This window comes from Methyloversatilis sp. XJ19-13 (assembly GCF_024580155.1).
GTDB lineage: Bacteria > Pseudomonadota > Gammaproteobacteria > Burkholderiales > Rhodocyclaceae > Methyloversatilis.
This window is the reverse complement of record NZ_JANINH010000002.1, coordinates 1-57,671: the sequence shown is the minus strand read 5'-3', so window position 1 is coordinate 57,671 and position 57,671 is coordinate 1. Positions and strand designations below refer to the sequence as shown.

The 57,671-nt window shown below is 63.7% G+C and carries 42 protein-coding genes (1 of these 42 running past the window's edge); 25 read left to right on the top strand and 17 right to left on the bottom strand.

Annotation, left to right across the window (positions count from 1 at the left end; all coding sequences use genetic code 11):
• From NMQ14_RS02815 to NMQ14_RS02785, 7 genes are all read left to right on the top strand, one after another.
• Nucleotides 1–2,185, top strand: partial view of a type I secretion system permease/ATPase gene (locus NMQ14_RS02815; protein WP_257093323.1) — the 3' portion only. It extends 5 nt beyond the left edge of the window; only the last 2,185 of its 2,190 coding nucleotides appear in the window; its start codon lies off the left edge, out of view; it ends in the stop codon at nt 2,183–2,185.
• A 90-nt stretch (nt 2,186–2,275) separates the two neighbouring features.
• Nucleotides 2,276–3,709 (top strand): HlyD family type I secretion periplasmic adaptor subunit, encoded by a 1,434-nt coding sequence (locus NMQ14_RS02810; RefSeq protein ID WP_257093321.1) that lies wholly within the window; start codon nt 2,276–2,278, stop codon nt 3,707–3,709.
• Nucleotides 3,710–3,711: 2 nt separating this feature from the next.
• On the top strand, nt 3,712–4,998 hold the full coding sequence (locus NMQ14_RS02805) for a glycosyltransferase family 4 protein (protein WP_257093319.1): 1,287 nt from the start codon (nt 3,712–3,714) through the stop codon (nt 4,996–4,998).
• 108 nt (nt 4,999–5,106) lie between these two features.
• Nucleotides 5,107–5,778 (top strand): hypothetical protein, encoded by a 672-nt coding sequence (locus tag NMQ14_RS02800; protein ID WP_257093316.1) that lies wholly within the window; start codon nt 5,107–5,109, stop codon nt 5,776–5,778.
• Complete coding sequence (locus NMQ14_RS02795; RefSeq protein WP_306441052.1) at nt 5,747–16,087, top strand: carbohydrate-binding domain-containing protein; 10,341 nt, start codon at nt 5,747–5,749, stop codon at nt 16,085–16,087. Before NMQ14_RS02800 ends, NMQ14_RS02795 begins: the two co-directional genes overlap by 32 nt.
• Before the next feature lie 234 nt (nt 16,088–16,321).
• Nucleotides 16,322–16,594, top strand: a complete 273-nt coding sequence (locus NMQ14_RS02790) for an AbrB/MazE/SpoVT family DNA-binding domain-containing protein (RefSeq protein WP_257093314.1) — start codon at nt 16,322–16,324, stop codon at nt 16,592–16,594.
• A complete protein-coding gene (locus tag NMQ14_RS02785) occupies nt 16,594–17,031 on the top strand; it encodes a type II toxin-antitoxin system VapC family toxin (protein WP_257093312.1) in 438 nt (145 codons plus the stop codon). Before NMQ14_RS02790 ends, NMQ14_RS02785 begins: the two co-directional genes overlap by 1 nt.
• Nucleotides 17,032–17,078: 47 nt before the next feature.
• On the opposite strand, the gene NMQ14_RS02780 is transcribed toward NMQ14_RS02785, so the two are convergent.
• On the bottom strand, nt 17,079–18,008 hold the full coding sequence (locus NMQ14_RS02780) for a DMT family transporter (RefSeq protein WP_257093310.1): 930 nt from the start codon (nt 18,006–18,008) through the stop codon (nt 17,079–17,081).
• A 128-nt stretch (nt 18,009–18,136) separates the two neighbouring features.
• Here NMQ14_RS02780 and dapC point away from each other — a divergent pair, with 128 nt between their 5' ends.
• The 7 genes from dapC to NMQ14_RS02745 all read left to right on the top strand — a co-directional run bounded on the left by dapC (nt 18,137) and on the right by NMQ14_RS02745 (nt 27,320).
• Nucleotides 18,137–19,357: a succinyldiaminopimelate transaminase gene (gene dapC, locus NMQ14_RS02775; protein ID WP_257093307.1), complete on the top strand. Its 1,221-nt coding sequence runs from the start codon at nt 18,137–18,139 to the stop codon at nt 19,355–19,357.
• A 91-nt stretch (nt 19,358–19,448) separates the two neighbouring features.
• Nucleotides 19,449–20,267 carry a 2,3,4,5-tetrahydropyridine-2,6-dicarboxylate N-succinyltransferase gene (gene dapD, locus NMQ14_RS02770; protein ID WP_257093305.1) on the top strand — a complete coding sequence of 273 codons (819 nt, stop codon included), beginning with the start codon at nt 19,449–19,451 and terminating at the stop codon, nt 20,265–20,267.
• A gap of 395 nt (nt 20,268–20,662) precedes the next feature.
• Nucleotides 20,663–21,844, top strand: a complete 1,182-nt coding sequence (locus NMQ14_RS02765) for a PilT/PilU family type 4a pilus ATPase (protein ID WP_257093303.1) — start codon at nt 20,663–20,665, stop codon at nt 21,842–21,844.
• 35 nt (nt 21,845–21,879) lie between these two features.
• Complete coding sequence (dapE, locus tag NMQ14_RS02760; protein ID WP_257093301.1) at nt 21,880–23,031, top strand: succinyl-diaminopimelate desuccinylase; 1,152 nt, start codon at nt 21,880–21,882, stop codon at nt 23,029–23,031.
• Between the two features lie 8 nt (nt 23,032–23,039).
• Nucleotides 23,040–23,936: a 50S ribosomal protein L3 N(5)-glutamine methyltransferase gene (gene prmB / locus NMQ14_RS02755; RefSeq protein ID WP_257093299.1), complete on the top strand. Its 897-nt coding sequence runs from the start codon at nt 23,040–23,042 to the stop codon at nt 23,934–23,936.
• A complete protein-coding gene (locus NMQ14_RS02750) occupies nt 23,936–26,854 on the top strand; it encodes a PAS domain-containing protein (protein ID WP_257093297.1) in 2,919 nt (972 codons plus the stop codon). Before prmB ends, NMQ14_RS02750 begins: the two co-directional genes overlap by 1 nt.
• Nucleotides 26,855–26,870: 16 nt before the next feature.
• On the top strand, nt 26,871–27,320 hold the full coding sequence (locus tag NMQ14_RS02745) for a response regulator (RefSeq protein ID WP_257081791.1): 450 nt from the start codon (nt 26,871–26,873) through the stop codon (nt 27,318–27,320).
• A gap of 272 nt (nt 27,321–27,592) precedes the next feature.
• Here the strand turns inward: NMQ14_RS02745 and NMQ14_RS02740 are convergent, their stop codons facing one another.
• Nucleotides 27,593–29,230, bottom strand: coding sequence for an iron ABC transporter permease (locus NMQ14_RS02740; RefSeq protein ID WP_257093295.1), 1,638 nt, complete (start codon nt 29,228–29,230; stop codon nt 27,593–27,595).
• A gap of 142 nt (nt 29,231–29,372) precedes the next feature.
• On the opposite strand from NMQ14_RS02740, the gene NMQ14_RS19815 reads away from it, so the two are divergent.
• From NMQ14_RS19815 to NMQ14_RS02710, 5 genes are all read left to right on the top strand, one after another.
• Nucleotides 29,373–30,458 (top strand): ABC transporter ATP-binding protein, encoded by a 1,086-nt coding sequence (locus NMQ14_RS19815; protein ID WP_373457172.1) that lies wholly within the window; start codon nt 29,373–29,375, stop codon nt 30,456–30,458.
• Nucleotides 30,455–31,162: a leucyl/phenylalanyl-tRNA--protein transferase gene (aat, locus tag NMQ14_RS02725; RefSeq protein WP_257093293.1), complete on the top strand. Its 708-nt coding sequence runs from the start codon at nt 30,455–30,457 to the stop codon at nt 31,160–31,162. The genes NMQ14_RS19815 and aat overlap by 4 nt, the downstream gene beginning before the upstream one ends.
• A gap of 14 nt (nt 31,163–31,176) precedes the next feature.
• Complete coding sequence (locus NMQ14_RS02720; RefSeq protein ID WP_257093291.1) at nt 31,177–31,926, top strand: arginyltransferase; 750 nt, start codon at nt 31,177–31,179, stop codon at nt 31,924–31,926.
• Nucleotides 31,927–31,986: 60 nt separating this feature from the next.
• Nucleotides 31,987–32,997 carry a quinone-dependent dihydroorotate dehydrogenase gene (locus NMQ14_RS02715; RefSeq protein WP_257093289.1) on the top strand — a complete coding sequence of 337 codons (1,011 nt, stop codon included), beginning with the start codon at nt 31,987–31,989 and terminating at the stop codon, nt 32,995–32,997.
• Between the two features lie 214 nt (nt 32,998–33,211).
• Nucleotides 33,212–33,985 (top strand): energy transducer TonB, encoded by a 774-nt coding sequence (locus NMQ14_RS02710; RefSeq protein ID WP_257093287.1) that lies wholly within the window; start codon nt 33,212–33,214, stop codon nt 33,983–33,985.
• A gap of 10 nt (nt 33,986–33,995) precedes the next feature.
• Here NMQ14_RS02710 and NMQ14_RS02705 read toward each other — a convergent pair whose 3' ends face one another.
• From NMQ14_RS02705 to NMQ14_RS02695, 3 genes are read right to left on the bottom strand one after another with little or no spacing between them, the layout of a single operon-like run.
• On the bottom strand, nt 33,996–35,003 hold the full coding sequence (locus tag NMQ14_RS02705) for an NAD-dependent epimerase (RefSeq protein WP_257093283.1): 1,008 nt from the start codon (nt 35,001–35,003) through the stop codon (nt 33,996–33,998).
• Nucleotides 35,004–35,013: 10 nt separating this feature from the next.
• On the bottom strand, nt 35,014–36,336 hold the full coding sequence (locus NMQ14_RS02700; RefSeq protein ID WP_257093281.1) for a UDP-glucose/GDP-mannose dehydrogenase family protein: 1,323 nt from the start codon (nt 36,334–36,336) through the stop codon (nt 35,014–35,016).
• A 48-nt stretch (nt 36,337–36,384) separates the two neighbouring features.
• A complete protein-coding gene (locus NMQ14_RS02695) occupies nt 36,385–37,515 on the bottom strand; it encodes a M14-type cytosolic carboxypeptidase (protein ID WP_257093279.1) in 1,131 nt (376 codons plus the stop codon).
• A gap of 91 nt (nt 37,516–37,606) precedes the next feature.
• On the opposite strand from NMQ14_RS02695, the gene NMQ14_RS02690 reads away from it, so the two are divergent.
• Nucleotides 37,607–38,779, top strand: a complete 1,173-nt coding sequence (locus NMQ14_RS02690) for a DUF2863 family protein (RefSeq protein ID WP_257093277.1) — start codon at nt 37,607–37,609, stop codon at nt 38,777–38,779.
• An 84-nt stretch (nt 38,780–38,863) separates the two neighbouring features.
• Nucleotides 38,864–40,465 carry a peptide chain release factor 3 gene (locus tag NMQ14_RS02685; protein WP_257093275.1) on the top strand — a complete coding sequence of 534 codons (1,602 nt, stop codon included), beginning with the start codon at nt 38,864–38,866 and terminating at the stop codon, nt 40,463–40,465.
• A 15-nt stretch (nt 40,466–40,480) separates the two neighbouring features.
• Here the strand turns inward: NMQ14_RS02685 and NMQ14_RS02680 are convergent, their stop codons facing one another.
• From NMQ14_RS02680 to NMQ14_RS02625, 12 genes are all read right to left on the bottom strand, one after another.
• Nucleotides 40,481–40,828: a hypothetical protein gene (locus NMQ14_RS02680; RefSeq protein WP_257093273.1), complete on the bottom strand. Its 348-nt coding sequence runs from the start codon at nt 40,826–40,828 to the stop codon at nt 40,481–40,483.
• A gap of 2 nt (nt 40,829–40,830) precedes the next feature.
• Nucleotides 40,831–44,211, bottom strand: coding sequence for a pilus assembly protein (locus NMQ14_RS02675; protein ID WP_257093270.1), 3,381 nt, complete (start codon nt 44,209–44,211; stop codon nt 40,831–40,833).
• 5 nt (nt 44,212–44,216) lie between these two features.
• Nucleotides 44,217–44,756, bottom strand: a complete 540-nt coding sequence (locus tag NMQ14_RS02670) for a PilX N-terminal domain-containing pilus assembly protein (protein WP_257093268.1) — start codon at nt 44,754–44,756, stop codon at nt 44,217–44,219.
• Nucleotides 44,753–45,745: a PilW family protein gene (locus NMQ14_RS02665; protein ID WP_257093266.1), complete on the bottom strand. Its 993-nt coding sequence runs from the start codon at nt 45,743–45,745 to the stop codon at nt 44,753–44,755. The genes NMQ14_RS02670 and NMQ14_RS02665 overlap by 4 nt, the downstream gene beginning before the upstream one ends.
• Nucleotides 45,745–46,185, bottom strand: a complete 441-nt coding sequence (gene pilV / locus NMQ14_RS02660; RefSeq protein ID WP_257093264.1) for a type IV pilus modification protein PilV — start codon at nt 46,183–46,185, stop codon at nt 45,745–45,747. Before pilV (NMQ14_RS02660) ends, NMQ14_RS02665 begins: the two co-directional genes overlap by 1 nt.
• Nucleotides 46,185–46,808: a GspH/FimT family pseudopilin gene (locus NMQ14_RS02655; RefSeq protein WP_257093262.1), complete on the bottom strand. Its 624-nt coding sequence runs from the start codon at nt 46,806–46,808 to the stop codon at nt 46,185–46,187. Before NMQ14_RS02655 ends, pilV (NMQ14_RS02660) begins: the two co-directional genes overlap by 1 nt.
• Before the next feature lie 94 nt (nt 46,809–46,902).
• Nucleotides 46,903–47,370, bottom strand: coding sequence for a type IV pilin protein (locus tag NMQ14_RS02650; RefSeq protein ID WP_306441051.1), 468 nt, complete (start codon nt 47,368–47,370; stop codon nt 46,903–46,905).
• The gene (locus NMQ14_RS02645) at nt 47,363–51,016 is read right to left on the bottom strand and encodes a pilus assembly protein (RefSeq protein WP_257093260.1); all 3,654 of its coding nucleotides are present in this window, start codon (nt 51,014–51,016) and stop codon (nt 47,363–47,365) included. Before NMQ14_RS02645 ends, NMQ14_RS02650 begins: the two co-directional genes overlap by 8 nt.
• 21 nt (nt 51,017–51,037) lie before the next feature.
• Nucleotides 51,038–51,661: a PilX N-terminal domain-containing pilus assembly protein gene (locus NMQ14_RS02640; RefSeq protein WP_257093258.1), complete on the bottom strand. Its 624-nt coding sequence runs from the start codon at nt 51,659–51,661 to the stop codon at nt 51,038–51,040.
• On the bottom strand, nt 51,658–52,701 hold the full coding sequence (locus NMQ14_RS02635; protein ID WP_257093256.1) for a PilW family protein: 1,044 nt from the start codon (nt 52,699–52,701) through the stop codon (nt 51,658–51,660). Before NMQ14_RS02635 ends, NMQ14_RS02640 begins: the two co-directional genes overlap by 4 nt.
• Entirely contained in the window at nt 52,698–53,150 is a 453-nt protein-coding gene (pilV, locus tag NMQ14_RS02630; RefSeq protein WP_257093253.1) for a type IV pilus modification protein PilV, read from the bottom strand. Before pilV (NMQ14_RS02630) ends, NMQ14_RS02635 begins: the two co-directional genes overlap by 4 nt.
• Nucleotides 53,150–53,812 carry a GspH/FimT family pseudopilin gene (locus NMQ14_RS02625; protein ID WP_257093251.1) on the bottom strand — a complete coding sequence of 221 codons (663 nt, stop codon included), beginning with the start codon at nt 53,810–53,812 and terminating at the stop codon, nt 53,150–53,152. The genes pilV (NMQ14_RS02630) and NMQ14_RS02625 overlap by 1 nt, the downstream gene beginning before the upstream one ends.
• Before the next feature lie 297 nt (nt 53,813–54,109).
• Between NMQ14_RS02625 and NMQ14_RS02620 the strand changes: the two genes are divergently transcribed.
• The 4 genes from NMQ14_RS02620 to NMQ14_RS02605 all read left to right on the top strand — a co-directional run bounded on the left by NMQ14_RS02620 (nt 54,110) and on the right by NMQ14_RS02605 (nt 57,485).
• Nucleotides 54,110–55,429, top strand: coding sequence for a DUF3422 family protein (locus tag NMQ14_RS02620; RefSeq protein WP_257093249.1), 1,320 nt, complete (start codon nt 54,110–54,112; stop codon nt 55,427–55,429).
• A 2-nt stretch (nt 55,430–55,431) separates the two neighbouring features.
• The gene (locus NMQ14_RS02615) at nt 55,432–55,881 is read left to right on the top strand and encodes a GNAT family N-acetyltransferase (protein ID WP_257093247.1); all 450 of its coding nucleotides are present in this window, start codon (nt 55,432–55,434) and stop codon (nt 55,879–55,881) included.
• Between the two features lie 147 nt (nt 55,882–56,028).
• Nucleotides 56,029–56,649: a sigma-70 family RNA polymerase sigma factor gene (locus NMQ14_RS02610; RefSeq protein ID WP_257093245.1), complete on the top strand. Its 621-nt coding sequence runs from the start codon at nt 56,029–56,031 to the stop codon at nt 56,647–56,649.
• Complete coding sequence (locus tag NMQ14_RS02605) at nt 56,646–57,485, top strand: cupin domain-containing protein (RefSeq protein WP_257093243.1); 840 nt, start codon at nt 56,646–56,648, stop codon at nt 57,483–57,485. Before NMQ14_RS02610 ends, NMQ14_RS02605 begins: the two co-directional genes overlap by 4 nt.
• Nucleotides 57,486–57,671: the final 186 nt, after the last annotated feature.

Below are 57,671 nucleotides of genomic sequence, written 5' to 3'. Positions count from 1 at the left end.
TCAACCACACGCTGCGAGTCATCCGGCCTCACCCACCACCAGCTCGCAACCAGGCTTCAGTGGCCTGAAATGCCTTGCATTGGTCGCCCGATTTCTCGGATGCGCTGCCGATGCAGAGCAGATCCATCATCAGCGCGGCCTCAGCGGCACACCGGTCACGGCCGATGATCTGGTCCGTGCAGCACGCGGTCTGGCCTTGAAGTCGAAAACGGCCCGCCTCGAAACAACGCCCGAGGGGATCAGGCTCCTTGGCAAAGGCTCTCTTCCCTGCATCCTCGAAACGCACCACGACGACGGCGCTGCCGCCGAGTTTCTGGTACTGGCGCGGGTCGAGGGTGACAAGGCGCTGATTCACGACCCGCAGGAGGAACGGCCGGTACTGCTCTCGCTGGATGAACTGGCGGCCCGTCTTTCCGGCCGCGCCGTCCTGATCACCTCCCGCGCCCAACTGGCTGGCGCCCTCGCCCGCTTCGATTTCACCTGGTTCATCCCCGCCGTCGTGAAATACCGGCGCCTGCTGGCGGAGGCGCTCGTCGCGTCGTTCGCATTGCAGATCTTCGCGCTGGTCACCCCGTTGTTCTTCCAGGTGGTCATGGACAAGGTGCTGGTGCATCAAGGCCTGGCCACGCTGCAGGTGATCGGTGTCGGCCTGCTGGCAACGGTGCTGTTCGAATCTGTACTGTCTGCGCTGCGCACCTATGTGTTTGCGCACACCACGAGCCGCATCGACGTTGAACTGGGCGCCCGGCTGTTTCGCCATCTTCTCGGCCTGCCGCTGGCCTATTTCGAGGCGCGCCGTATCGGCGATTCGGTCGCGCGGGTGCGCGAACTGGAGAACATCCGCAATTTCCTGACCGGTCCGGCCCTGACCTCGGTGATGGATCTGCTGTTCACCTTCGTCTTTCTCGCCGTCATGCTCTGGTACAGCGTGCCGCTGACAGTGCTGGTAGTGGCTTCGCTGCCGCTGTACGCGCTGCTGATGGGTTCGACGATGCCCGCGTTCCGCCGCCGGCTCGATGAAAAATTCGCCCGCGGCGCCGAGAACCAGGCCTTTCTGGTCGAGGCCGTTTCCGGCATCCAGACCCTGAAAGCTGGCGCGACCGAACCGCAGGCAATACGTCGCTGGGACGAACAGCTCGCCGCCTACGTCGCCTCCAGCTTCCGCGTCACGAAGCTGGCAGCCTTCGCCGGTGAAGGCATACAGCTCATCCAGAAGCTGGTCACCGTCGGCATTCTGTGGCTGGGTGCCTACCAGGTCATGGACGGCGCAATGACGGTCGGTAGCCTCATCGCCTTCAACATGCTGGCGGGTCGCGTCGCCCAACCCGTACTGCGTCTCGCCCAGTTGTGGCAGGAACTTCAGCAGGCAGGCATCGCGGTTGCGCGGCTGGGCGACATCCTGAACACGCCGACCGAAACGCGCGCCGCGAGTCGCACCCAGTTGCCGGCGCTGCGCGGCGACATCGAATTCGATCAGGTGCGTTTCCGCTACCGGCCCGACGGCTCGGAAGTGTTGCGTGGCATCAGCTTTCATCTGCGCGCGGGTGAGGTGCTCGGCATCGTCGGCCGCAGCGGCTCCGGCAAGAGCACCGTGGCCAAGCTGGTGCAGCGCCTGTATGTGCCCGAGCGCGGGCGGGTGAAGGTCGATGGCGTCGATCTGGCTCTGGCCGACCCCGCCTGGCTGCGCCGGCAGATCGGCGTCGTGCTGCAGGAAAACCGCCTGTTCGCCCGCAGCGTGCGCGACAACATCGCGCTGGCCGACCCCGGCGCATCGATGGACGCCGTCGTGCAGGCCGCCAAGCTGGCCGGTGCGCACGAGTTCATCCTCGAACTGCCGGAAGGTTACGACACCCTGGTCGGCGAACAGGGCTCGACGCTGTCGGGCGGGCAGCGTCAGCGCATCGCCATCGCGCGCGCCCTGATGACCAACCCACGCGTGCTCATCTTCGACGAAGCGACCTCGGCGCTCGACTACGAATCCGAACGCATCGTGCACGACAACATGCGCTTCATCTGCAAGGGGCGCACCGTCATCATCATCGCGCACCGGCTGTCGGCGGTACGCGATGCCCACCGCATCATGGTGATGGAAGTCGGCGAAATCGTCGAACAAGGCAGCCACGCCGAACTGCTCGCCGCACCGGGCGGGCGCTATGCGCATCTGCATGCGCTGCAGGCGGGGTGATGAGACCCCCACGCTCACTTCGTTCGCTGCCCCCCGAGGGGGCTGCGCTTGCCCTTGGGGCGGCCCGGCGGGCAGCGCGGAACCTCTGACATGTCGACAATACTGATTCGCCACCTTCCCGCACTGTTCGCCCGTTACTGGCAGGTCTTCCGTGCCGCCTGGACACAACGCAAGGATCTGCAGTCGCCCGCGCGCGGCACGCTGGAACGCCAGTTCCTGCCCGCCGCGCTCGAACTGATCGAAACCCCCGCACCGGCGGCCCCCCGCGCCATCATGTGGGCGCTCGTGGCCGCGCTGGTGGTCGGCTTGCTGTGGTCCTGGCTGGGGCGGGTGGACATGGTGGCCGTGGCCTCCGGCAAGGTCATATCCGCCGACAAGACCAAGCTGGTGCAGCCGGCCGAAACCGCCGTGGTCCGTCGCATTCACGTCAGCGATGGCCAACATGTCGAAGCAGGACAATTGCTGGTCGAACTCGAAGCGGCCGCCACGGCCCCCGAAGCCGAAACAGAGCGTGCGCAGCAGGCCCTCAACGCCGCCCGGCTTGAGGCCGCCCGCTACGCGGCACTGACCAGTGCCGGCCAGGCCAGACAAGCCGAGGTCAGACTGCCCGCCCTGACCGGCATCCACCCCGACGACCTGCGCGCCGAACAACGCGCGGCACAAAGCCAGTACCTGGAACATCGGGCTCGCCTCACCAGTTTCGACGCCGAAATCAGCCGCCGCAGCGCCGAGCTGGCCGCCTCGCGCGAACTGGTGCAGAAGCTCACGGAAACGCTGCCCATCGCACGATCCCGCGCCGAAGACTACAAAAGCCTCGTCGAGCGCAACTTCGTGTCGCGCCACGGCTATCTGGAGCGCGAACAAGTGCGTATCGAACAAGAGCGCGACCTGGGCTACCAGGAAGCGCACGCCCTTGAACTGATGGCAGGCATCGAAGAAGCCCGCAGCCGGCGCGCCGCACTCATCGCCGAATTCGAACGCAATGCCATCGCCGCACAACTCGAAGCACAGAAGCGCGCCAACCAGCTCGAACAGGAACTGATCAAGGCCCGCACGCGCGAAGTGCAGCAGAAGCTCATCGCCCCTGTCGCCGGCACCGTGCAGCAACTCGCCATCCACACCGAAGGCGGCGTTGTAACCGAAGCGCAGCCGCTTATGGCCATCGTGCCGGACGAACAGCAGGCCGAGGTCGAAGCCGTGCTCGAAAACCGCGACGTCGGTTTCGTACAGCCCGGCCAGCGCGCAGTGATCAAGGTCGAAACCTTCCCCTTCACCCGCTACGGAACGATAGAAGGCGAAGTCGCCTTCGTTTCGCAGGACGCCGTGGCGGATGAGAAGAAGGGGCTGGTATTCCAGGCTCGCGTCAGGCTCAAGCGCGCCGAACTGAAAGTGGATGAACGCATCGTGCCGCTGTCGCCGGGCATGGCGGTGACCGCCGAAATCCATACCGGCAACCGCAGGGTGATCGAGTACTTCCTGGATCCGATCCGGAAAACGGTCCACGAAAGCCTGGCGGAGCGCTGAACATGAGATTGCTCGTCATCCACCAGAACTTTCCCGGCCAGTTTCGACATCTATTGCCGCACTGGGCCAAAGAACCAGGCTGGCAGGTAACGGGCATCGGCCGAGACACTGCACCCGGCTCGCCCGCCGTGCCCTGGCGGCGCTATCGCCTGCACCGCGCGCCGCATGCCCACCAGCACCCCTACCTGCGCAACATGGAATCGGCGGTGCTGCACGGTCAGGCCGTCGCCCGCGTGCTGCTCGACCTCAAGCGCAAAGGCTACGCACCCGACGTCGTCCTCGCCCACCCCGGCTGGGGCGAAACGCTGTACGTGAAGGATGTCTTTCCCGACACCCGGCTCATCCACTACTGCGAGTGGTACTACGGCACACCGGGCAGCGACGCCGGCTTCGACCCGGAATTCCCGGCGAGCTTTGACGACCAAACCCGTATGCGCACCTGGAATGCGCTGCACACGCTCAACCTCACCCACTGCGACATCGGCATCAGCCCGACGCACTGGCAGAAGAGCCGTCACCCGGAAATCTTCCAGCCGAAGATCGAAGTGATCCACGAAGGCATCAATACCGAAGGGCTGCACCCCGACCCGCACGCCGCCGTCACCACGCCGGGCGGCCTGACCTTGCGCGCCGGCGACCCGGTCATCACCTACGTCGCCCGCAACCTGGAGCCCTACCGCGGCTTTCACATCTTCATGCGAGCGCTCGAACGCATCCAGAAGCAGCACAAGACCTGCCACGCCCTCATCGTCGGCGGTGACGACGTGAGCTACGGCCGCCGCCCGGGCGACGCGCCGAACTGGCGCGAAAAGATGCTGCGCGAGGTGAGCCTCGACCCGTTGCGCACTCACTTCGTCGGCAAGCTGCCCTACGACCAGTACGTCAAGGTGCTGCAGGTCTCCGCCGCGCACGTCTATCTGACCTATCCCTTCGTGCTGTCGTGGTCGCTGCTCGAAGCGATCACGACAGGGTGCGCGGTGGTGGCATCGAATACCGCGCCGGTCAAAGAGTTTCTTTCGGAAGGGCCGCGCAGCAGGCTAGTGGATTTCTTTGATGTCGAAAAATTGAAGATGGCGGCCGTCGAGATGCTTTGGGAAAGCAGGGAAAAGGAGGGCGTGCGGCCTATGTTGCGTCTAGAAGAGAACTCAATTGACAGTGTGCAAGGCGGGCTGCACCGGTATAAAAAAATCTTGATGCCCGAGAATATATATAAGAATAAGCCGACAGTTGAGAGAGCGGTAAGCCACCGAGTAGTAAAGGATCTTTCCGCAGCAAATATCAAACAATAAAACACAACCGACGGGCATTAACGGCGCGCCACCTGAGCGAAAAGAATTCCACCAAATAATTCAAATCATATTTACTCAGAAGTATCAGAAAACTCAGGAGAAATGAACATGGCTTTTGTGAATGAGTACGCACCTGAGGCGGATGTCGATAAATACGGTTTGAAGAAGATTGATACGAACGCGCCATCGATAACCATCAAGCGGCGCGATTGGACCAGTGATCGCGATCGGGGAATTTATCTTCGGCAGACCTCCAAAGGGCGCGCCGAGCAACGACAACTGGAAGCTCGTCGCGTGAAATGTCTCATCACCGTCTGCGCGCTGCTAACGACGGTCGCCGGTTGCACCACGCCTTCGCAGATGGCGGTCGATGCCGAAGTGAAACGGCTGTGCGCCATCGACGGTGGTGTCAAGGTCTATGAGGCTGTAAAGCTGCCAGCCACTGAGTTCGATCAATGGGGCATGCCAAAGACGTATCAGCAGCGTATCGAGAACACGGCGGCGTACCAGCATGACGGCACGCGGACGGTGATGGAGTTCTTTCTCGGATCGGAATATGCGTTGAAGCGAGAGACACGGTACTACCGCCAAGGCGATCCCGATATGTTCCGCTTGCATACCCGAGTCTTTCGCCGCTTAGACGGAAAGCTGCTTGGGGAATCCGTGTTTTACAAACGTGGAGGTGGTGATCCGCCGGGCCCATGGCACGGGTCGACCTTCATGTGCCCCGAGCCGACTGCCGCCAACGATGTTCTTCGTCGAGTTTTCGAAAAGGAGTAATGCCATGAGCCAAACCACCAGCTACTACACGCACGCTGAATTGTCCCTTGCGGCATATGCAGATTTGGCTCCTGGGGTCGATCCAGTACCAGCGTTGACTGACAGCGCCGTCGGCATGTCCCTTACCCAAGCCGACCAATTTTCTCGGCAATGGACTGTCATTGCGCAATGCACCGACCCCGCCTCCGGCCTGTCGGTGACAGTCTTCGCCCCGACCAGCGATCCGAACGCCCGCTACCTCGCCATTCGCGGCACAGAACCTGCCGCGACCGACCTCACCACCGATGGCCTGCTGGCCCTGGGCCTGCCGGCTGTGTTGAACCCGCAGTACGTCGCGCTCAAGGCCAAAATCGACCAATGGCGTGCCGATCCCGCGATTCTCAAGGACAAAACCTTCAGCGTTTCCGGCCACAGCCTGGGCGGCTATCTCGCCGCCGCCGTCAAGCAGCAGTATGGCAGCGCCGTAACCGACGCCTACCTCTACAACGCCCCCGGCGTGCTCGGGCCGATCGGCAACATCCTTAGTCTGTTCGGTCTGACCGACGTGCCCACCGCCAACATCTGGAACCTGCGCGGCAGCGAGGGCCTCTCCGTCATCGCCGGCCTGGGCAGTGCGATCGGCACGCCGCTGGACGTCCTCACCGAACCCTCGTTGAACAGCCACAGCATCCGGCTGCTGACTGACGCCTTGGCGGTCAATTCGCTCTATGCTGAACTCGCGCCGGGACTGACGCAGATGCAGTTCAACAGCCTGCTCGATGCCTCGGGCGTCACCGCCGCACGCTCGCTCGAAGATGCCCTCGACGAACTGCGCACTCTCCTGCTCGGTCCTGTCAGCGACAGAACCGCAGTCGATGATCGTCAGGCTCTCTACACCAACCTGAAGCTCCTGCAAGAAGAAGCGGCCTACATCGCTCTGAAAGGGAATGCACAGATCACCGTGCTGGCCGATGCCTCGGCGTCCACCCTTTCTGACATGGCCTCACGCAATGACGCCCTGGGACTTGCCACCCGCTACGCCCTGGCCGCACTCAACCCCTTCGCCGTCGTCGGCGCGAACTACGCCGCGCACAACGCTCAAGGCGAACTCGATCTTTACGATCCTTCGACCGGAGCGGGAGCATTTAGCGCTCGATACCTTCGTGACAGATCTGAATTTCTGGTCCGAAAGATATGGTTCAGCACCAACGAGATCTCTGCGTTTGACCCCCAATACAACCCGAATCAGGAAAATCCTTATGATCTGAACCACAATCACGTTTACCGAAAGGACGATTCCTATTTCTTGGATGTCGATAGCGGATACACAATTCAACAAGGAGGTTTGTTCCCGAATACGCACCATTATTATTTCGGGGGACAGACTGCCGACGCCCACATTGGGGCGGGGCTTGAAGATCATCTCTACGGTGCGGAGGGAAACGACACACTGGATGGCGGCGCCGGCAACGACTACCTCGAAGGCGGCAGTGACAGCGACATCCTGATCGGTGGCAGCGGCAACGACCAGATCCACGGCGGCCACGGCCTCGACACCTACCAATTCATCGGCAGCTTCGGCAAAGACACCCTCGTCGACACCGACGGTCTCGGGCGCATCCAGATCGACGGTGTCAACGTCGGCACCGCCACCGCTACCGGACGCGCCAATCAATGGTCTTTCGATCTGGGCGGTGGCGTGTATGCCGGTCTTGCCGTGTATGACGACGCACGCAGCAGCACCGGCAAACGTCTGGTCATCACCCGGGGCACCGATACCGCGAACACCATTACTGTTGACAACTTCGACCTCACCAGAGGCTTGGGCGTAGACGGCTACCTCGGCATCAAGCTGGATCCGACCCCCCGGCTGGCCCTAAAGGAAAGCGGCGGCACCAACGTCTGGAACGATCCGGCTTTCACGCTCGCCAGCCTGGAGGGCCAAGTCTCCAGTCTGGCCGAAGGCACCGGCAAGACCTTCACCCTCTACCTGAACCAGGCCGCACGCGCCGGTGAAACCATCACCCTCGCCCTGTCCGATCTGGCAGACAAGTTCAACGCCATCCTTGGCGACACCACCGTCGCCGCCAATGGTGCTGTCCTTACGCTCGTGGAGGGGCAAACTCAGGTCGCCTTCGCTCTGGTGCAGACAGGAGATGTCAGCGCCAGTGCGAATATTCAAATCAGTGCGACTTATACGGGCGAAAACCGAAGCGCCGTCAGCAACGGCTGGAGCATCAATCTGCAAGATTCCGGCACCGTTACCTACAAATTTAATGGCGATCAGCGCGCAAAACTAGACGGTATTGAAATTGGCGCAGGCCTCACCACACCCAGTATGCCTAGTTATGGCACCTACCACTGGGGTGCAACGAGCTGGGCGTTAGATGGCACGCTTATCGGCGGAATTGCTGCACCAGATTTCAGCGACGTTATCTACGGGTCTCACGTCAACGACAGCATTAGCGGATTGGGTGGCAACGACGCCCTGTTTGGCGACTATGGCAATGACACGATCCACGGCGGTGACGGCAGCGATCTTATTGCCGGTGCAGAAGGAAGCGATTCGATTTCGGGCGGGGATGGCGATGATTTCATTACAAGCTCAGGATTACTGTACGTTCCTCAACGAAAAAGCCCTACAGAGGATGTCTGGAGTCCACCGGCTGGACAGGAAGTCTTTGCTCAGGGAGTGGGGTGGGGTATCTACGGACCCAATATCTGGAGCCACACGTATCTTTTCACCGTTGAGGACGGCGGGGGGGATTTTGTCGACGGCGGATCCGGAAATGATCAGATCGTCGGTGGCGGAGGCGCCGACTACATAAAGGGTGGGACGGGCAATGACCACATCGTCAGTTTAGGAAGCAATGACGTCATTGATGGGGGTGACGGCGACGACTTGATCTGGGCAGATGGCCTTGTCGATAACGAAACCGACTACACATTCAAACCCTTCCGTCCGGGTGCGGATTTTGTAGATGGTGGTACTGGAAAAGACACATTGCTGGGGGGTGGCGAAAATGATGTCATCTATGGCGGCTTGGACAACGACAGCATGTGGGGCGATGACCGCGGTGTAACCAGCGGAGCAACCTACCTTGCCCTGACCTACCACGGCAACGATTACATGGATGGTGAAGACGGTGATGACTATCTAGAGGGCGGAGGCAAAAACGACACATTATATGGAGGCGCTGGGATAGACACGCTTTGGGGCGACACACCCGCTACCAATGTCGCCTCGCCTTCACATAACACTCTGGTCTGGGGTAACGATTATCTGGACGGTGAAGAAGGCAATGACTATCTATCCGGAGGCGGCAAAGATGACACACTCTACGGCGGGATCGGCAACGATTCTCTCGCAGGTGATGAGCGCTCGAACGCATTGGCGGGAGAGTTCAACGGTAACGATTATCTCGACGGCGGCGCAGGCAACGATTCGCTGACCGGGGGCGGGCGCAACGATACGCTTTACGGCGGCGCGGGGAACGACACTTTGTTGGGAGACGACATACTCAGTCGCGTCTCGATCGAATTCCACGGCGATGATTACCTTGATGGCGGGGAAGGCGACGACGTACTGATCGGCGACGGCGGCAACGATGTTCTGATCGCCAGTGCGGGGGAAGACTGGCTGGATGGTGGAGAGGGCAACGATCAATACGTGATCGATCTCGATCCATTGCGAGCGCCGTCCGTAACGATTGGCGACAGCGGGATTTCCGACAACGATGTGGTGGAGATTACGTCGCATCGTCTTCAAGACATATCCACTGTGCAAACGGCCACAAACGGAATACAGATTTCTTTTTCTGACGGCACGTTCATTGGCGTTATTGACGGAGCACGTGGCAGCATATCCACATACCAATTTGCCGACGCCTCTCTGAATTGGCAAAAGTTTGTCTCTACATACTTGCAAACACCCATAACACTTGCTGGCAATGACATAGCAGGTGGAATGGGTGATGACACACTTACCGCGCAGAATAGTGTTCAAGGCGGCAAAGGCAACGACGAACTTTACATTTTCAACACGACCGAAATTCTGCTTTCACGGGGCGACGGTGCAGATTTGGTCATCACGAGCACATCAGGGAACGAAAACACCGTTAAATTCCTCGACGGCATCAACCCTCAAGATCTGCTGGTGAGCGAATATGTGAACGGCGCTGGCGAGTCGGTATTGAAAATTGCATACACCGCAGTGGATTATCTTGAGGTGATAAATGGATGGGCAGGTTTCATCGAGAGCTACAGATTCAGCAACGGAGAAACGCTGAACCATTCTGATCTGACTTCGAAAATCGGCGCGAGAACCATCTTCGGCACTGCGTCTGAGGATGTAATAAATGGTGGCATTTTTGATGACCTCCTGGTGGGCCGTGCAGGAAATGACAACATCGCTGCCGGAGCTGGCAACGACACCCTGGAAGGTGGAATGGGATCAGACACCTTGAACGGTGGCACAGGAAGCGACGTATATCACTTCGAGTATGGCGGCGGACACGACGTGATTGTGGACGGCGGCACCGACGTAAACAGCATCAAGTTACTCGGAACACTTAAAGCAGACGCACTCATCACCGAAAGAATTGAAAATCACCTCGTCGTAACGATCGATAGCACCGGTGATTCAATGACGATTTCCGGATATTTTGACGCCCCATCCAGTTGGATGATCGTAGATTCGTCAGGGCAGCAAACGGCCATTGAAGACGTTCGCAGAGTAGGTGTACCGGTTCAAAACGAAACAATTGAACAAAAGGCAACCAGAGAGTACGTACGTTATACGGAACGAGAACATGCGCGTGGGCTCATGGCCTACGGATATAATCCGGTAGGAAAAAACAAGTTCCAGCGTATTGAAAATTACCGATCCACAGCCCCCAGCGGCCTTGTGACCGAATCGCTCACTTACAGTACGATTTCGATAAGCCATATTACGGAGGCAACCGAATCGGGCGGTTCGCAGTACATCGAGATGTACGATTACGCATCAACAAGTCAATCGACCGTCAAGAATTCCGCATTCTTCGATTCGACGATCCGCAAGAACGCAAGTACCGACCTATCTCAAAGATTCATACCAATAGAGGACTTTATTCCCTCTCCGGTGACGGGAAGGTCAGTTTCTTTCGATTCGGCAATTCCTGTCTGGGGGAATCAAACACGAATCGAGAATAATGTTCCCGTCACGAAGCCCGGCGTCATCGGGTTTGTCACCAACACACCGCCAGACCCTCAGGGTATGAAGGCAATACCCGGAGTCAGTTTTCGAGAGAGCTACCACAACGAAACATACCAGACCAGGACAATTGAAGTCTCTCCGTCCGGAAACATACAAAACCGTGTTATCTATTCCGGCCCGGGCTCAATTCTCGGCTCCGCCGAAGACGATCACATCGCTCCGGAAGATCGGCGGACCTCGATAATTGAAGAAACTGCCGTCGGGGTATTCCTGTCCGGTCGCGCCGGAGATGACACACTTGTCGGCTCAGCATACTCCGATCATTTATTCGGCGGTGAAGGCAAAAACGTCCTTGTCGGCAATACGGGTGGCGACACCTATTACATCAGCAGAAGCTCAGATGGCGACATCATTCTGGACAGTCACCAGGGTTATTTATACCTGACAGAACGCGATGATTATGCGGAAATTCTTGTCGACGAAGACGATACGATTTCGTTTGAGGACGGGATCACCTTCGATGAACTGGATCTTTCATGGCAGCGCTATTCCCCCCTGGACGCCTCGGCCTGGGGAGAAGACTGGGGAGACACAATATCCTTCTTCGTGAATTTCATGGATTTCAAGCTCGACGGGAGATCGCTGGTTTCCAGCGCAACACCGTTGAACGTCGGGCTTCAGTTCCCGCGAATCTCGAACCCTGCCGACTTTTTCAACTCAGGCGACTATCTTGCTGCCGAAACAGCATGGGGCGGCGAATCAAGCTTCACGTATCTCGGAAATTTTCAGCAACTCATGCAGAACAACCACGCAATTTTCCGGGAAGGAATCGAGAACCTGCGATTTTCGGATGGCATTGAATTTGGCCTTTCAGATGTGCTCCGATACATGCCTGATCAATCAGCGCTCGTCGCTGACTCGTTTTTGCAGCATGACGACGAACTCTACATCGGCGGCCTTTCCTCTTCTGCAACCGTGAGCATCAACAATCAGGGTCCCCTGCCAACGTGGTTGACGTTGGAAGACGGTGTGCTATCGGGGGATATACCCATCGACTACGCCGGGACGATAGTACTTGACCTGGCTGCGTACGAGGACGTGGGCATCGGTTTGCTCAATCGATCGTACACCGTTCGTATCCTGAATCCTGGTCTTGTGCACGAGGGCACCGAAACAGCAGAACTTGTTCAGGGCACCGGACGAGAGGACTCCTTGTCCGGCGGATTGGGCAATGACACATTGATCGGAATGTCGGGAATTGACGAGATCAAAGGTGGCATCGGCGACGATCTTTTGATTGGCGATCTGCTTACGAATGAGGTTTTTTCAGCACTTGGTACATTGCATAGCAGCCTTGCCGGTCACGTTCAGCAAAGTACTGCCGCACCATCAAGTTACAACACCTTGTATGGGGGCGCCGGAAATGACACTTTGGTGGGCGCCGCTACGGGAGACTATCTGGATGGCGGCAGTGGCGCTGATTATTTGATTGGCGGCGCAGGTTCGGATCGCTTGCTGGGTGACTCAGGCGACGACGTATACTTTTTCCGGTCGGGCGACGGACACGACTTGATCCTGGAGTATGCAACATCCGGCTCTTTTGACACCATCCGGTTTGGTGAAGGAATCACCTCGGATACAATCGTATTTTCCACTCCAACCGGCTCTTCAAACGATCTTGTCATTACTTATGGCACAGGCGATTCGATTACGCTTGTGAATGCATTGAAAGATGAGAGGTTCAACGTTGAAAGAATTGAATTCGACGCCAGCCCGCAATGGGTGATTGACCTGACCAATCCGACCAGTCCTGTCTGGATAGCACAGCCAGGAGGTTTAAATGGCACATCCGGCGACGACACGATCATTGGTGGAGCAGGTGGCGACGCGATAATGGGCGGCTCTGGTAACGATTGGCTAGATGGTGGTTTAGGCAATGACACGTTGAACGGTGGTACTGGTTACGATTACCTGTTCGGAGGCGCTGGAGACGACACGCTGGACGGTGGAGAAGACGAAGATCGTCTTTGGGGTGACGGCGGAAATGACGTCCTCACCGGCGGATCTGGTAACGACGTTTTGGACGGTGGCGAAGGTGCAGACACGATGGCCGGAGGAGCCGATCACGACCAATACTTCGTCGACCATATCGGGGACGTCATAATTGAGAATTCAGGCGATGACTTTGATTGGGTTGAGTCCACTGTGAGCCATACCCTGAGTCAAAACGTTGAGGACTTGATCCTTCTTCATCAAGGTGGCGCCATCAACGCTACCGGCAATTCGCTTGATAATTATCTGAGAGGCAATACGAGTTCCAATGTAATTGCCGGTCTGGCCGGCAACGACTACCTGGACGGGGGTGGCGGGCAAGACACACTGCTCGGCGGGAGCGGTGACGACATCTATCTCCTTCGTTCAAGTTCCGTTGTCGTCATCGAGAACGCCGACGAAGGCACAGATACCGTTCGATCAGGATTCACCTATGCGCTTGGCGACAACATTGAGAATCTCGTTCTGACCGGCACGACGGCAATCAACGGCACAGGTAACAGTCTGGGCAACATCCTGACGGGCAACAGCAGTAGCAATATGCTCGATGGTGGCGCGGGCGCCGATACCATGGTGGGTTGGGACGGCTCGGACACCTATCACGTTGACAACATCGGCGACGTGGTCATCGAAACCCTCGCTACAGCGAGCAGCGGCGGTACGGACACCGTCAATGCATCGATCAGCTACACACTGGGCAGCAACCTCGAAAACCTGACCCTGATTGGCTCCACAAGTATCAACGCAACGGGCAACTCCCTGAACAACGTGCTCACCGGCAACAGCGCAGCCAATGTGCTCGACGGCGGTGCCGGTGCAGACACCATGGCCGGCGGGCTGGGCGACGACACCTACGTCGTCGATTCGAGTTCCGACGTGGTCATCGAGAACACCAACGCCGGTGCCGATACCGTGCAGTCAAGCGTCACATTCACTCTCGGTGCCAACCTCGAAAACCTCACCCTGACCGGCAGCGCCAACATCAACGGTACCGGTAACAACGACCACAACTCGCTCACAGGCAACAGTGGTAACAATGTGTTGTCAGGCGGCAGCGGCTACGACCTACTGTTCGGAGGCGCTGGAGACGACACGCTGGACGGTGGGTCGGAAGACGATTATCTGCGGGGTGAGAGCGGCAATGACGTGCTCATTGGCGGAGCCGGCTACGACGTTCTGAATGGTGGCGAAGGAGCCGACACGATGAGCGGCGGCGCCGACGACGACCGGTACATCGTCGACAATGTCGGGGATGTCATCATCGAGAGTGCCGATGACGGCACTCTCGATTGGGTCGAGTCCTACGTGAGCTATGCCCTGAGTGAAAACGTCGAGGAGCTGATTCTTCTTCATCCTGGTGGCGCCATCAACGGTACCGGCAACTCGCTTGACAACTATTTGCAAGGTAACTCGAGCGCAAATGTGCTCGACGGCGGTGCCGGTGCAGACACCATGTACGGCGCCGCAGGCGATGACACCTATGTCGTGGATTTGGCCGCCGACATGGTCATCGAAGTCGGCGCAACAGCGAGCAGCGGCGGCACGGACACCGTCAATGCATCGATCAGCTACACCCTGGGCAGCAGGCTCGAAAACCTGACCCTCACCGGCTCGGCAAGTATCAACGCGACCGGCAACTCGCTGAACAACGTACTCACCGGCAACAGCGCAGCCAATGTGCTCGACGGCGGTGCCGGTGCAGACACCATGGCCGGCGGGCTGGGCGACGACACCTACGTCGTCGATTCGAGTTCCGACGTGGTCCTCGAGAACGCCAGCGCCGGCATCGACACCGTGCAATCCAGTGTCACATACACCCTTGGCAGCGACATCGAGAAACTCATTTTGACAGGCACGGCCGCCACCGAAGGTCGTGGAAATGCGCTTGAGAATGTGCTGTCCGGCAACTCGGCCGCAAACACCCTCTACGGGGATGCGGCGGGTACAAGTGGGAACACAGCTCCGCTCACGTCACTGAGCGTGTTTGCCAGGGGCAGCATTGCGCTCGGTGCCGCGCCCATCATGGAGGTGTGGATCGATGGCGTGAAAGCGCAAACCTTCGAGGTCAGTTCGACCACGACCCAGGAATATGTCATCTCCGCAGTAAATCTGCCGGCAACGGCGGCGCATCGGGTCGACGTCGTGTTCACCAACGATGCGTACGACGGCGCGACGGGTCAGGACCGGAATCTGTATGTAGATCGGCTCCGTTTCAATGGCAGGGATTACCTGACGAACACTGAGCAGTTGTTGCTCGACTACGGTACCGGCGCAGGCGCACGGGACGGCATGAACATCACGCTTGCCACGTCGGGCGTCGTTTCATCAAATGCAGCCCTGCGCTTCTCGCTGGACGGCAGCGACCGGCTCGACGGCGGCGCGGGTGCGGACACGCTGATCGGGGGCACCGGCGACGATACGTACTACGTCGACAATGCCTCGGACTCCGTCGTGGAAGTGTCCGGCCAGGGTTTGGACACGGTCAAGAGCAGTGTCAGCCATACCCTGGCCGGGAACGTGGAGAACCTCGTGCTTACCGGTTCGGCGATCGCCGGAACCGGCAACGATCTGGCCAACTTGATCATTGGCAACGCCAGCAACAACATTCTGGACGGCGGCAGCAGCACCGATTCGCTGCGGGGCGGTGCCGGGGCAGACACCTTGATCGGCGGCCTGGGCAACGACCTTCTCGATGGTGGCGCAGGCAACGACACTTACCATTTCTCGCGAGGACACGGTCAGGACTCGATCTGGGAATCGGACACGACCGCTGGCAACCAGGATGTCATGAGCTTCGACTCCACCGTTGCGTACGATCAACTCTGGTTGAAGAGAGTTGGCAACAACCTTGAAGTCAGCGTCATCGGCACGACAGACAAGATCACCGTTTCCAACTGGTATGTAGGCAACCAGTGGCACGTCGAACAGGTGGCCGCCAGCGACAAGATCCTCGTCGATACGCAGGTGCAGGCGCTGGTCGATGCCATGGCAGCCATGACGCCACCTCCGCTGGGGCAGACCGCCCTGTCGGCTGCTCAAGTCAGTGCGCTCCAGCCCGTGTTGGCAAGCAGCTGGCAATAACTACCTGCACAGATTGAGGCGGCGGGACGAGCGCCTCAATCTGTGCAGGCGCTCGGACGGGCGCAGCCGTCGGGTGGCACTTCTTGGGAGCAGCGCGCGCAAGGTCAGTGCGATGAGTTTCAGGGTGCTTGCAGAAGTCGATTTCACGTGTTCAGTGGCGAAGACAGCACCTCTGTTGTTCGCCAGCCCTTGCGGGTAAGATTCTTACTTCCAATTCCTACTTGTGAGAATGCGATGCTCGTCACCGAAAAGGGACAGGTCACCATCCCCAAGCACATACGCGACGCTGCTGGCGTTGCGCCGGGCAGCGAGGTGACGTTCAGCCTTGAAGGCAGCAGGATCGTCATCACGCCTGTCGGCACAAGCGTCAAAGAAGACCGCCGCGCACAGCTCAAGGCCGCGGCTGCACGGGTACGCGGCAGTCTGGGTGCTGAATTCAGACCGATGGGCGCCGACGAAATCATGCGTTTCATCCGCGGCGACGACCCCACCGACGGCGCCGCATAGTGGTACTCCCCAGCCTTTCCAGCTATGACGGTTCGGCCGGCGTGCTCGTCGATACGAATGTCTGGGTAGACTGCATAGACGATGCCAGCCCCTGGCATGAGTGGTCCGTGGAGCAGTTGCAGGTCTGCAGCGAGCGATCCCCCCTGCACGTGAACATCGTCATCTACACCGAACTGCTGATTCCCGACCCGGACATTGGCGCACTGGATGCAATGCTGGATATCTATGACACCTCGCGGACACCCTTGCCGTGGGCCGCATCCTCCCTCGCAGCCGCTGCCTATGCACTGTATCGGCGCCGTGGCGGCGCCAGAGATACACCGCTGCCCGACTTCTTCATTGGCGCCCATGCCGCAGTATCCAATCTGCGCGTGCTGACCCGCGACCCGAAGCCCTACCGGAATTACTTCGCACGGCTCGAAGTCATTGCGCCCTGATCAGCGACTCACCGACCCGGCCCGAGCGCATCGAAGAGTGCATCGAACTACGTCTGAGACGCAGCCTTGCCCTCCGGCTCGCGGTCTGTCCGCGCCGGCTCCAGATGCCCTGAAAACAGGCTGGCCGCGATGATCATCGCGCCGCCGACCCACTCCTTCACGCCCATCGCCTCGCCTGCCAGCCACCACGACGACAGGGCGGCGACGACCAGTTCGAACAGGAACAGCGCGATCGCGGCGTTGGCGGCTACGAAGGTGATGCCGTACTGCACGACCAGATTCACCACCACCAATACGCCGCCGAGGATGATGAGCACGGCCCAGGTTTCCGGGCCGATGGCGGCGATTTTGCTCAGCGGCGACTCGCCGCGCAGCCAGGCGGCGAACGGGGCGACGGCGATGACGCCGAGGAATACCGCCATCACCTTCTGTTCGATGGCGATGTGGGCGGTGCGCCGCACCATCACGTTCACGCCGGCAAAGCAGATGCCGGCGCCCAGCCCCATCCATTCGGCCGAACCCTGCGGCCACGGCAGGCCCAGTTCGGGGCGCCACAGCATGACGACGGCGCCGGCCAGCGACAGCGCGATCACGCCGGCGCCGACGCGGCTCAGGCGTTCGCCGAGCAGCAGGCGTGACAGCAGCACCGTCCAGAGTGGCGACAGGTAGAACAGCAGCAGCACGCGCATCACCTCGCCGTCGAGCGCGCCGAGAACGTAGCCGAGGTTGGTGCCGGCGGCGGCCAGCGCGAGCGCGACCAGCCACAGGCTGGGGCGCGTCCTGCGCAGCACCGGCCACAGCGGAATCAGGCCGAACAGGAACGCCAGCGCGTAGGTGATGAAGGTCGCCGTGACGCCACCCATGCCGGCCGCCTCGATGACGCGGTAGGGATACCAGATGAGACCCCAGACGATGCCGCCGCACAGCAGGGCAGCGGAAGGAAGGCGCCGCGAACGCGGCACGCGGGAAGCGAGCATGTGTACGTATACTTATATGGTGTGGGAAAAAGCCTGAAACGACGTCAAGCACGACGCCGGATTCTCGACGACCGGTTCGGATGCGCCCGGACCACCCCGCGAACCGATGGACCTTCACTCTGACTGACATGCCGAACGACACCCTGCCCGTCACGCCGCACCTGTCGCTGCTCCAGCCCTATCCCTTTGAAAGACTGAAGGAATTGACTGCCGGCATCAGTGGCCCGGCGCATCTGCCGCTGGTGCGCCTGTCGATCGGCGAGCCGCAGCATGCCACGCCGCAGCTGATCAAGGATGCACTGACCGGCGCGCTGGACGGCCTGTCGGTCTATCCGACGACGGCCGGGCTGGACGGGCTGCGCGAGTGTATCGCGGGCTGGATCAAGCGCCGCTATGGTTTGCCGGCGGTGAGCGCGGCGACCCAGGTGCTGCCGGTGAATGGCTCGCGCGAGGCGCTGTTTTCGTTCGCGCAGAGCGTGATCGACGCCAGCCGGCCGGATGCGGCGGTGCTGTCGCCCAATCCCTTCTATCAGATCTACGAAGGCGCGGCCCTGCTGGCCGGCGCGCAGATCCGCTTCTACAACCAGTTGCCGGACGACGGCTTCGCCTGCAATTTCGACCGCATTCCGGATGCCGACTGGAAAGGCGTGCAGCTGATCTACGTGTGCTCGCCGGCCAACCCGTGCGGCAAGGTGATGACGCTGGACGAATGGCGCACGCTGTTCGAGCTGGCCGACCGGCACGGGTTCGTGATCGCGTCGGACGAGTGCTATTCGGAAATCTACTTCGACGAAGACGCCCCGCCGCTCGGCGGCCTGCAGGCTGCGCACGCGCTCGGGCGCACCGGTTTCGAGCGGCTGGTGGTGTTTTCCAGCCTGTCGAAGCGCTCCAACGTGCCCGGTCTGCGCAGCGGTTTCGTGGCCGGCGATGCGCGGCTGATCAAGCGCTTCCTGCTGTATCGCACCTATCACGGCAGCGCGATGGGGCTGGCGGTGCAGGCGGCCAGCGTCGCCGCGTGGTCGGACGAGGCGCACGTGCGCGACAACCGCGACCAGTACCGCGCCAAGTTCCACGCGGTGCAGCCGCGCATCGCGTCGGTGATGCATGCGCCGATGCCCGATGCGAGTTTCTACCTGTGGGCGCGCACGCCGGCCGCCCTGGACGACACCGTGTTCGCCCGCCGGCTGCTCGCCGAATATAATGTGGCTGTTTTGCCCGGCAGCTATCTGGCGCGCAGCGCCGGTGGCGTCAATCCGGGCGCCGGCTTCGTCCGCATTGCCCTGGTGGCACCCGGCAGCCAATGCCTCGAAGCGGCCGAGCGCATCGTGCAGTTCTGCCACGCGCTCTGAGCGCCGGTCCGATTGTCCCGGTCTATCGCTCCGGCCGCCCATTTAGTATCTTTTTTCTTCCATTTCAACGCTTTATTACGGGACACCCGATATGCAGGCTGCTCAACAGATCATCGAAACCGCCTTTGAAAACCGCACCCAGTACTCGCCCGGCAATGCACCGGCCGAGCTGTGCGAAGCGGTTGAATTCGTCCTTTCGCAACTCGACAGCGGTGCGCTGCGCGTCGCCGAGCGCATCGACGGCGACTGGGTGACCCACCAGTGGATCAAGAAGGCGGTGCTGCTGTCCTTCCGCCTGCAGGACAACACGGTCAGCGACGGCGGCGAAACCCGCTATTACGACAAGGTGCCGATGAAGTTCGCCGGCTTCGACGAAGCGGCCTTCCGCGCCGGTGGCTTCCGCGTGGTGCCGCCGGCCAGCGTGCGCCGCGGCGCCTTCATTTCGAAGAATGTCGTGCTGATGCCCTCTTACGTCAACATCGGCGCATACGTCGGCGAAGGCACCATGGTCGACACCTGGGCCACGGTCGGTTCGTGCGCGCAGATCGGCAAGAACGTGCACCTGTCGGGCGGTGTGGGCATCGGCGGCGTGCTGGAGCCGGTGCAGGCCAACCCGACCATCATCGGCGACAACTGCTTCATCGGCGCCCGCTCGGAAGTGGTCGAAGGCGTCATCGTCGAGGACAACAGCGTCATTTCGATGGGCGTCTACATCGGCCAGAGCACCAAGATCTACGACCGCGCGACCGGCGAGGTGACCTATGGCCGCGTGCCCGAAGGCTCGGTGGTGGTCAGCGGCAACCTGCCGTCGAGCGACGGCAAGTACAGTCTGTATTGCGCCGTCATCGTCAAACGCGTCGATGCGCAGACACGCGCCAAGACGAGCATCAACGAACTTCTGCGGTCCTGATCGGCGGTGCCGCTCGTCTTGACCGCGTGACCCTCACCCGGCGCTGCGCGCCACCCTCTCCCGCTGATGCGGGAGAGGGTTACCCCCACCTCACCGCCGCGCCAGACTCCCCTCTCCCGCATCAGCGGGAGAGGGGCCGGGGGTGAGGGAACAAGCACCGCAGCCCTCACCCGGCGCTGCGCGCCACCCTCTCCCGCTGATGCGGGAGAGGGTTACCCCCACCTCACCGCCGCGCCAGACTCCCCTCTCCCGCATCAGCGGGAGAGGGGCCGGGGGTGAGGGCGCAGCGCCGGATGGCGGCCGCGTCAAAGGTTGACTGTGCATGACAACGTGAAGCGCGCCAGAATACGGCTGTACATTGACACTGCGGCCGATCGGTCGCACGCGGAGGCGACATGATCCTGGACAAGCTGTTTCAAGTGATGGCGGACAAGAATGCCTCCGACATCTTCGTGTCGGCCGGCGCGCCGATTGCGATCAAGATCCAGGGCACGACGGTGCCGATCAACCAGCGCGTGATGGACCCGGAAACCATCCAGCGCATGGCGTACGAAATGCTCACCGAAGAGCAGCAGGTGCGCTTCGAGAAGACGCGCGAACTGAATCTGTCGTTCGGACGGCGCGACCTCGGCAATTTCCGGGTCAACATGTTCTGGCAGCGCGGCAGCATCGCGATGGTGGTGCGCTATATCCTGGGCGACATTCCCCCGCTCGACACGCTCGGCCTGCCGCCGGTGCTGTCCGAAGTCATCATGGAAAAGCGCGGCCTGGTGCTGGTGGTCGGTTCGACCGGCTCCGGCAAGTCGACCACCATGGCGGCGATGATCGATCACCGCAACCAGCACAGGTCCGGTCACATCCTGACGGTCGAGGACCCGATCGAATACCTGTTCAAGCACAAGAAGTCGATCGTCAATCAGCGCGAAATCGGCATGGACACCGAAGGCTGGGCACCGGCGCTGAAGAACGCCATGCGCCAGGCGCCGGACTGCATCCTGATCGGCGAAATCCGCGATCTGGAAACGATGCAGGCCGCCCTCGCCTACGCCCAGACCGGCCACCTGTGCCTGGCCACGCTGCACGCGAACAACGCGCACCACGCGCTGAACCGCATCGTCAATTTCTTCCCGCTGGAAAGCCGGCAACTGCTGTTCCTCGATCTGGCGGTCACCCTGAAGGCCATCGTGTCGCAGCGGCTGGTGCGCAAACCCGATGGCCGGCGCATGCCGGCGGTCGAGATACTGCTGAACACGCGCCACATTTCCGAATTGATCGACCGCGGCGATATCAACAGCGTGAAGGAAGCGATGGAACGCAGCATGGCGCCCGGCTCGCAGACCTTCGAGCAGGACCTGTTCCGGCTGTACCGCGAAGGCGAAATCACGCTCGACGAGGCGCTGTCGAATTCCGACTCGCCTACCAACCTGTCGTGGCTGATCAACAATTCGCAGTTTGGCGTGAACGAACCCCCCAGGAACGACGCACCGAAAGCGGACGAACCCGATCTTGAAACCACGGTACCCGGCGGCGCCTCGTTCGCCGAGTTTTCGCTCAATCTGGAAGATGGCGGTCGGTGAGCAGTTGCGGCGGCCGGCCAGCCCGGACGTCGCCGATGACTGATGTTGCCGCGCTCGCTGCCGACACCCTCGCGCTGACGAAGCAGCTGATCGCCCGGCCGTCCATCACGCCGGACGACGCCGGCTGTCTCGACCTGATCGGTGCGCGGCTTGCCGCCATGGGCTTCAGGCTCGAACGCATGGACGCGGGCGGCGTGTCGAATCTGTGGGCGCGCCGCGGCACCGAGGCGCCGGTGTTCTGCTTCGCCGGCCACACCGACGTCGTGCCGACCGGCCCGCTTGATCAGTGGCGCAGCGATCCGTTCGTACCGGTCGTCCGTGACGGTCTGCTGATCGGGCGCGGTGCGGCGGACATGAAGGCTTCGCTCGCGGCATTCGTGACCGCAACCGAAAGTTTCGTCGCCCGACACCCGCAGCACGCCGGCTCGATCGCCTTCCTGCTCACCTCGGACGAAGAAGGCGAAGCGCTGCACGGCTCGGCACATGTCGTACGCACACTGGCGGCCCGTGGCGAACGGCTGGACTGGTGCGTAATCGGCGAGCCGACCTCGGTCGACCGGCTCGGCGACATGGTGAAGAATGGCCGGCGCGGCTCGCTGTCGGGGGTGCTGACGGTGCGCGGCGTGCAGGGCCACATCGCCTACCCGCAGCTGGCGCGCAACCCGATCCACGAATTCGGACCGGCACTGGCCGAACTGGCAGCCCTGCGCTGGGACGACGGCAACGCGCACTTTCCGCCCACCAGCTGGCAGATGTCGAACATCAGCGCCGGCACGGGCGCGGGCAACATGATTCCCGGTACGCTGGAGGCGCGCTTCAACTTCCGCTTCTCGACCGCCAGCACGCCGGCGTCGCTGCAGGCGCGCCTGACCGACGTGCTGGATCGCCACCGGATCGACCACGACATCGCCTGGACACTCGGCGGCCTGCCTTACCTGACGCCGGCCGGCATCCTGGTGGATGCGGCACGCGCCGCCATCCGCGAGGTGACCGGTATCGAGGCGACGCTGTCGACCACCGGCGGCACGTCGGACGGACGATTCATCGCCGATATCTGTTCACAGGTGCTTGAAATCGGCCCTTGCAATGCGACCATCCACAAACTGAATGAAGCCGTTGCCGTGGCCGACCTCGAACCGCTGTCACGCATCCATACCACCCTGCTCGACCGACTGATCGGTCACTGAAAACTGCCATGACTGTCACCGCTCCCCCCGAACTGAACACCGTGCGCGACTGGCTGCGCTATGCGGTCAGCCGCATGCGCGCGGCCGACGTCGCCTTCGGCCAGGGCTTTGTCGATGCCTATGACGAAGCCGCCTATCTGGTGCTGCACACGCTGCATTTGCCGCTCGACCGGCTGGAGCCCTTCCTCGACGCGCACCTGAGCACGCCCGAATGCCTGGCGATCGCGCAGATTCTGGACCGCCGCGTCACCGACCGCGAACCGGCCGCCTACATCACCGGCGAAGCCTGGCTCGGCCCGCTGCGCTTCAAGGTCGATCCGCGGGTCATCATTCCGCGTTCGCACATCTTCGAACTGATGCAGGACGGCTTCGAGCCCTGGCTGGACGACATGGGCGATGGTCCCGGCCATGTGCTCGACCTGTGCACCGGCTCGGGCTGCCTGGCTATCGCCGCGGCGCATTACTTCCCGGAGGCGCAGGTCGATGCCGTCGATCTGTCGGCCGATGCACTCGAAGTAGCCGCATTGAATGTCGCGGAGCACGGTCTCGCAGACCGGGTGGAACTGCTGCACGGCGATCTGTTCGCCCCGCTCAAGGGGCGGCGCTACGACCTCATCCTGTCCAATCCGCCCTATGTGACCGACGCCGCGATGGCCGCGCTGCCCGACGAATTCCTGCGCGAACCGGCAATGGCGCTCGGCGCCGGTACAGACGGCATGGACATCGTACGGCGCATCGTCGCCGACGCGCGCGTGCACCTGAATCCGGGCGGCCTGCTGCTGGTCGAGGTCGGTCGCAATCAGGCCGAAACCGAACAGGCGCTGCCCGACCTGCCGCTGGTCTGGCTCGACACGCCATCGGCCAGCGCGCCGGTGTTCCTGCTGCGGGCCGAAGACCTCGGCTGATGCCCGGCCTACCGACGTCTCCGGTCAAGCCACCCCGCCGCGCGCCGGGCGCGCTGTGGCGCCTGGTCGCGCTGGCGGGCTTCGTCGTGCTGCTGGCACTCGGCCTGGCCGCACTGTCGTCGCGCAGCGACGTCGGCGCGCTGCACGGCGAACTCGCCAGCGAAATCGCCCGGCTGCTGGCGGCGCAACGCGCAGGAGAGATCGAACAACTGCTGCGCGACCCGATCGAGCGTGGTGTCATCACTGACGCGACGGTCAGCGATGATCAGGGCGGCATCGTCCTGCGCATCGGTCATTCGGGTTCGGCCGAAGAGGGCGTGCTGATCCGGGCCGACGGGCCGTTGCGGCACAAGACGGTGCAGGTCGGCTGGCTGTCGATCGGCGCGCAGCAGACCGGTGCGAATTCGCCGCTGCTCGCCCTCCTGCTGGCCGCGGTCGGCCTGGGCGCGCTGTGCCTTCTGGTCACCCGGGGTGCGCGCCGGATGATGAAACGCCGGCTTGCGCCTTCGGTGAATGCACTGGCCGCGGCGACTCGAGCACTGGCGACCGGCACGCCGCGTGGCGCCGCCCGGCTGACCGCCGACGATGCACTCGCACCGCTGGACGAGGCGCTGTTGGCAGCTGGCAATGCGCTGGAACAGGAACATGACCGCCTCACTGCGCAGCTGGCACGGCTCGAGCGCCTCGCGCTGTCGCACGACGAAGCGGAATGGGAGTGGCAGCTCGACACCGGCGACATCTGGTACAGCGCACGCTTTCCATCGCTGCTGGGTTACGAAGCGGGCGATGGCTTCAGCCAGCAGTTCAACTGGACCGCCGCGACGCATCCCGACGACGCAACCATTGTCCGGCGTGCGCGAGAGCGCCTGGTGGCGCGCGAGATCGAGCGCAGTGACGACCCGATCCGCCTGCGTGCCCGCGACGGCACCTATCGCTGGTTCCGCCTGCGCGCGGTGGTCAGCCACGACGCCGCAGGCACGGCGGTGCGCCTCACCGGCACGCTCGAAGACGTGACGCGCGAGCGCATGACCCTCGATTCGCTGCGCGAAAGCGAGGCGCGGCTGTTCCACGCGGTACGCGGTTCTTTCGACGGCGCCTGGGACTGGGACATCGGTGCCGGCCGCTACTACCTGTCGCCACGGCTGAGCGAGCTGCTCGGCATGCAGCAGTCGCTGCAGCCGCAGACCCATGAACAGCTGCTGGAACGGGTGCATCCGGACGACCTGTCGCGGCTCGAACATGCGATCGACGAACATTTCCTGCGGCGCGAGTCGTTCGACATCGAATACCGCATGCGGCACGAGTCAGGTCACTACCTGTGGGTACGCGACCGCGGTCTGGCGACGCGCAGCGACAAGGGGAAGGTGCTGCGCTTTTCCGGGTCGATCACCGACATCACCGAGCGCAAGCGTGCCGAACAGGCCACGCGCGCGCTCGCCGCTGAAAAGCAGGCGCTGCTCGACGATGTGCCGGTCGCCATCGTGTATGCGCGCAACGGTCGCATCGCCGACTGCAATCGCCGCTGCGAAGAGATTTTCGCCTACCGGCGCGATGAACTGATCGGCGAAACGGTCGGCCGCTTCTTCCACGACGAAGACGATCTCGACGCACTGCTGCAGGGCGCTGCGTCGAGCGCACCTTCGCCGCACGCCCAGGAATCCGTCCTGCACCGCAGCGACAGCAGCGCGCTGCATGCCTACATTTCGGTGCGGCAGCTTGAACACGATGTCCAGGCGGGCGGCGAAACGATCTGGATCTTTGCTGACGACACGCCCCGCCGGCGTGCCCTGGACGTTGCGCGACGCGAAGAGAATTTCTCGGCCGCGCTGGTACGCAGCATGCCCGGCGTCTTTTTCCTGCTCGACGCAACGGGCGCCCTGCGCAGATGGAACGAAAACCTGCAGGCCATCACCGGACTGTCGGCGGCGGACCTGTTCGGCAAGGCAACGCTCGAGTTGTTTCCGCCCGAAACCCACCGCCTGCTGAAACGCCAGGCGCGCCGGGCATTGATCCAGCGCGACGCCAGTTTCGAAGCCGACCTGCTGGCGGTCGATGGCGAACCGCGTGCCCACGCCTTCAGCCTGTACCGCATCGATCTCGACGGTTTGCCGCACCTGCTCGGCACCGGACTCGACATCCGCGCACAGAAGGAAGCCGAACGCAGCGTGGTCGCGCTTAACCAGCGCCTGGAAACACGGGTGCGCGAACGCACCGCAGAACTGCTGACCGCCATGCGCGAGCTGGAAAGCTTCAGCTATTCGATTTCGCACGATCTGGCGGCACCATTAAGGGGCATCGACGGCTTCTCGCGCATGATCGAGGAAGATTACGCCGACAAACTCGATGACCGCGGTCGCGACTACCTGCAGCGCATCCGCGCCGCTACCCAGCGCATGCACCGGCTGATCGACGACCTGCTGGGTCTCGCGCGCATCACGCGCAATGAAATGAACCGGGAGAGCGTCGACGTCAGTGCACTGGTGCACGACATTGCTGCAGAGCTGACGCGCGGCGAACCTCAGCGGCGGGCAGAATTCCTCATCCAGCCGTCGATGCGCGTGTATGCTGACGCGAATCTGCTGCGTATCGCAATGGATAATTTGTTGCGTAACGCATGGAAGTTCACCGCGCGCCACGAGGCTGCTCGCATAGAAGTCGGCAGCTTGCAACGCGATCGGGAGCTCGTGTATTTTGTGAAAGACGACGGCGCAGGATTCGACATGCGATACGCATCCAAGCTGTTCGGACCGTTCCAGCGTCTGCATTCGGTCGGCGACTTCACCGGCAGCGGAATCGGGCTTGCGATCGTGCACCGGATCGTCCATCGGCATGGAGGACGGATATGGGCTGAAGCGGAAGTCGAACGCGGCGCATGCTTTTATTTCACGCTCGAGTCCGTTCCGACCGGAAACGGATGACCTTGGACTGGTTCTTATGGCAAGCGAACGCCCGATACTGCTGGTTGAAGACAATCCCGACGATGAAGCGCTGACGCTGCGGGCGTTCAACAAGAACCGCATCGCCAACGAAGTCATCGTGGCGCGCGACGGCGTCGAGGCGCTCGACTATCTGTTCGGCACCGGCAGCCACGCCGGCCGTGACCTCTCCGTCGCACCGGCGGTCGTGTTGCTGGACCTGAAACTGCCCCGCGTAGACGGTCTCGAAGTGCTGCGTCGCGTACGCGCCGACGCCCGCACCAACCTGCTTCCGGTGGTCATCCTGACCACCTCGCGCGAACAGCAGGACATCTACGAGGCCTACCAGCTCGGCGCCAACAGCTACATCCGCAAGCCGGTGGATTTCGAAAAGTTCATCTACGCCGTCGGCCAGCTCGGCCTGTACTGGCTGGTGCTGAACGAACCGGTCGATCCGCCCGGAATCTGACCGGCCAAGCCCCTCCGGCAGACCCGCGGCCGGGGATCGCGAAATGCGGACAGCCCCACCGGCTGTGGCAGGAGCCGACCTCGCCTTGATGAGAACGTTGCACAACCATGGTCGCTGCACGACCGCGATTTCTGTGGGAGCGGCGGCCTCGCCGCGATCAGTGCCGAGATGGTCGTTGTGCAGCGTGCGTATCGCGGCGAGGCCGCCGCTCCCACAAGGCCGCTCCCACAGGTGACGCCGCTACACAGGGGACGCCACTTCCGCAGGAGACTTCAGGTCCGGCGCGACCGCGCGATCTGGCGCGACAGTATGATCACCGGCAGCAATCCGACCGCGACGATGGTCAGCGCCGCCGTCGAGGCTTCCTGCAGCCGTTCGTCGCTGGCCAGCGTGTAGGCCTGCGTGGCCAGGGTATCGAAGTTGAACGGACGCATGACCAGCGTGGCCGGCAGTTCCTTCATCACATCAACGAACACCAGCAGCGCGGCGGTCAGCAGGCTGCCGCGAAGCATCGGCCAGTGCACGCGGCGCAGCGTGGCGCCGGCGCCCAGCCCGAGACTGCGTGCCGCTTCGTCCATGCTGGGCGTGATGCGCGCCAGACCGGATTCCACCGACTGCAGCGACACGGTGAGGAAGCGCGCCAGATACGCATAGATCAGCGCGCCGATGCCGCCGGTGAGCAGCAGGCCCGGGTTGCTACCGGTCCACTGCAACCACAGCCCCGACAGCACATGATCGAGCCGGGTGACCGGAATCAGGATGCCGACCGCGATCACCGCTCCCGGCACGGCGTAGCCGAGGCCGACCACCGAACGCGCCAGCGCGACCATGCGCGAGCGGCTGCTGCGCGCGGCATAGGCCAGCAGCAGCGCCAGCGCCACGGCCAGGACGCTGGCGACTGCCGCCAGCGTGAAACTGTTCGCCGCGAGACGGATGAAGCGCTGGCCGAACTGCGCATCCCCTTCGGACATCGCCCAGCTCAGCAGCACACCGGCCGGCACGATGAAACCGGCAGCCAGCGGCAACAGGCACAACCCGGTGACCAGCCAGCCGGCACTCCGGCCCAGCGTGTGGCGACGCGCGCTGGCGCCGGCCCGACCGCTGTCATTGAAGCGCGCGGCGCCGCGCGTGAGCCGCTCTGCCAGCAACAGCGTGGCGACGAAACCCAGCAGCAGCGCGGCCAGCTGGGCCGCGGCAACACGATCGCCGAGCGAAAACCAGGCGCGGTAGATGCCGGTGGTGAAGGTCTGCACGCCGAAGTAGCTCACCGCGCCGTAGTCGGCCAGCGTTTCCATCAGCGCCAGCGATACGCCGGCCACGATGGCCGGGCGCGCCAGCGGCAGCGACACGCGGAAGAACGCCGCCCAGGCGCCCTGCCCCAGCATGCGCGCGGCTTCGGTCAGGCCGGCTGCCCGTTCGAGCAGCGATTGCCGGGTCAGCAGGTAGACATAGGGATAGAGCACGGCGATGAACATGCAGGCCGCGCCGCCGGTCGTGCGGACATCGGGAAACCAGTAGTCGCCGCGTTCCCAGCCGAAGGTGTCGCGCAGCGCGCTCTGCACCGGGCCGACGAACTGCAGCAGGTCGGTGTAAGTGTAGGCCATCACGTAGGCGGGGGTGGCCAGCGGCAGCACCAGCGCCCAATCCAGCACGCGTCGGCCCGGAAACTCCCACATCACGCTGGCCCAGGCGGTCGACACGCCGATCAGCGCGGTACCCAGACCGACCCACAGGCACAGCCACAGGGTACTGGCGACATACTCCGGCAGCACGGTCGAGGCCAGATGCGCCCAGGTATCCGAGGTGCCGCCATGCAGCAGGTTGACCAGCACTGAAATGACCGGCGCCGCCACGAGCAGCGCAAGCAGCAGTGCGATCAGCGACAGCAGAGAGAGGCGACGCAGGTGCAAGGGGCGGTATGTTGTGCGTGCAGGGGGCCCCCCGGAACAGACGATGCGCCGGGAGCGGATTCGCGGCATTATAATTGAGAGCTATTATCGATATCGGCCGGCGGCGGGTTTTTCCGCGTGACGGCATTCAGACTGCGGTGCCATGCCACAACTTGTGCTTGATTCAGTCCGGATCGCGTACGGCCATACCGGAGTGGTACACGACCTTTCGCTGAGTCTGGCGCGCGGCCGCATCGGTTGCCTGCTCGGTCCGTCCGGCTGCGGCAAGACCTCGGTGCTGCGCGCCATCGCCGGCTTCGAACCGCTGCAGGGCGGAACCATCGCGATCAACGGCGAAATCGTGTCGTCGGCCAGCACGCATCGCGCGCCCGAACGCAGGCGCATCGGCATGGTGTTCCAGGACTTTGCACTGTTCCCGCATCTGAGCGTGGCCGACAACGTCGCCTTCGGTCTGACCGAAGGTTCGCGTGTCGCGCGTCGCGCACGCGCCGACGACATGCTGGCGGTGGTCGGGCTGGCGGATCACGCGGACAAGTTTCCGCACCAGCTGTCGGGTGGCCAGCAGCAGCGCGTGGCGCTGGCGCGCGCGCTGGCGCCTGACCCGGAACTGCTGCTGCTGGACGAGCCGTTCTCGAGCCTGGATGTCGAGCTGCGTTCCCGCCTGGCCATCGAACTGCGCGACATCCTGAAGGAACGCGGCATCACCGCGATTCTCGTCACGCACGACCAGCAGGAAGCGTTCGTGATCGCCGACGAGATCGGCGTGATGCAGGCCGGACGCCTGCAGCAATGGGACAGCGCCTACAACCTCTATCACCGGCCGGAAAGCCGCTTCGTGGCCGATTTCGTCGGCCAGGGCGTATTCCTCCCGGGCCGGCTGCGCAGCGACAACGAGGTGGAACTGGAACTGGGCATCCTGCGCAGCGAGTTCCCGTTCGCCTGCGAAGACGATTGCCCGCGCTGCATGGCCGACAGTCAGGTCGATGTGCTGCTGCGACCGGACGATCTGGTGCACGACGACGCGGCACTGCTGCGCGCCGAGGTGCTCGCAAAGTCCTTCCGCGGTGCGGAGTTCCTGTACACCCTGCGGCTGGCGTCGGGTCGGCGGGTGCTGTCGCTGGTACCGTCGCACCACAATCACGCGATCGGCGAATTCATCGGCATCCGGCTCGACGCCGACCATGTGGTCGCCTTCCGTCACCCGGAATCGGCCACGGACCATCCGTGATCCCCTGGCTTGAACCCGGCGCGCCGTTTCCGCCGGTCGAACGAGCGCTGCGCGAACCTGACGGACTGCTCGCTGCCGGCCTGGAACTGACGCCGGATCGCATCCTGGACGCCTACCGCCAGGGCATCTTCCCGTGGTTTTCCGACGGCCAGCCGGTGCTGTGGTGGAGTCCGGATCCACGCATGGTGCTGGTGCCGTCCGAAATCCGCATCACGCGCTCGATGCTGAAGGTGCTGCGCAACCGCCCGTACGAGGTGCGCTGCGACAGCGCGTTCGAGGCGGTCATGCGCGCCTGCGCTGCGCCGCGCGACGGACAGGCCGGCACCTGGATCAGCGACGAAATGATCGAGGCCTACAGCGCACTGCACGAGCGCGGCTACGCGCACAGCGTGGAAACCTGGATCGACGGCCGGCTGGCCGGCGGGCTTTACGGCATGGCAATCGGCCGCATGTTCTATGGCGAGTCGATGTTCTCGACCGAGCGCGACGCGTCCAAGATTGCGCTCGTTCATCTGGCGCGCTATCTTGAATCGCGGGCGTTCGGGCTGATCGACTGCCAGATGAACACCGGCCACCTCGGCAGCATGGGCGGTCGTGAAATACCGCGGCGCGAATTCTGCCGCGTCATGGCACAGTGCATCGCTGACGGGCCGATGCCCGGACGCTGGCCGATTGATCTGATTCCACCTTACTTCCGCTTCTGAATCCGTTCGACGCGATGGCGCTTCTCAAGGACCTTCCATTCACTTCGCTGCAGTTCTACGCCACGGCGCCTTACGCCTGCTCGTACCTGCCGGGCCGCACCGCGCGTTCCCAGGTGGCGACGCCTTCGAACCTGATCGATGCCAACCTGTACAGCGACCTGGTCCGCACCGGCTTCCGGCGCAGCGGCGTGTTCACCTACCGGCCCTACTGCGACGCCTGCCGCGCCTGCACGCCGGTGCGCGTGCGCGTGGACGAATTCCGGTCTTCGCGCAGCCAGCGGCGCGCGCTGACCCATCACGCCAACCTGCAGACGCGCGAAGCGCCGCTCGCCTTCCGCGACGAACACTACGACCTGTACCAGCGCTACCAGTCGAGCCGGCACAGCGGCGGCGGCATGGACCAGGATTCGCGCGAGCAGTACTCGCACTTCCTGCTGCAGAGCCACGTCGATACGCGGCTGATCGAATTCCGCGAAGGCCATGCCACCGATGGCCCGCTGCGCATCGTCAGCATCGTCGACATCCTCGATGACGGCCTGTCGTCGGTGTACACCTACTACGACCCCGATGTGCCGGGAGCCAGTTTCGGCACCTTCAACATCCTGTGGCAGATCGATCTTGCACGCCTGCTCGGCCTGCCTTATCTCTATCTCGGCTACTGGATCGAAGACAGCCCGAAAATGGCCTACAAGGCGCGCTTCCAGCCGCTCGAAGGTCGTGTGAACGGCAACTGGCGCCTGCTCGACGACCTCACGCCCGAATGACGGGGCGGCTGTGCGCCGCTTGCCTCCGTCTCCCGAACACCTGCCTTCCGGATTTTCCCCATGCTCTATCCGCTGCTGCGGCCGCTGCTGTTTTCACTCGACGCCGAACGCGCCCACGACCTGACACTGGGCACACTGTCTCGCGCGCCCTCGCTGATTCCGGCGCAGCACCTGCCGGCCCGGCCGGTGCAGTGCATGGGTCTCACCTTTCCGAATCCGGTCGGGCTGGCCGCCGGGCTGGACAAGAACGGCGCCGCGATCGACGGCCTGGCCCGGCTTGGCTTCGGCTTCATCGAAATAGGCACGGTCACGCCGCGCCCGCAGCCCGGCAACCCCAAGCCACGGATGTTCCGCCTGCCGGCCGCGCAGGGCATCATCAACCGCATGGGCTTCAACAACCTCGGACTGGACGTGCTGATCCGGAATGTCGAACGATCGCGTTTCGTGCGCGACGGCGGCATTCTCGGCATCAATATCGGCAAGAACGCCGACACGCCGATCGAACGTGCCGTCGATGACTACCTGATCGGCCTGCGCGGCGCGCACGCCCACGCGAGCTACATTACGGTCAACATTTCCAGTCCGAACACGAAGAATCTGCGTCAGCTGCAGGGCAGCGACGAGTTGAATGCGCTGCTCGGCGCACTCGATGCGGCGCGACAGACGCTGGATGCCGGCGCCGGCCGGCGCGTGCCGCTGGCGCTGAAAATTGCGCCCGATCTCGACGAGGCACAGATCGATGCCATCGCCGAGGCCGCCGTACGTCACCGCATCGATGCGCTGATCGCCACCAACACGACGCTGTCGCGCGAAGGCGTCGAAACACTGCCGCACGGTGCGGAGACCGGCGGCCTGTCGGGCGCGCCGGTACGCACACGTTCGACGGCCGTGCTGGCCGCGCTGTCGCAGCGGCTGGCCGGCCGCGTGGCGCTGATCGGTGTCGGCGGCATCACCGAAGGCCGCCACGCGCGCGAGAAGATCGACGCCGGCGCGCAGCTGGTTCAGCTCTACAGCGGCCTGATCTATCGTGGTCCGGCGCTGGTGGCCGAAGCGGTTGCCGTACTGCGCTGAGCGCCCGATGTTCGGGAATTTTTCCCGAGATCAGCCTTGGTGGTCCGGGTCATCCGGAGGCGTCAAGCCTTGTCCATTCGCCATCCGGCACACGCGAGCGGCCCGGATAGCCCGCATTCGCTTGCGTCACAAGCACCGCCAATTGAAGTAAAGTCCGGCGCGGCCTCGCAGTTCGCCGCTTTCGACACGCCCGGGCCCTGTCTGCACGCAACAGATGAATACAGACTCGCTTCTTCGCCCGTCCTACATCGCCTACTTCCGGGATTTTTCCGGTCTGCGCTCGCCGTTCTGGATTGCGGCGCTGGTGCTGTCCGTCCTGCTTCATGCGTACGTCGTGTGGCAGGCATCGCACTACACCCCCGAGCCGCCGGACGCCGAGGAAATCCGGGTCGATGTGCGCATGATCGAGCCGCCTCCACCACCCCCACCCCCTCCGCCGGTAGTGGTCGTGCCGCCCCCGCCGGCACCGCCGCCGCCAAAACCGGTGCCCAAGCCGCCGAAGGAGGTGCCACGTCAGCCCCCCCCGCCGATCGTGGCGGCGCCGCCGGCACCCGCTGCACCGGCTGAGCGCGTTGTGCCGGTTCAACCGGAGCCGATGCCACTGCCCCCGATCGAGGCGCCACCACCGCCACCGGCCCCACCGGCACTCCCCCCCCAGGTCACTGCGCCGCCCGTGCCGGCTGCGCCGGCCGAAGATCTGAATGCATTGATCGATGGATTCGGTCGCGATCTGCTGCGCGCGTTCGAAGCGAACAAGGTCTATCCGCGCGTGGCGCAGATGCGCAACATCGAAGGCAAACTGAAGCTGAAGTTGTTCTTCGAGAATGGCGAGCTGGTCAACGTCTTGGTCGTCGAAGGCAGCGGAAACAAGCTGCTGGACGACGCCGCAATAGCGGACGGGCGCAAACTCAAGTCGCTCGTGATGCCGGGCAGGCTGGCGCGGGAAACGTTTACCCGCGAGTGGTGGGTCAATTACACGCTGAAGTAGGGACGCCAGCTCAAACCCGGTAGTAGTCGCGGTACCACCGCACGAAGCGCACCACACCTTCGGTTATCGGTGTGCCCGGCATGAAGCCGGTCCATTCGGTCAGTTCCGACACGTCGGCATAGGTCGCCGGCACGTCGCCCGGTTGCATCGGCAACAGATTCTTCTGCGCCGTGATGCCGACAGCGTCCTCGATCGCGGCAATGAAATCCATCAGCAGTACCGGCCCCTGGTTGCCGATGTTGAACACCCTGTATGGCGCGCGCGAATGGCCCGGATGCGGCGCCAGCGGATCGAATGCCGGATCAGCTTCGGCAGCGCGATCGAGCGTGCGGATGACCCCTTCGGCGATGTCGTCAACGTAGGTGAAATCGCGCTGCATCCGGCCGTGATTGAACACGTCGATCGGCCGCCCTTCGAGGATGGCCCGGGTGAACAGGAACAGCGCCATGTCGGGTCGGCCCCACGGGCCGTACACCGTGAAGAAGCGCAGGCCGGTCGTCGGCAGGCCGTACAGATGGCTGTAGGTGTGCGCCATCAGTTCGTTGGCCTTCTTGGTTGCCGCGTACAGGCTCACCGGGTGATCGACGCTGTCGGCTTCCGAGAACGGCATCTTCTCGTTGCCGCCATAGACGCTCGAACTGCTGGCATAGACCAGATGCCCGACGCCCGCGTGGCGGCACCCTTCGAGCACATTCATGAAACCGACGATGTTGGCGTCGATATAGGCATTCGGGTTCTGCAGCGAGTAGCGCACGCCGGCCTGGGCCGCCAGATGCACGACGCGGTCGAACCCTTCCGCCGCGAACAGTGCGGCCATGCCCGGGCGATCCTCGACGCCCATCTTCACGAAGCGGAACGCCGGGTGAGGCGTCAGCCGCGCCAGCCGCGCTTCCTTGAGTCGCACGTCGTAGTAGTCATTCAGGTTGTCGAGCCCGACCACCTCGTCGCCGCGTTCGAGCAGGCGCTGTGCCACATGCATGCCGATGAAACCGGCCGCGCCGGTCAGCAGGACTTTCATCGGTCGTTCCTCATGGCCTGCCGATCGCCGAATATTCGATGCCGAAGCTGCGCGGCACTTCCGGCTCGTACAGATTGCGGCCGTCGAAGATCACCGGCTGCTTGAGCGTCGTCCGGATCCGCTCGAAGTCCGGGCTGCGGAATTCCTTCCACTCGGTCACGATCACCAGCGCGTCCGCGCCATCCAGCGCGTCCATCGGCTTGTCGGCGTAGCTCAGCCGCGGCTCCTCGCCGTAGATGCGCTGCGTCTCCGTCATCGCGACCGGGTCATACGCCGTGATCGTCGCGCCGCGCCTGAACAGCTCGCCTATGATCACCCGGCTCGGTGCTTCGCGCATGTCGTCGGTGTTCGGCTTGAACGCCAGACCCCACAGCGCGAAGCGGCGACCCGACAGGTCTTCGCCGAACTTCGCGACGATCTTCTCCACCAGCACCCGCTTCTGCGCGTCATTGGCGTCTTCGACCGCCTGCAGCACCTTGAGCGCCTGCCCCTCGTCGCGCGCGGTGCGGATCAGCGCCTTCACGTCCTTCGGAAAGCAGCTCCCGCCGTAGCCGCAGCCGGCGTACAGGAAGTGGTAACCGATGCGCGGGTCCGAACCGATGCCCTGGCGCACCATTTCAATGTCTGCGCCCATGCGGTCGGCCAGCAGGGCCAGCTCGTTCATGAAGCTGATCCGCGTGGCCAGCATTGCGTTGGCCGCGTACTTGGTCAGTTCGGCACTGCGCACGTCCATCACCACCAGCTTGTCGCGGTTGCGCTGGAACGGCGCGTACAGCGCGCGCATCAGATGAATGGCGCGCTCGTCGTCGGCACCCACCACGATGCGGTCCGGCCGCATGAAGTCTTCCACCGCAGCACCTTCCTTCAGGAACTCCGGGTTGGACACCACGGCGAATTCCATGTCCTGGCCGCGCTTGCCCAACTCGTCGGCGATCGCCGCCTTGACCTTGTCGGCCGTGCCTACCGGAACCGTGCTCTTGTCGACCACCACCTTGTAGTCGGTCATCAGCCGGCCGATGTTGCGCGCCGCCGCCAGAACGTACTGCAGGTCGGCCGAGCCGTCCTCGTCCGGCGGCGTGCCCACGGCAATGAACTGGATCGTGCCGAAGCGCACTGCCTCGGCCACGTCGGTCGTGAAGTGCAGACGCCCGGCTTCCACGTTTCGCGCCACCACCGCATCGAGCCCCGGCTCGTGGATCGGAATGCCACCCTCTTTCAGGATGCGGATCTTCTCCGGATCAAGGTCCAGGCACAGCACGTCGTTGCCCATCTCGGCCATGCAGGCCCCGGACACCAGGCCCACATACCCGGTGCCGATTACGGTGATTTTCATTCAGTCAGCCCTGAAAAGATTCGGAAATCGGAGCGGCTCACGGCCGGATCAGTCAGCGTCGAGCGCAGCCAGCAATGCCTGCAAAGTCGCTTCGCCCAGCCGCCTGCTGCGCGCTGCCGACCAGCCGAACAGCCCGTCCGGCAGATTGGCGTTGTCCTTGAACGGCATTTCGAGCGTCAGCGACAGGCAGCCGAACTGGTGAAACACCCACTTCGAAGCCAGCGTCAGCATTTCGTCGCTGAAGCGGTCCGGCGCGTAGCCGCGCTCGGTCTGGAAGTCCGGCGTCACCGCACGCAGGGTGTCCGAAAAGCGCTGTTCGGCCCGCGCGTGTACATCGCTGAAGCCCGGCACCATGCCGTTGCCGTCGGCAAAGACGAACGGTAAGGTCTCGTCGCCGTGGATGTCGAGGAACACTTCCACACCGGTAGCCAGCATGCGCGCCCTTACCAGCGCCACTTCCGGGCTGTCGTTCATGTCCGGCTCGCGCCAGGCACGGTTCAGATTGACGCCGCGGGCGTTGGTACGCAGGTTGCCGCGCACCGAGCCGTCCGGATTCATGTTCGGCACCACGAAGAAGCAGGCACGTTCGAGCAGCCTGCGCGACACCGGGTCTGACGTGTCGTAGAGCCGCTCCAGCAGCCCTTCAACGAAAAACTCCGCCATGGTTTCACCCGGATGTTGCCGGGCGATGACCCAGATCCGGCGCTTGCCGGGCGCCGCACGGCCGATCGTGATCAGATTCAGGTCACGCCCGTCCGGTGTGGCACCGAGGTCGCTGACGGTGGCCACCGGCGATGCATCGGCGGTGCCGAGCAGGTCGAGGTGGCGCTCCCACGGGAAAGGTTCGAAGTAGGCGAAATAGACGCTGTCGAAATCGGGCGTCAGGCCGAACACGTAATGCTGCCCGTCGTAATGGCCCGACTGCAGGCGGAACCAGTTGCGCCGGTCATAGGACGCCACGACGCGGTAGCCTTCCCAGCCCCCGGCAAAGGTGGCCTGCCCGGCGTTCTCGAACACCAGCGTGCAAGCCTGCGCGCGCGCGCCCTGCAGGCGGAAGTGAAACCACTGGCGAACGTCGGCTGCGTTGTCGTCGCGCAACCGCAGGCGGATGTTCGAAGCATTCGATGCATCGACGACCTCGATGGCGCCGCTGTCGAACTGGCTGCTGATTCTGATCAAGAGTGCGCTCCAAAGTGATCCGCGGGCGAGTATACCGGCCGACTCACCGGCCCGGCTTGGTAGAATCCGCCCTCAGCTTCCGGACCCCGATATGAAACGCACCCGATTTTCCCGCCGTGGCGGCCTCGGCCAGGATGCCGCCCAGCTCACCCGTCTCGCCGACGGACTGGCGTTGTCTGCCAGCCGTGTCGAAGACCGTTATTGGGAGTCGCGACTGACCGAATTGGTGGCCCGACTGCTTGCCGACCGCAACGAAGAGACGCTCAGCGGCGCGCTCGACCACCTGTGGAAGGACAATCCGGCTGCCTATGACGAACTGGCCGATGCGATCGAAGCCGGTGTCGAATGCGGCCTGCCGGGCAAGAGCGCGCAGGACTGGGACGCAGTCGTATTCACGGCCCCTCTGCTCGCGTGGTCGCGCTTTTCCATTCCGGCCGGTCCGATCGCCGCGCCGCTGCTCGACACGCTGCGCACCCAGCTCGGCGCTCACGTGATGAGCGCGCACGCGAAGATCGCACTGGCCGATTACCTGTTCAGCCCGGATCAGCTGCCGCGCGGCTATGTCGAAGCGCGCGACCTGAGCGACGATCTGGGCGAAGCCGCCCTCGCCGGCAACGACCTGAAGCTCGAAGCCGAATCGATGGGTGAAACGAGCAGCTTCCTGTCGGACACCCGCTACCTGATCGGCATTGCGATTGCGCCGCGCGGCGCGGCGCTGTTCCGCTGGCAGGAAGCCGACGGTGTACGCGAGGATGCGGTCAAGCAGTGGCAGACCCAGGGCGCGGCGGCACTGGCACCGATGATGCAGGGCTGCGCCTACGAGTTGCTGGCGCCGAACGCTTTCCATACCGCCTGCCGTGACGCCGATCGCGCCTCGCGGGCCTATTCGCTGCACGCCTCGGTATCTTTCCTCGAAGGCGCGCTGAACACGAAGGCAAGCGGATTGCGCGCCATCGTCGCGCCCTTCCACGACCAGCAGCTGGAGGAATACCGCATCAGCTTCACCGTCGGCGAATCGAATGAAGTCGTGCACGGCGTGGTGTGGGCACTGCTCGGTGCAGAGGATGAAGAAAGCGACATCATCGGTGAGATCGAAGGCGTGCTGCGCAGCAGCGGCGTGACCGACATCCTGGTGCTCGACCATCGCATGCCCATGGAGTACTGCGATGATTGCGGCGCCCCGATGTACGCCGACGCAGACGGCCAGCCGGTGCATGCCGGTCTGCCGGAAGACGGCGAACAGCCACCTGCGCACCTGCATTGACCGAATCTGCCTCGATCGCACCGGCAGCCCCGACGGGGCGGTCGTCGGCACCCCGGCCGTACCCTCTTTTTTCAGTCTGAAGCCATGTCGCTCGAAACCGAAGTCGCCCGCCGGCGCACCTTTGCCATCATTTCACACCCGGATGCGGGCAAGACCACGCTGACCGAGAAGCTGCTGCTGTTCGCAGGCGCGATCCAGATCGCCGGCAGCGTCAAGGCGCGCAAGGCGGCGCGTCATGCCACGTCGGACTGGATGGAAATCGAGAAGCAGCGCGGCATTTCGGTCGCCAGCTCGGTGATGCAGATGGAGTACCGCGACTGCATCGTCAACCTGCTTGACACGCCGGGCCACCGCGACTTCTCGGAAGACACCTACCGCGTGCTGACGGCCGTGGACGCCGCATTGATGGTGATCGACGCCGCCAACGGCGTCGAAGCGCAGACGCTGCGTCTGCTCGAAGTCTGCCGTGCGCGCAACACGCCCATCATCACCTTCATCAACAAGATGGACCGCGAGGTACGCGCGCCGCTTGACCTGATCGACGAACTCGAACGCACGCTGGGCATGGACGTCGCTCCCTTCACCTGGCCGCTAGGCATGGGCAAGGAATTCGCCGGCGTGTATGAAATGCACGCCGACCGCATGCGCGTGTTCCGCGCCGGTGAAGACCGCATTTCCGGCAAGGAGGAAACGCTTCAGGGTCTGGACAACCCGGAAATCGCAAAGCGCTATCCGATGCAGCTCGCAACGGCGCACAACGAGATCGACCTGGTGCGCGATGCCGCCCCGCCGTTCGACAAGACCGAATTCCTGGCCGGCCGTCAGACGCCGGTTTTCTTTGGTTCGGCGATCAACAACTTCGGCGTCAAGGAGGTGCTGGACGCGCTGGTCGAACTGGCGCCGCCGCCGGGTGCGCGCCCGGCCATCCAGCGCCGGGTCGAGCCGAACGAGGCAAAGCTGTCAGGGGTGGTGTTCAAGATCCAGGCCAATATGGATCCGTCGCACCGTGACCGCATCGCCTTCGTGCGCGTGTGCTCCGGTCACTTCCAGCGCGGCATGAAGCTCAAGGTCAGCCGCAACGGCAAGGAAATCCGGCCGAACAATGTGGTGACCTTCCTGTCGCAGCGGCGCGAACTGCTGGAAGAAGCCTACGCCGGCGACATCATCGGCATTCCGAACCACGGCACGCTGCAGCTGGGCGACACATTGACCGAAGGCGAAACGCTGCAATTCACCGGCCTGCCCTTCTTCGCACCCGAATTGTTCCAAGGCGTTGAAATACGTGATCCTTTGAGAACCAAGCAGTTGCGATCAGGTCTTGAGCAATTGGGTGAAGAAGGTGCGATTCAGGTTTTCCGCCCGCTGGCCGGTGGCACACTGCTGCTCGGCGCCGTCGGGCAGCTGCAATTCGAAGTGGTGATCCACCGACTGAAGGCGGAATACGGCGTCGATGCCCGGCTGGAAGGCACCCGCTACAGCATGGCGCGCTGGGTGACCTGCGACGACGAACGCGAACTGAAACGCTTCATCGACGCCAATGCACACCGTATCGCCTACGACGCCGTCAACGCGCCGGCCTTTCTGGCAACGATGAATGCCGAATTGCGGGTGGCGCAGGAAAAATGGACGAAGATCAAGTTCCATGCGATGCGCGAGCACGCGGGCCTGATGTTCGCCAGCCATTGAAGCCCGGACGAATTCCTACTGCGACATCGGCATGATGCCGTTGCCGACCAGCACCTGGGTGACGGTACCGTCGGCGCTGGTGGCGAAACTGACCCGCGTGTTGGCCGGGATGTCGGCAAGGGTCCGGCCCTTGCCCAGCCGGCCCTGTTTGTCGACGATGAAGATGACGGTGTTGGCGTTTCCCTTGTAGCGCTTGCCATTGATCGTCATCGCACCGGTAGCCGTATCAACGTTGCTGACATAGCCCTGCTGTTCATACAGCGACGGATTCGACAACGGGTGCAGCGGCTCGGCCGCATTCAGCGACAGCGTGGCCGCGGCACACAGCGAGGCGGTGACGAGGTGACGGATGGACAGCTTCATGTTCAGTCTCCGATGATTTCTTTCCAGGACACCCGGCCGGCGCGCAATCCGTCCGACACCACGCGCGAGCGTGCGGTGCCGTCCGAGCCACCGACAATCTGCTGCTTGCCGATCTGCAGCGGACTGCCGGGCAGGCTGTCGGTGCTGTAGCCGCTGCCGACCACACGGCGGCTGGTACTGCCTTCGGTATGCGTCACCTGGTCGCTCGCATCGACCACGCCATTGCGCGTGAAGTCGAACACATCGAAATCCTGCCGGCCGCCGGTGAACGGGTTCACTCCCATCACCCAGCCACGGCCGCCCGGCTCGCACGGGTTGCTGCTCGGAATCAGCGTGCTGGCAAACAGCGTCGTGGCCCCCAGCACCGGCGCATTGACGATGCGTTCGCCCTCCGCACCGGCCGTGGGCGACAGCAGATCGATGTACCAGCCGCGCTTGCTGCCCATGCTGGCGCCGCCGGTGGTGTCACCCGGCTTGGACACCACGCGGTAATTGTCGCCCTGTCCGGTCGCCCCTTCCTGCAGGATGACCCGCTGCACCAGATTGCTGCGACTGCCGATCCGGCTGCCCGTATCGTTCACGCCGTACCAGGTCTGCGTGGCGGTACTGCCCGGGTCAGCCGTCGCCAGATAGCGACCGGTACCGAAGAATATCCACAGTTTCCGGTCGACCGGATTGAAGCCGATACTGACGCCACCGGTTATCGGCTGCACCGCATCGGTGGAACTGCGGGCCGTGAACAACGACCGCGGCGCGGCGACGGTGCCGTAGCCCGTGCGCCATTGCGCCGGGTCGCTGCTGCTGGTGTTGAACTTCCACAGATTGCCCAGCAGGTCGCCTGCGTAGAAGTAGTCGAAGTCGCCGTCGCGATCGATGTCGACGCCCTCGGCCGCGGCAAGGCCATTGGGCGCCGTGCTGGAACCCTGCATCGTGTCGATGCGCTGCACGACCGCACCGGTGGCGATGTCGAGTACCAGCAGCACGGCGCGTTCGTTCGCACTGTTGTAGCCGTTGCCGATCACCACCGCCCAGTTGCCGTCGTTCATGCGTGCGATGACCGGGCTGCCGACCGTCTGGCCGAGCTCTGCATCGGTGAATTCCCACAGCACCTTGTTCGCCGCGAAGCTGTCGGGGTTGGTCACGTCGAGCGCGTAGACCGTTTTGCCGCCACGCCCCTGGGTGCCGATCAGCACGGTGCGCCAGGCCCCGGAGAAATAGACCTCGGCCACGACAGGCGAGCCGTCATTCATGAACTTGTGGACGTACTCCGGATCGGCCAGCAACCTCATCGTGCTGAAGGCGCCGGTCGGCACGTAGGCGAACCGCTCGTCGCCGGTGCGCGCATCAAAGGCGTGCAGCATGCCGTCGTTGGCCGCGACATAGACCATTTCGCGCCGGCTGGACACGGCCGCGCGGTGCGCCTGATAGGTGCTGGCGCCGGTCCAGGTGAAGCGCTCGAAACGCAGGTCGGTGACCGAGCCGACATAGGCCGGCAGCGAATTGACGATGTCGCCGAGCACGCTGGTGCGGTTGCGCAGGGTGCCGCCGTTGCGGGCCTCACCCGTGGCCGCCCCGCGCAGATAGTCCAGCGTGGCGGACGACCCGATTGCAGTACGTTGGGTGGCGCTCAGATTGGCCCACTGAAACGTGATGCCGGCGGTACCCGACCAGGTGTAGATGCTGCGGCTGGCCGCTGCAGGAATGTGTTCCGATGCCTTCCAGGAAGCCGTCGTCGCGAGCGTGCCATCGGTATTGATGCGCGTGGCCACGAGGTCGCCGGTCCAGTTGCCGCCGACGAAGCGCGACTGGAACAGCAGCGTATTGCTGGTCAGCGACGTGCTGGTGGCGGTGACATTTCCGGTCGAGGCTACCCGCTCGCTGATGTCGGTCAGCAAGGCCGACAGGCCATCGGTGAATTGCTGCGGATCGGAGGCATTCACGAACGCACCACGCCCGTTGAGCGTGGCGTGCCACAGGTCGTCGAGCTTGGCGGGCGAGCTGTTCGCCGGATCGGGCCAGCTCTTGGTGCCCGCGGTAAGCGCCGGCAGGTCGGTCGCCGGATCCAGCGTGCCGCTGACGCCCAGCGACAGCCCGAACGTCACCATGTGCTGCCAGTTGGCGTTGTCGCGAGCACTGGTCGGTACGTTGTCGGCAATGCCGGTACGCAGATCGCGCTTGTAGTAGTACATCGCCACATCGGCCAGCGTATTGCTGTGCGTATCGCGATAGGGATGCGCCTCGGTGCCGTCGGAATTGCCGATCAGGTTCAGTGCGAACACGTCGCTCCAGTAACCGTCGGTGGTAAGGATGGTGAAGGATTGCCGGCAGGTCAGCGGGTTGGCGTAGCCGGTCTGGCGCCAGGGGTCATCGTCACCGGTCTTGCTCTCATAATAGTCACCGGCCCAGTTCAGTGCGGTGCGCAGAGGCGTGCCGGCCGGATTGATGTTGGTCTCGAGCAGCCGCTGGAACCAGGTTTCACGATTGGTGCCGGTGAAACCGCCGCTGGTCGGGATCAGCAACTCGCCCGCACCATTGATCGTGCGGAAGCCCACGCGGAAATTTTCGCCCAGCCGGCCGAACGCGATCGACGCGCCTGCACGTGCCGTCAGGATGCGACTGCGGTAATACGAGAACCAGTTGGCAAAATTCTGCGTCTCCTCCGCCACCGTACGGTTCGTGCCGTCAGGCCAGGTGAAGGTAGTGATCTCGACCTCGCCGGCCGTCACCGGATCGCGCCGGTAGGCCCGCGTACCGCGGATCTGGTACTTGGTGTAGTTGGCCGCCGAAACGCGTGAGCCGTTGCCGCGATAGATGTAGAACGTGATCGGCCGGAACGTGTGGTTGCACGGCGGCACACAGGCATACGTCGCCGAGTTCTGATTGGTATTGGTGTTGTTGCGGAACCAGAAGGCAGACAATGTCTGCTCGGCCGTCAGATCCAGTGTGCCGCGATCCGCATGCGCCGGGTTGTACGGCGCCGCAGCCGGATCGACATTGCCGAATGACACGCCGGTATGGCGCAGCCACGGACGATAGTCCGTCTGTGGGTTGTAGAACACCGCGTTGTTGTCGGGCGATCGGCCGAAGAGGTTGTGGATATTGTTGTCTTCGAAAGTCGGAATCTGCTCCGTGTAGGACAGACCGCCATAGACCAAGTCCGGGAACGGAAACAGATAGTTGGAGAAATAGAGGTTCTCGTCCGGCATGACCTCCCACTGCATCGAGCCCGAGTCATCCAGCAGGAACATGAGGTTGGGTGCTACCGCACTGCCGACCACAAGCGGTGCGTCGGCGATGTCGACCGCAGCACGGGCCGGCGCGCTTGCCAGGAGTGTAGCAACCTGCAGTGCGGCGATCAGCAGGCCGGCGAGCATTCGATGCATGGGGATCATGGTCTGTAGGTGGTCTGCAGCAGCACGGCAGGCCGACCAGCGGCGGGGGCACTGCGGGCCGTGATGCGGTAGCGCGGTTTGAGGCAATCGGATGCGATCGTCGTGACGGTGTCGCAATCCGGCGTGGACGGCCAGAGGCCGAGATCTTCGATGAGGTACTGCGGAACGCCGGCCGCCTTGGCGCGCGTATCGGCATCGGCGGCTTCCCACCAGACCGTCGCCGATGCCCAGACGACGGCCGGATCCTCCCAGCGGTTGCGGAATCCGCTGCCGTTGGGCACCGGCTTGCCGTACAGGCCGCTGAGCGAACCGTCGAACGGCCCCGCCGTTCCGCTCGCCAGCAGCGTTTCGGCCTCGCGCAGCGACGATTCGGCCGCCTGGAAGGCGATCGCACGATCGTACAGATTGGCGCTCATGCGCTCCTGCATGCCGGTGCCGCGCATGCTGGCCAGGCCGAGCAGCGTCACTGCAAGCAGCAGCATCAGCGCGACGACCAGCGTCACGCCGCGTTGCCGGGCGGGGGCCATCCCGTTCATGACATCCGGTTCCTCAACGTGACCACGTGGGTCATCGTGCGACGCACGCGATCGGCTGCCGTCGAGGGGCGATCGGGCTCATCGATGATCAGCCGCAGACGCACACCGATCACGGCGTTCCAGTCGGTCACCGCTGTCGCCGCAACATAGGCGGTGGCACCTTCGGGCAGGTAGTCGACCTGCAGGTCGACCACACCGTCGATCACCTCCTCCGCAACCAGCGTGAGCGTGCCGGCGTCGTTCTGCGGTGCCACACGGTACAGCGAGCGCGATGTGGTCGTGGTGCGGCCGTTGTTGCCGACGTACCACGCGAGCGACTCCAGCCGCATCGCCACCGCGTTGGCCTCGAAGCGATAAGTCTGGCCGCTGGTGCTGCAGTCGGGCGGGTCGGCAAAGCCCAGCCCGCGCGTACAGTTGCCCGGCGAGCCCGAGTTGCCGTGTTCGACCTGGGTGCCGTTGGCGTCGGTCACCTGGAACAGGGTGGCCTGACTGAAATTGCACACGACGGCCAGATCACCCGTGGCAAGCGCGCGGTTGGCCGGGCTGAAGGTGATCATCTGCGTCGCGGTATCGTGTGCCGATATGGTTTGCGGCTGACTGCCGGTGCGCATCACCTGCAGCGCTGACGTACCGGCCACGCGCTGGCCGGCAGCGCTGCCGAAGGGCGCGCCGGCAAAGGCCTCGCTGCCACCGTAACCGCGCAGACCACCATTCCACTGCGTCCACCATAGCGACGAAGGATTGTTCAGCACGTTGACGAACTGCAGCGCGCCGCCGCAGGAGTTCAGGCCGGCGTCGCGGATGTCGCGCGCCAGCAGCTCGAAGCCGGTGCGTGCGGCCTCCTGGATGCGCGACAACCCCTCGGTCATGTTGTAGGTCTGCCGGTTCGACAACACCAGACCGATGGCGGTACCGGTGATGAACAGGCCGATGGCGAGCGCGATCATCAACTCGATCAGCGTGCGCCCCTTCTGTGCGTGCGGACGCATCACAGGCGCGCCTCGATCCGGAACATCTGGCTGGCGGACCCACCGCGGGCGCGGCTGTCGTCCCAGCGTACGGTAATCATGCAACTCCCGGTCGCTCCGCCGGTGCAGGTCACGCCGCCGCAGGCCGAACTGCCGATGCTCCCCTGCAGGTCTGAGATCCAGTTGGCCAGCTGCGTATCGGCAAAGCTGCCGGCTGCCGGCGGCGTACAGGTATCGGCGACCAGTGCGAGGTTATAGCTGCCAACGCGGGCTGCGGCCACATCGGCACGCAGCCGGTCGATCATGGTGTAAGCACCGAGCACCGCCGCGCTGCGTTCGTAGGAGCTCTGGTTGGAACGCAGCGACGCCATCTGAAGCGCCGCCATGCCGAGCATGCCGACCGACAGCACGAACAGTGCGACCGCCACTTCGATCAACGAAACCCCCGCCTGCGCCTTCATCAGGTATCCCCCGGCGCAGCGCAACTGGCCGACGTGCTTCGCGCCACTCCGATGCGACTGCCGCCACCCAGACGGATATCGCGCGCATTGCTGGTGATGCCATCGATCACCGTACACAGGCGCAGGGTGCCTGACTGCAGCATCGTCTGCCCGGGTGCCCGCGCAAGGCCATCGGGACGATAGACCACGCGGTTTCCGCTGGCTGCCAGCGCCGGGCTCGCCAGCGCTCTGACCTGGTCGCCCAGGAAGACATGGGTGCGCACCACGACCTCGACCGGGTTGGTGACGGCATTCGGGTTGTAGGCACCACTGCCGTCGGCATCGATGAACACCATCCAGCCTGCCCAAGCCCCGTCGGCATCGGTGACGCATCCGCCTGCGGCATCGATCTGCCCCGCCGTCACCGCCGCCCGGCACAGCACGCTGCGCGCGTTGCCGCGAATGGCTTCCGCGCGCGCGCCGTTCATGCCGGCGATGAATTCATTGGCTTCGGCCGCCAGGCGATTCATCACGACCAGACTCTGGAACGAGGGCACGGCGAAGGTGGTCACCACCGCCAGGATGGCGATGGTGATCATCAGTTCGATCAGCGTGAAGCCCGAAGCGGGCGATCGGCGAAACATCGGCGGACAAAGGGAAGGCGATCCCTCTGTTACGGCCGCAAGCCTTGAAGCTTGAGTACGCCCCGGAGGGGTGCGCGCAAACTTCTGTGTCGTGTCAGCGCCAGCAGGCGGCTGCCCGCGTTGCGCACGTGTCACCGGTGCCGGTGGCGGCTTTCGCGCCGGTCTGGTTGAGGCTCAGCGTGCAGCCGCACTTCCGGTCGTTGGTGGCCTGCCCACCCTGCGGCACGGCGGTGATCGTGTAGGTGCGCGCTGCGAGCGTCGGCGTGCCCCAAGTGTAAAACGCGCCCAGATCCACTCTGCATTGCAGAGTATCCGGTATGACTGCAGTGGCGTAGGTGAGCGCAGTTGTGTACTGGCGCTCCAGCATCTGGGCCTGCTCCGACAGGCAGGCTGCCGCCGTCGCGCGCCGGCTGTCTATGACGTACTGCGTGTAGTTCGGATACACGATGGCGGACAGGATGCCGATGATGGCCACGACGATCATCAGTTCGATCAGCGTGAAGCCGCGCTGGAGGCTGTGGTGGATTTTCATGCGCACGTTGTAGGTCCCGGTATCAGTCATTGATCAGTTCGCGCCACGACAACCGGCCGAAGATGTCCGGCAGATTCAGGCTTTCGCAAACGGTTTCGCCATTGGCCAGGCCGATCAGCACGCCGGCCTGTCCGCTGAGCGTCGTGCAGGGAGACCCGAGCGGCTGACCACCGGTGCCACCAGTGCTGCCGCCACCGCTGACCGAACCGTCGCCGGCGGGTGCGTCGTTGCGTACCAGGATGGGTCGCGACGGGATGGACAGCAGTCCGACACCGCTGACGTTGTAATTGACCGACGGCTGTCCCTCGACGCTGACGGTCACCGGTTCGCGGTTGATGAACACATTGTCCTGCAGACGGCCGCCGGTGTAGGGATCAAGCGTCAGCAGCCAGCCGTTGCCGCCCGGGCTGCAGGGGTCGTCGGCCGGGATCGCGGTGGTGGCGAACAAGGCTGTGCTGAAGGCCTGCACACCATAGAACATCCGCTCGCCCTGCTGGGTGCCGCTCGGCGGCAGCAGATCGAGGTACCAGCCCTGCTTGACGTAATTGCCGTCGGCATCGACCATCGCCGCACCACCCGACGTGTCGCCCGGCGCCGAAATGACCCGTACGCGGTTCGGATTGATGTCCGTGGTCTCAGGCGTGAAGAGCGCCGTTTCGAACAGCACGACACGCTGCGCCATGTTGCTTCGGCCGGTTACCGGCGAGGTCAGCGTACCCCCGAGGTAGTTGTCGTACAGCCCGTACCAGGTCTGGGTCGAGGTGTCGGCGCGGTCGGTGCCTGCCAGGAAGCGGCCGGTACCGAAACTGATCCAGCGCACACCGTCCGCCGGATTCAGCAGCACTTCGATGTTCGACGTAATGGCTTGCGGATCGCCCGATGCATCCATCGCGCGATAGAGCGGCATCGGTGCCTCCGTCGTTCCAAAGGCGACCTTCCACTCGCTGGCCACCGTCGACGACAGGTCGAAGCGCCACACGTTGCCGCGCAGATCACCGGCATACGCGTAATCTGCCGTACCGTCACCGTCGTTGTCCCACTGCGTCACGTCGGCCAGGCCGTTGCTGAGGCAGGGGCTGTCGGTCGTCACGCAATCGCCGGTATCGATCTTGCGGATCAGCGCACCGGTCACTGCATCGATCACGAACAGGAAGCCGCGGTTCTGGTCGCTGTTGTAGCCATTTCCGATCAGTACGGCCCAGCGGCCGTTATTGAGCCGGGTCAGCACTGGATTGCCGATGAACTGGCCGAGATCCGAATCGGTGAATTCCCACAGGATGCTGCTGGTGCCGAAGACGTCAGGGTTGGTGATGTCGAGGGCGAAGACCTGGCGACCGCCGCGACCTTGCGTGCCAACCAGCACGCTGCGCCACTGACCGGTACCGCCCTCGCCGCTTTGATAGACATCCGCGGCACGCAGGAAACCGTCGACGATGAAGCGGTGGGTGTAGTTGGGCGACGTGAGGGTCTTCATTGCCGGCAACGCCGCACTGGGTACATAGGCGAAACGCTCAACACCGGTGGCCGCGTCGAAAGCGTGCAGCATGCCGTCGTTCGCGCTGACATACACCATCTCCCTGCGCGCAGCGACCGGCGGTTCCGCCGTGGAATCGGCAATCAGGCTCTGACGGAAGGCCTGGTAGGTCGACGCACCTTCCCACGTGAATCGCTCGTATGAGAAGTTGTCCGGCGCGGCGACGAACACCGGCGACGAATGCACAATGTCGCCAAGCACCGACAGGCGGTTGCGGAACGGCCCGCCCTGATCCACCTCCTGGGTGCGCACACCGCGCAGGTAATCGAGCACCGTGCTGTCGTCGCCGAGCTGCGCCTTCTGGGTGTCGCTGAGGTTGTCCCACAGAAAGGAGATACCCAGTGACCCGTTGCGGGAATAGATATTGCGGCTGGCCGCTGCGGGCAGCTGTTCCGAAGCCTTCCACTGCGGCGTCGTGCCCAGACCGCCGGAAGTCACCGTGAAGGCCCACAGATCGCCGGTCCAGACCTCACTGGTGAAGCGTGCCTGGAAAACCTTGCTGCCTTCACGCAGTTCGGTCGACGACACGCCGAGATTGGACGACGAGGCGGTGCGCTGCACGATGGTATCCAGAGCGCCCTTCAGACCGTTCGCGAATTCTTCCGGCGTGGCCGCACTGACGAACTTGCCGCGACCGTTGAGCGTGGCGTGCCACAGATCGTCCAGCTTGCCGCTGTCGGTGTTGTTGTTGGGCCAGGACAGCTCGCCCGAAGTCAGCCGCGGAAGATCCGTCTCGGGATTGAGCGAGCCTTCCAGTCCCAATGCCACACCAAAGGTGACCATATGTTGCCAATCCGCGGGATCGGCATCGCTGGTTGGAACGCGATTGGCAATGTCGCTGCGCAAGTCATTCTTGTAGTAGTACATGGCAACGTCGGCAAGCGTACGCGAGCGCGTATCTGCGTAAGGAGCCCCTTCTTCACCATCCTCATTGCCGATTGCAGCGTTCACGTTGCCTACACCGGTGGTTGTATCGTTGTAATAACCGTCCGTAGTCAGGATGGTGAAGCTCTGGCGGCAACTGAGCAGACCATCAGGCTCTGCCGGGCCCCACGGATCGTTTTCACCGGTGGTCGTGCGGTAGTACTCACCGGCGCGCGCCAGCGCCACGCGCAGCGGTGTGGTACTCGAACCGCTGGACGCGAACATGTTCGTGAACCAGGTTTCGCGGTTGGTGCCGGCGAAGCCACCGGTCAGCGGGATATCCAGCTGACCCGTAGTGCCATTCAGCGGTCTGTACCCGATGCGGTAATTTTCGCCCAGTGTCGAAAATGCGGCGCTGACCCCGTTCTTGGCCGCATCGCGACGGCTGCGGCTGTAGGTGAACCAGTTGGCGAAGTTCTGCTTTTCCTCGGCGATGGTGCGTGTCACCCCGCCCGCCCAGTTGAACGTGGTGACGGCAGTCACCGAGCCATCGGCAAGATCGACGCGGTCGGCATCATTGCCGCGAATCTGGTAGCGGTAGTAATTGATACGCTCCAGATCCGATCCGGTGCCTTTGTAGACGTACCAGGTCATCGGCCAGAAGGTTTTTACGCAATTGCGGGTATCCACCGTGTTTGGATCATCGTCGACTTCGTCGAAGGTGGTGCAAGGAGCCGATGCGCTCCGCGGCACATTGGTCGTGTTGAAAGAAAAAGTCGTGGCCGTCGTATTGGTGACCCAGCGGAAGCGCGCCGATTGTTCCACAGTAAGGTCAATACCCGATGTATCGGCCGGGGTGTACTTCGCATTGGTCGGATCGGACGCGGGGTACTGCGTGCCTTCCGGACCTGTCCAGCGACGATAGGTCACGGCTGGGTTGTAGTAGACCCGGTTTATCTGGCTGGTACGCATCGCCACATTAAGGATGTTGGCGTTGTCGTAATCGGGCATGTATGAGGACCTGTTTGCGGTGCCCGCACGGATCGAGTACTCGAAATCCCACAGGCCGACGAAACTGTCGGGCAAGGCCTCCCACAGCATCGAGCCGGAATTGTCGAGGATCATCAGCACATTGGGCGCTGCCGTCACATTCAGGATCAGCGGATTACTGGAAATAGGCACCTGCGCCTGCACTGGGAAACACGCCAGCCAGACCCCGGTCACGCTTGCGCAGGCAGCACGCAGGCCGGCAGTGGCGAAAGAACGAACAGCACTCATGAGCGGAACTCCCGGTTCATTCTATGGACGATAGGTGGTCTGCAAGGCAACGTTCGGCCGCCCCTCGACCGGCGGCATGCGCGCGGTGATGCGGTAGCGCGGCCCGCGGCACGAGGTACTGCCGCGTTGACCACAGCCGGTGCCGTCCTCGAATTCACCCATGTATTCGATGATGAATTCCGGCGGGGTGTTGCTGGTGTCGCTGAGGCGGGCTTTCATTGCCGTATCGATCTGGCCCCACCAGGTGGTGGCCTGTCGCCACTGGGTCGTGGAATCGTTCCAGCGTTCGGAGTAGGCAGGTGCGACCGGCGTGCTCTCCGAACCACCCTCGCCACCTTCCCCACCGCTGGGCGGCGTCGGTGCCGCGACGGCGCACAGCGGCGGCGTGCCACCGGGCAGGCAGTACAGCCCGTTGCTGTTGGTGACGGTCGTCGTGACGGTAATGCTCGCTTCGGCCTCGCGCAGCGCAGATTCGACCGCCTGGAAAGCCAGACTGCGGTCGTACATGTTCGCGCCCATCTTCTCCTGCATGCTGGTGCCGCGGATACTCGCCAACCCGAGCAGGGTCATGACGATCAGCATCACCAGCGCGACCAGCAGCGTGGCGCCGCGCTGCGTACGCAGATTCGGTTGTCGCACACTCATGACACACGGTTCCTGAGATTCACGACATGGGAAATTCGCCGTGTGAGCCGGGCGCCCACGGCATTTGTCGCCGTACCGGTATCCGGCGCATCGATATCGAGCTGGATCTGGATAGCGACGACCTCGTTCCAGCGATTGAGCGCCGTGACGTCCGTCGCCGTGAGGTAGTCGCCGCCCGGCAGGCGATAGGTGATCTGCATGTCACGTACGCCTTCGACGATTTCCTCTGCCACCTGAGCTGCGCTGCCGGCGCCGTTGTTGCCAACGCTGACCCGATACAATGAAGTCGGGCTGTTCGTGTTGCTGCCGCGACCGTTGTTGCCGACGAACCATGCCGCCGCCTGCAAACGCATCAATTGAGAGCCGGGTGGAAACACCTTGCGCACGCCCGTACCGGCGTCGCAGGTCAGCGGCGTGCGGAACGCGAGACCACTGGAGCAATTGCCCGGCGAGCCTGCGTAGATACCGTGTCCGAGCGAATTGGTCGACGCATCGACCGCACTGACCTGGAAGATCGCGCTGTTATCGAAGTCGCACAGCACGACCAGATCACCGCTGGCCAGCGTGTGCGGCGCGGCAAGCGTGAGGGTCGATGCCGCGTCGTTGTGCACGCTGACCGACATCGCTGCCGTCCCGCCGTGTATCGCCTCGACCAGATCGGTACCGGTTACCCGTTGCCCGACGCCGGTGCCGATGACGGCGGCCAGCGACGCTTCCGTGTTGTTGAAGCCACGGAGCCCGCGCGTCGCGTCGGACCAGTTCGACCACCAGTTCGTGGTCGGATTGGCCAGCAAATTCAACACGCGGGAGCGGCCACCGTTGCAGGCATTGATGCCGACGGCACGCAGATCGCGCGACATCAGCTCGAACGCCATGCGGGTCGATTCCTGGATGCGCGACAGCGCCTCGGTCGAGCGGTAGGCCTCTCGGTTGCTGATCACCATGGCGATGGCACCCGCCGACACCACCAGGCCGAGCACCAGCGTGACCAGCACCTCGACCAGCGATGTGCCGCGCTGGGAAGAACGGAAGATGTTCATATGCGGACGTCCACCTGGAATGTGTGATCGCTCACGCCGTTGGTCACCCGGCTGTCGTCCCAGCGCACGGTGATGCGGCAGGACACCGGCGTGCCGGAGCAGGTGATGCCACCGCACGAACCGGCGCCAAGATTGTTCGCCAGGCCGGTCAGCCACTGATTGATGTCGATCGTCGCCGGCTCGGTACCGGTTGGTATCTCGCACCCGGAAGCCGGCAGATCGCGGTTGTAGGTGCCGTTGCGCGCCAGCACCTGATTGCTGCGCATGCGGTCGGCCATCGAATAGGCCGCGATCACCGCCGCATTGCGCTCGAAGGCGCTCTGGTTCGCCTTCATCGCCATGGTCTGCATGCCGGCAATGCCGAGCATGCCGAAGGCCAGCACGAACAGCGCGACCAGTACTTCGATCAACGATACGCCCTGCTGCATCGGTCTCGATTGATGCTTCATCAGCTTCCCTCCACCGGTGTGCTGCCACCACCACCCTCTTCCACGGGCTGCACGACCACCCCGCAATTTGCGTCATTCCCGCGTGCAATCGACATGCGACTGCCCGACACGAGCGATACCACACGCATGTTGTTGCCACTGAGCGCACCGCTGCGGTCGCACACGCGAACTTCCGCTGCCTGCAGCGCGAGTGAATTCTGGCCACGTGCCATGCCGTCCGGCCGGAAGGCGATGCGGTTGCCCGCGGCAGCCAATGCATCGTTCGAAATCAGTTCCAGCGCGTTGCCGGTAATGGCCTGCATGCGCAGGATGCGCTCGGTGCCATCGATGGCACCGTTGCTGTTCTCGTCGACGAACACCGCCCAGGCCTGCCAGGGCTGGCTGTCTGCCGTGGTCACGCAACCGTTGGTCGCACTGAAATTCACCGCACCGTCGGCCGCCGCCGCCCGGCACAGCACTACGCGCCGCTGAACCCGAACTGCCTCTGAGCGCGCCAGATTCATGCCCGACAGCAACTCGTTCGACTCGGCCGTGAGGCGGCTCGACGCAATGAAGCTCTGGAATGCTGGAAATGCGAAAGCCGCCAGGATGGCCATCAGGGTGACCACGATCATCAGCTCGATCATCGTGAAGCCGGCGTGCGCAGGGCGAAGACGCGTCATGGACAGGCTGGACCGGAAAAGGAATTCTGATCTCAACTTACGTCATGACGACCGTCCGGCGCGAGCCGCCAATGACGAACGGCAGGAACCGGCACCCGAACGGCGCGGCCGTGGCCAGCTGCCGTGACATCCGTCACGGCGCTCGCCACCCGCGTGCAGGCGCTGCCCTCTGCCGGATCGGGCGCGTTCTACCGGTTTGAATCGCCGACCTGGATCACCGGCGTGTATCGCCATCGCGCAGCGTGCTGCACAATCCGTCCGGTTCAACCCGATCATGCCGCCCCCTGCACCTGCCCCATGCCTGATAACGACAGCCCCGCCCGCACGCTCGGCCATCTGCCCCAGCACCCATTGCGCTACAAGCTGAACAACGAGGTGCACGCCCGACCGCCGGTGTCGCTGACGCATCCTCAACGCGTGTCCTACCTCGCGCTGGTCCATGACGGGACGACGGAAGACAGCGAACTGAAGCAGCTGCGGGCCCTGGCGGACGCCTTTGCCCGGCCGTTGCCGGAGGCGGATGGCGGTCACCTGCAGCTTGATGTCGGCGACTTCCTGCTGAAGTGGGAGCGGCACAACGAATTTTCCAGCTACGCCTTCTTCTGCACGCCGCGTGCCGACGAAACCGACGCACGTCACGGCGCGCTGCCGCGCGTGCCGCCCGGCTGGCTGGAAGGACTGCCAGGCTCGGTGATCGTGGCCACGCACATCGAGCTGCAATCCACCACGGCGCTCGGCCCGAAATCCGTCATGGACGGTCTGATCGCCAGCGGTCGCCAGGGCGTTGCCGCCCAGGTCGCCGACGGTGCGGCATGGGTGTTCACCGATTTCATGCTGACCGACGGCTGGTCGCGCTACCTGGTGCTCGACGAGCGCCTGACGCCGCGCCAGGCAGGTCGCACCGTGCAGCGCCTGCTCGAGATCGAAACCTATCGCGTGATGGCCCTGCTCGCCTTTCCGGTCGCCAAGGACGTCGGGCGCCTGCTCGGCCGCGCTGAAGGCGAACTTGCCGACCTGATGGACAGCATGGGCACGGCGACAACGCCGGAAGACGAACGCACTGTGCTGTCGCACCTGACCCGGCTCGCTGCCGAGGTGGAACGTTCGGTGGCGCGCACCACCTTCCGCTTCGGTGCGGCGCAGGCCTACTACCGGCTGGTCACCAGCCGGATCGGCGAATTGCGCGAACAGCGGGTCGAAAGCTTTCCGACCATCGGCGAATTCATGGACCGCAGGCTGGCACCCGCGATCAACACCTGCGAAGCCATTGCACGGCGGCAGGAGGAACTGTCGGGGCGGATTGCGCGCAACTCGCAATTGCTGCGCACCCGGGTCGACATCGAACTGGAGCGTCAGAACCAGGAATTGCTGGGACAGATGAACCGGCGCGCGAAACTGCAGATGCGGCTGCAGGAGACGGTCGAAGGCCTGTCCATCGTCGCCATCACTTATTACGCCTCGCAACTCGTGCAGTACCTCGCGAAGGGCCTGCATGCCTGGCTGCCGCTCAGCCCGGAAACGATCACCGCGATTTCGATTCCGGTCATCGCAGGGCTGGCTGCGCTCGGGTTGCGGCGCATGCGGCGCAAGCTGGCGGCCGAAGAAGGCACGCACTGACCATGCAGACGCTGCGTCACGCCACGTTCGCCGACATTCCCGACCTGTGCGCCCTGCTCGCGCAGCTGTTCGGGCAGGAAGTCGAATTCGTCGCCGACGCGGCAACGCAGGCGCGCGGTTTGCAGCGCATCCTCGAGGCGCCGGGCGGCGGTGACATCCTCGTACTCACCGAAGACAACCGTCCGGTCGGCATGGTGAGCCTCCTCTATCTGACCAGCACCGCGCTCGGCAGCCGCGTCGCACTGCTGGAAGACATGGTGGTGGCGCCCGGGCAGCGCGGCCGCGGCTGCGGCGGCCAGCTGCTCGAGGCCGCGATCGACTGCGCACGGCAGCGCGGGTGCCGCCGCATCACGCTTCTGACCGATGGTCACAACCTCGATGCGCAACGCTTCTACCGGCAGCATGGATTCTCGGGCTCGGACATGAAGGTGATGCGATTGATGCTCGACTGATGCGCTGGCCCCATGCCACATGCCGCTGCATCCGTATCGCGACGCGCCGCGTAAGGAGTTCAACAGGGCAATCAGGGAAGGATCATGGGCTGCAGCGCACCGTTTGCGCAGACATTCCCGATCGTCGTCCTGTCGGCATTTGTCCCCATGAACCCGATGTCATCCGACACCGCAGCGCCCAGCCCTTCGTCTGACGACGAGGCGCTGCTGTGCGCGCTCATCGGCCGCATGGCCGACGGCGACGAAGCTGCGCTCGGCTTGCTCTACGACCACACGGTGCGCCGCGTGTACGGTCTCGCGCTGCGCATCACGCGCAACCCGCAGATCGCCGAGGAGGTCGCCGAGGAAGTGTTCTGGCAAGCGTGGCGGCAGGCCCTGCGCTTTGACGCCGCACGCGGCAACCCGATGGCCTGGCTGATGACAATGACGCGCAGCCGGGCACTCGACGCGCTGCGCCGCACCGACGACGCGGAGCTGCATCCGGAGCCGGAAACACTGATGGCCGTCGAAGCCGCCTGCGAAGGCGATCCGCAGAACCTGCTCGAAGCCGTGCAACGGCAGCACGCGCTGCACGCCGCGCTGGAATCGCTGGACGCGCTTCCGCGACAATTGCTGTCACTGGCGTTTTTCCGCGGACTGACGCACGAAGAGATTGCCGTTCAGTCCTCCCTGCCACTGGGCACTGTCAAATCACACATCCGGCGCGCGCTGACCGCGCTGGGAAAGGTACTTCCGCCGGACATGGCCGCACTGGATACCCACGCATGAGCACGCCGCCGCTTCCACCCGACAACGACACGGGCGACACGCTGCAGCAACTGCTGGCCGTGGCGCTCACGCCGGTCGCACTCGAGCCGGCGCGCAGCGACGCCTTGCGCAGCCGGCTGCTGGCACGCGCCCGCGACAGCGTGCAGGCCCGGGCACAACACACCCGGATACGTGCGGGCGACGACGGCTGGGCGCGCGTGGTCGATGGCGTACGCGCCAAGCTGTTGAACGAAGGCGCGAGCACGCGCTCGGTGCTGGTCGAATTCGACCCGGGCGCCGCCCTGCCGATGCATCGTCATCACGAGCACGAACAATGTCTGGTGCTGCGCGGCGACCTGCAGATGGACGACCTCGACATCCGTGCAGGCGACTATCACGAAGCGCCGGCTGGCAGCCGGCACGGGCGCGTGCGCTCGACCGGCGGCGCGCTGATTTATCTGCGCGGTGTATCGCTCGGCCACACCGGCCGGGTGATCCGCGACATGGTCACCGCCTGGCTGCCCAGCCGCGGCAGCGCCCCGCACACGATCCGCGCCGGCGAAGGCCTGTGGTCTGACCTGTCACCCGGCGTGCAGGCCAAGCGCCTGTTCGACGGCGCAGACGAAGCATCGATGCTGCTGCGCGTCGCGCCCGGCGCCCGGGTGCCGAAGGCGCTCGCCGCTGCCGAGGGTGAATACCTGGTGATCGAGGGCGAGGGATTCGTCGGCGACGCCCTGCTGCGCACCGGCGAATACGACTACGCACACCCGGACGCCGAAGATTTCGAGTTGAGCAGCGATGTCGGCGCGCTGTTCTACCTGCACGGCAAGGTGACGCAGGCGCTGCGGACGAGCTAGCCGGCTGTTGGGAGTTCTCGCTGTGGGATTGGCTGTGGGTGCGGCGGCCCCGCCGCGATCGTGCAGCGACCATCGTTTTGCGGAGTGCGTATCGCGGCGAGGGCGGAGCGGTAATACCGTTCAGTTAAGGTCTTTTTTCAGAACGCGGACGGTGTAGCGCTTTGGCCGGGCTTTGACAACACGGGG

What these genes read in the sequence shown, in the direction of transcription:
- NMQ14_RS02810 (WP_257093321.1), top strand. Translation starts at nt 2,276, where the DNA reads ATGTCGACAATACTGATTCGCCACCTTCCCGCACTGTTCGCCCGTTAC.
- NMQ14_RS02805 (WP_257093319.1), top strand. Translation starts at nt 3,712, where the DNA reads ATGAGATTGCTCGTCATCCACCAGAACTTTCCCGGCCAGTTTCGACAT.
- NMQ14_RS02800 (WP_257093316.1), top strand. Translation starts at nt 5,107, where the DNA reads ATGGCTTTTGTGAATGAGTACGCACCTGAGGCGGATGTCGATAAATAC.
- NMQ14_RS02795 (WP_306441052.1), top strand. Translation starts at nt 5,747, where the DNA reads ATGTTCTTCGTCGAGTTTTCGAAAAGGAGTAATGCCATGAGCCAAACC.
- NMQ14_RS02790 (WP_257093314.1), top strand. Translation starts at nt 16,322, where the DNA reads ATGCTCGTCACCGAAAAGGGACAGGTCACCATCCCCAAGCACATACGC.
- NMQ14_RS02780 (WP_257093310.1), bottom strand. Translation starts at nt 18,008, where the DNA reads ATGCTCGCTTCCCGCGTGCCGCGTTCGCGGCGCCTTCCTTCCGCTGCC.
- dapC (WP_257093307.1), top strand. Translation starts at nt 18,137, where the DNA reads ATGCCGAACGACACCCTGCCCGTCACGCCGCACCTGTCGCTGCTCCAG.
- dapD (WP_257093305.1), top strand. Translation starts at nt 19,449, where the DNA reads ATGCAGGCTGCTCAACAGATCATCGAAACCGCCTTTGAAAACCGCACC.
- NMQ14_RS02765 (WP_257093303.1), top strand. Translation starts at nt 20,663, where the DNA reads ATGATCCTGGACAAGCTGTTTCAAGTGATGGCGGACAAGAATGCCTCC.
- dapE (WP_257093301.1), top strand. Translation starts at nt 21,880, where the DNA reads ATGACTGATGTTGCCGCGCTCGCTGCCGACACCCTCGCGCTGACGAAG.
- prmB (WP_257093299.1), top strand. Translation starts at nt 23,040, where the DNA reads ATGACTGTCACCGCTCCCCCCGAACTGAACACCGTGCGCGACTGGCTG.
- NMQ14_RS02750 (WP_257093297.1), top strand. Translation starts at nt 23,936, where the DNA reads ATGCCCGGCCTACCGACGTCTCCGGTCAAGCCACCCCGCCGCGCGCCG.
- NMQ14_RS02745 (WP_257081791.1), top strand. Translation starts at nt 26,871, where the DNA reads ATGGCAAGCGAACGCCCGATACTGCTGGTTGAAGACAATCCCGACGAT.
- NMQ14_RS19815 (WP_373457172.1), top strand. Translation starts at nt 29,373, where the DNA reads ATGCCACAACTTGTGCTTGATTCAGTCCGGATCGCGTACGGCCATACC.
- NMQ14_RS02720 (WP_257093291.1), top strand. Translation starts at nt 31,177, where the DNA reads ATGGCGCTTCTCAAGGACCTTCCATTCACTTCGCTGCAGTTCTACGCC.
- NMQ14_RS02715 (WP_257093289.1), top strand. Translation starts at nt 31,987, where the DNA reads ATGCTCTATCCGCTGCTGCGGCCGCTGCTGTTTTCACTCGACGCCGAA.
- NMQ14_RS02710 (WP_257093287.1), top strand. Translation starts at nt 33,212, where the DNA reads ATGAATACAGACTCGCTTCTTCGCCCGTCCTACATCGCCTACTTCCGG.
- NMQ14_RS02705 (WP_257093283.1), bottom strand. Translation starts at nt 35,003, where the DNA reads ATGAAAGTCCTGCTGACCGGCGCGGCCGGTTTCATCGGCATGCATGTG.
- NMQ14_RS02700 (WP_257093281.1), bottom strand. Translation starts at nt 36,336, where the DNA reads ATGAAAATCACCGTAATCGGCACCGGGTATGTGGGCCTGGTGTCCGGG.
- NMQ14_RS02690 (WP_257093277.1), top strand. Translation starts at nt 37,607, where the DNA reads ATGAAACGCACCCGATTTTCCCGCCGTGGCGGCCTCGGCCAGGATGCC.
- NMQ14_RS02685 (WP_257093275.1), top strand. Translation starts at nt 38,864, where the DNA reads ATGTCGCTCGAAACCGAAGTCGCCCGCCGGCGCACCTTTGCCATCATT.
- NMQ14_RS02680 (WP_257093273.1), bottom strand. Translation starts at nt 40,828, where the DNA reads ATGAAGCTGTCCATCCGTCACCTCGTCACCGCCTCGCTGTGTGCCGCG.
- NMQ14_RS02675 (WP_257093270.1), bottom strand. Translation starts at nt 44,211, where the DNA reads ATGCATCGAATGCTCGCCGGCCTGCTGATCGCCGCACTGCAGGTTGCT.
- NMQ14_RS02670 (WP_257093268.1), bottom strand. Translation starts at nt 44,756, where the DNA reads ATGAACGGGATGGCCCCCGCCCGGCAACGCGGCGTGACGCTGGTCGTC.
- NMQ14_RS02665 (WP_257093266.1), bottom strand. Translation starts at nt 45,745, where the DNA reads ATGCGTCCGCACGCACAGAAGGGGCGCACGCTGATCGAGTTGATGATC.
- pilV (WP_257093264.1), bottom strand. Translation starts at nt 46,185, where the DNA reads ATGAAGGCGCAGGCGGGGGTTTCGTTGATCGAAGTGGCGGTCGCACTG.
- NMQ14_RS02655 (WP_257093262.1), bottom strand. Translation starts at nt 46,808, where the DNA reads ATGTTTCGCCGATCGCCCGCTTCGGGCTTCACGCTGATCGAACTGATG.
- NMQ14_RS02650 (WP_306441051.1), bottom strand. Translation starts at nt 47,370, where the DNA reads ATGACTGATACCGGGACCTACAACGTGCGCATGAAAATCCACCACAGC.
- NMQ14_RS02645 (WP_257093260.1), bottom strand. Translation starts at nt 51,016, where the DNA reads ATGAGTGCTGTTCGTTCTTTCGCCACTGCCGGCCTGCGTGCTGCCTGC.
- NMQ14_RS02640 (WP_257093258.1), bottom strand. Translation starts at nt 51,661, where the DNA reads ATGAGTGTGCGACAACCGAATCTGCGTACGCAGCGCGGCGCCACGCTG.
- NMQ14_RS02635 (WP_257093256.1), bottom strand. Translation starts at nt 52,701, where the DNA reads ATGAACATCTTCCGTTCTTCCCAGCGCGGCACATCGCTGGTCGAGGTG.
- pilV (WP_257093253.1), bottom strand. Translation starts at nt 53,150, where the DNA reads ATGAAGCATCAATCGAGACCGATGCAGCAGGGCGTATCGTTGATCGAA.
- NMQ14_RS02625 (WP_257093251.1), bottom strand. Translation starts at nt 53,812, where the DNA reads ATGACGCGTCTTCGCCCTGCGCACGCCGGCTTCACGATGATCGAGCTG.
- NMQ14_RS02620 (WP_257093249.1), top strand. Translation starts at nt 54,110, where the DNA reads ATGCCTGATAACGACAGCCCCGCCCGCACGCTCGGCCATCTGCCCCAG.
- NMQ14_RS02615 (WP_257093247.1), top strand. Translation starts at nt 55,432, where the DNA reads ATGCAGACGCTGCGTCACGCCACGTTCGCCGACATTCCCGACCTGTGC.
- NMQ14_RS02610 (WP_257093245.1), top strand. Translation starts at nt 56,029, where the DNA reads ATGAACCCGATGTCATCCGACACCGCAGCGCCCAGCCCTTCGTCTGAC.
- NMQ14_RS02605 (WP_257093243.1), top strand. Translation starts at nt 56,646, where the DNA reads ATGAGCACGCCGCCGCTTCCACCCGACAACGACACGGGCGACACGCTG.